The organism is Sabulicella flocculans, assembly GCF_045449635.1.
Classification (GTDB): Bacteria; Pseudomonadota; Alphaproteobacteria; order Acetobacterales; family Acetobacteraceae; genus Roseococcus.
The window spans coordinates 1-56,957 of record NZ_JBJJBR010000016.1; the positions used below are offsets into that span (position 1 = coordinate 1).

46 protein-coding genes (1 of these 46 running past the window's edge) are annotated in these 56,957 nt (G+C 75.3%); 22 read left to right on the forward strand and 24 right to left on the reverse strand.

Going from position 1 to position 56,957, the window contains the following annotated elements; all coding sequences use genetic code 11:
* Positions 1-122: 122 nt before the first annotated feature.
* From ACI6QG_RS14290 to asnB, 3 genes are read right to left on the reverse strand one after another with little or no spacing between them, the layout of a single operon-like run.
* Positions 123-2,363 carry a glycosyltransferase gene (locus tag ACI6QG_RS14290; protein WP_407025251.1) on the reverse strand — a complete coding sequence of 747 codons (2,241 nt, stop codon included), beginning with the start codon at positions 2,361-2,363 and terminating at the stop codon, positions 123-125.
* A gap of 52 nt (positions 2,364-2,415) precedes the next feature.
* On the reverse strand, positions 2,416-3,924 hold the full coding sequence (locus ACI6QG_RS14295) for an oligosaccharide flippase family protein (protein ID WP_407025252.1): 1,509 nt from the start codon (positions 3,922-3,924) through the stop codon (positions 2,416-2,418).
* Positions 3,921-5,852: an asparagine synthase (glutamine-hydrolyzing) gene (gene asnB, locus ACI6QG_RS14300; RefSeq protein WP_407025253.1), complete on the reverse strand. Its 1,932-nt coding sequence runs from the start codon at positions 5,850-5,852 to the stop codon at positions 3,921-3,923. The genes ACI6QG_RS14295 and asnB overlap by 4 nt, the downstream gene beginning before the upstream one ends.
* Positions 5,853-6,080: 228 nt before the next feature.
* Between asnB and ACI6QG_RS14305 the strand changes: the two genes are divergently transcribed.
* Positions 6,081-6,245 (forward strand): hypothetical protein, encoded by a 165-nt coding sequence (locus ACI6QG_RS14305; protein ID WP_407025254.1) that lies wholly within the window; start codon positions 6,081-6,083, stop codon positions 6,243-6,245.
* On the opposite strand, the gene ACI6QG_RS14310 is transcribed toward ACI6QG_RS14305, so the two are convergent.
* The gene (locus ACI6QG_RS14310) at positions 6,235-7,179 is read right to left on the reverse strand and encodes an NAD-dependent epimerase/dehydratase family protein (protein WP_407025255.1); all 945 of its coding nucleotides are present in this window, start codon (positions 7,177-7,179) and stop codon (positions 6,235-6,237) included. The two genes, ACI6QG_RS14305 and ACI6QG_RS14310, sit on opposite strands and share 11 nt — an antisense overlap.
* 65 nt (positions 7,180-7,244) lie before the next feature.
* Positions 7,245-8,093 (reverse strand): glycosyltransferase family protein, encoded by an 849-nt coding sequence (locus tag ACI6QG_RS14315; RefSeq protein WP_407025256.1) that lies wholly within the window; start codon positions 8,091-8,093, stop codon positions 7,245-7,247.
* 184 nt (positions 8,094-8,277) lie between these two features.
* Here ACI6QG_RS14315 and ACI6QG_RS14320 point away from each other — a divergent pair, with 184 nt between their 5' ends.
* Positions 8,278-9,426: a glycosyltransferase gene (locus tag ACI6QG_RS14320; RefSeq protein ID WP_407025257.1), complete on the forward strand. Its 1,149-nt coding sequence runs from the start codon at positions 8,278-8,280 to the stop codon at positions 9,424-9,426.
* Positions 9,427-9,433: 7 nt separating this feature from the next.
* On the opposite strand, the gene ACI6QG_RS14325 is transcribed toward ACI6QG_RS14320, so the two are convergent.
* On the reverse strand, positions 9,434-11,047 hold the full coding sequence (locus ACI6QG_RS14325; protein ID WP_407025258.1) for a hypothetical protein: 1,614 nt from the start codon (positions 11,045-11,047) through the stop codon (positions 9,434-9,436).
* Positions 11,048-11,098: 51 nt separating this feature from the next.
* Here ACI6QG_RS14325 and ACI6QG_RS14330 point away from each other — a divergent pair, with 51 nt between their 5' ends.
* Together ACI6QG_RS14330 and ACI6QG_RS14335 are read left to right on the forward strand one after the other, a co-directional pair.
* Positions 11,099-12,163, forward strand: coding sequence for a GNAT family N-acetyltransferase (locus ACI6QG_RS14330; protein WP_407025259.1), 1,065 nt, complete (start codon positions 11,099-11,101; stop codon positions 12,161-12,163).
* Positions 12,160-13,290, forward strand: coding sequence for a glycosyltransferase family 4 protein (locus ACI6QG_RS14335; RefSeq protein ID WP_407025260.1), 1,131 nt, complete (start codon positions 12,160-12,162; stop codon positions 13,288-13,290). The genes ACI6QG_RS14330 and ACI6QG_RS14335 overlap by 4 nt, the downstream gene beginning before the upstream one ends.
* 8 nt (positions 13,291-13,298) lie before the next feature.
* Here the strand turns inward: ACI6QG_RS14335 and ACI6QG_RS14340 are convergent, their stop codons facing one another.
* On the reverse strand, positions 13,299-14,213 hold the full coding sequence (locus ACI6QG_RS14340) for a right-handed parallel beta-helix repeat-containing protein (protein WP_407025261.1): 915 nt from the start codon (positions 14,211-14,213) through the stop codon (positions 13,299-13,301).
* A gap of 59 nt (positions 14,214-14,272) precedes the next feature.
* Between ACI6QG_RS14340 and ACI6QG_RS14345 the strand changes: the two genes are divergently transcribed.
* Complete coding sequence (locus tag ACI6QG_RS14345; protein ID WP_407025262.1) at positions 14,273-15,406, forward strand: glycosyltransferase; 1,134 nt, start codon at positions 14,273-14,275, stop codon at positions 15,404-15,406.
* 111 nt (positions 15,407-15,517) lie between these two features.
* Positions 15,518-16,138, forward strand: coding sequence for a PEP-CTERM sorting domain-containing protein (locus ACI6QG_RS14350; RefSeq protein ID WP_407025263.1), 621 nt, complete (start codon positions 15,518-15,520; stop codon positions 16,136-16,138).
* A gap of 208 nt (positions 16,139-16,346) precedes the next feature.
* Here ACI6QG_RS14350 and ACI6QG_RS14355 read toward each other — a convergent pair whose 3' ends face one another.
* The 7 genes from ACI6QG_RS14355 to ACI6QG_RS14385 all read right to left on the reverse strand — a co-directional run bounded on the left by ACI6QG_RS14355 (position 16,347) and on the right by ACI6QG_RS14385 (position 22,189).
* Complete coding sequence (locus tag ACI6QG_RS14355; RefSeq protein WP_407025264.1) at positions 16,347-17,033, reverse strand: PEP-CTERM sorting domain-containing protein; 687 nt, start codon at positions 17,031-17,033, stop codon at positions 16,347-16,349.
* Between the two features lie 89 nt (positions 17,034-17,122).
* Positions 17,123-18,001, reverse strand: coding sequence for a GNAT family N-acetyltransferase (locus tag ACI6QG_RS14360; protein WP_407025265.1), 879 nt, complete (start codon positions 17,999-18,001; stop codon positions 17,123-17,125).
* A 183-nt stretch (positions 18,002-18,184) separates the two neighbouring features.
* Entirely contained in the window at positions 18,185-19,180 is a 996-nt protein-coding gene (locus ACI6QG_RS14365) for a replication protein RepA (RefSeq protein ID WP_407025266.1), read from the reverse strand.
* Positions 19,181-19,505: 325 nt separating this feature from the next.
* Positions 19,506-19,832 carry a hypothetical protein gene (locus ACI6QG_RS14370; RefSeq protein WP_407025267.1) on the reverse strand — a complete coding sequence of 109 codons (327 nt, stop codon included), beginning with the start codon at positions 19,830-19,832 and terminating at the stop codon, positions 19,506-19,508.
* Positions 19,833-19,897: 65 nt separating this feature from the next.
* On the reverse strand, positions 19,898-20,560 hold the full coding sequence (locus ACI6QG_RS14375) for a nucleotide-binding protein (protein ID WP_407025268.1): 663 nt from the start codon (positions 20,558-20,560) through the stop codon (positions 19,898-19,900).
* A 218-nt stretch (positions 20,561-20,778) separates the two neighbouring features.
* Complete coding sequence (locus ACI6QG_RS14380) at positions 20,779-21,225, reverse strand: hypothetical protein (RefSeq protein WP_407025269.1); 447 nt, start codon at positions 21,223-21,225, stop codon at positions 20,779-20,781.
* 46 nt (positions 21,226-21,271) lie between these two features.
* Entirely contained in the window at positions 21,272-22,189 is a 918-nt protein-coding gene (locus tag ACI6QG_RS14385) for a recombinase family protein (RefSeq protein ID WP_407025270.1), read from the reverse strand.
* A gap of 113 nt (positions 22,190-22,302) precedes the next feature.
* On the opposite strand from ACI6QG_RS14385, the gene ACI6QG_RS14390 reads away from it, so the two are divergent.
* The 4 genes from ACI6QG_RS14390 to ACI6QG_RS14405 all read left to right on the forward strand — a co-directional run bounded on the left by ACI6QG_RS14390 (position 22,303) and on the right by ACI6QG_RS14405 (position 24,649).
* Positions 22,303-22,713 (forward strand): hypothetical protein, encoded by a 411-nt coding sequence (locus ACI6QG_RS14390; RefSeq protein ID WP_407025271.1) that lies wholly within the window; start codon positions 22,303-22,305, stop codon positions 22,711-22,713.
* A complete protein-coding gene (locus ACI6QG_RS14395; RefSeq protein ID WP_407025272.1) occupies positions 22,710-23,273 on the forward strand; it encodes a hypothetical protein in 564 nt (187 codons plus the stop codon). The genes ACI6QG_RS14390 and ACI6QG_RS14395 overlap by 4 nt, the downstream gene beginning before the upstream one ends.
* Entirely contained in the window at positions 23,260-23,931 is a 672-nt protein-coding gene (locus ACI6QG_RS14400; RefSeq protein WP_407025273.1) for a hypothetical protein, read from the forward strand. The genes ACI6QG_RS14395 and ACI6QG_RS14400 overlap by 14 nt, the downstream gene beginning before the upstream one ends.
* 124 nt (positions 23,932-24,055) lie before the next feature.
* The gene (locus ACI6QG_RS14405) at positions 24,056-24,649 is read left to right on the forward strand and encodes a PEP-CTERM sorting domain-containing protein (protein WP_407025274.1); all 594 of its coding nucleotides are present in this window, start codon (positions 24,056-24,058) and stop codon (positions 24,647-24,649) included.
* Between the two features lie 64 nt (positions 24,650-24,713).
* Here the strand turns inward: ACI6QG_RS14405 and ACI6QG_RS14410 are convergent, their stop codons facing one another.
* Genes ACI6QG_RS14410 through ACI6QG_RS14450 form a run of 9 tightly spaced genes read right to left on the reverse strand, consistent with a single transcriptional unit; the run spans position 24,714 to position 38,277 of the window.
* Complete coding sequence (locus ACI6QG_RS14410) at positions 24,714-26,903, reverse strand: hypothetical protein (protein WP_407025275.1); 2,190 nt, start codon at positions 26,901-26,903, stop codon at positions 24,714-24,716.
* The gene (locus ACI6QG_RS14415) at positions 26,900-28,081 is read right to left on the reverse strand and encodes a glycosyltransferase (protein WP_407025276.1); all 1,182 of its coding nucleotides are present in this window, start codon (positions 28,079-28,081) and stop codon (positions 26,900-26,902) included. Before ACI6QG_RS14415 ends, ACI6QG_RS14410 begins: the two co-directional genes overlap by 4 nt.
* Complete coding sequence (locus ACI6QG_RS14420) at positions 28,078-29,454, reverse strand: putative O-glycosylation ligase, exosortase A system-associated (protein WP_407025277.1); 1,377 nt, start codon at positions 29,452-29,454, stop codon at positions 28,078-28,080. The genes ACI6QG_RS14415 and ACI6QG_RS14420 overlap by 4 nt, the downstream gene beginning before the upstream one ends.
* A 1-nt stretch (position 29,455) precedes the next feature.
* A complete protein-coding gene (locus ACI6QG_RS14425) occupies positions 29,456-29,650 on the reverse strand; it encodes a hypothetical protein (RefSeq protein ID WP_407025278.1) in 195 nt (64 codons plus the stop codon).
* On the reverse strand, positions 29,647-30,771 hold the full coding sequence (locus ACI6QG_RS14430; RefSeq protein ID WP_407025279.1) for an acyltransferase family protein: 1,125 nt from the start codon (positions 30,769-30,771) through the stop codon (positions 29,647-29,649). Before ACI6QG_RS14430 ends, ACI6QG_RS14425 begins: the two co-directional genes overlap by 4 nt.
* Entirely contained in the window at positions 30,764-33,574 is a 2,811-nt protein-coding gene (prsT, locus tag ACI6QG_RS14435; protein WP_407025280.1) for an XrtA/PEP-CTERM system TPR-repeat protein PrsT, read from the reverse strand. Before prsT ends, ACI6QG_RS14430 begins: the two co-directional genes overlap by 8 nt.
* A 14-nt stretch (positions 33,575-33,588) precedes the next feature.
* A complete protein-coding gene (gene prsR / locus ACI6QG_RS14440; RefSeq protein ID WP_407025281.1) occupies positions 33,589-34,968 on the reverse strand; it encodes a PEP-CTERM-box response regulator transcription factor in 1,380 nt (459 codons plus the stop codon).
* On the reverse strand, positions 34,965-36,932 hold the full coding sequence (locus ACI6QG_RS14445; RefSeq protein ID WP_407025282.1) for an ATP-binding protein: 1,968 nt from the start codon (positions 36,930-36,932) through the stop codon (positions 34,965-34,967). The genes prsR and ACI6QG_RS14445 overlap by 4 nt, the downstream gene beginning before the upstream one ends.
* 22 nt (positions 36,933-36,954) lie before the next feature.
* A complete protein-coding gene (locus tag ACI6QG_RS14450) occupies positions 36,955-38,277 on the reverse strand; it encodes an exopolysaccharide biosynthesis polyprenyl glycosylphosphotransferase (protein ID WP_407025283.1) in 1,323 nt (440 codons plus the stop codon).
* Between the two features lie 517 nt (positions 38,278-38,794).
* Between ACI6QG_RS14450 and ACI6QG_RS14455 the strand changes: the two genes are divergently transcribed.
* The 8 genes from ACI6QG_RS14455 to ACI6QG_RS14490 all read left to right on the forward strand — a co-directional run bounded on the left by ACI6QG_RS14455 (position 38,795) and on the right by ACI6QG_RS14490 (position 52,222).
* Entirely contained in the window at positions 38,795-39,400 is a 606-nt protein-coding gene (locus ACI6QG_RS14455; protein WP_407025284.1) for an XrtA/PEP-CTERM system exopolysaccharide export protein, read from the forward strand.
* A 4-nt stretch (positions 39,401-39,404) separates the two neighbouring features.
* A complete protein-coding gene (locus ACI6QG_RS14460) occupies positions 39,405-40,940 on the forward strand; it encodes an XrtA system polysaccharide chain length determinant (protein ID WP_407025285.1) in 1,536 nt (511 codons plus the stop codon).
* Positions 40,937-41,878 carry a P-loop NTPase gene (locus ACI6QG_RS14465; protein WP_407025286.1) on the forward strand — a complete coding sequence of 314 codons (942 nt, stop codon included), beginning with the start codon at positions 40,937-40,939 and terminating at the stop codon, positions 41,876-41,878. Before ACI6QG_RS14460 ends, ACI6QG_RS14465 begins: the two co-directional genes overlap by 4 nt.
* Positions 41,847-43,622 carry a TIGR03016 family PEP-CTERM system-associated outer membrane protein gene (locus ACI6QG_RS14470; RefSeq protein ID WP_407025287.1) on the forward strand — a complete coding sequence of 592 codons (1,776 nt, stop codon included), beginning with the start codon at positions 41,847-41,849 and terminating at the stop codon, positions 43,620-43,622. Before ACI6QG_RS14465 ends, ACI6QG_RS14470 begins: the two co-directional genes overlap by 32 nt.
* A gap of 77 nt (positions 43,623-43,699) precedes the next feature.
* The gene (locus tag ACI6QG_RS14475) at positions 43,700-44,689 is read left to right on the forward strand and encodes an AAA family ATPase (protein WP_407025288.1); all 990 of its coding nucleotides are present in this window, start codon (positions 43,700-43,702) and stop codon (positions 44,687-44,689) included.
* The gene (locus ACI6QG_RS14480; protein WP_407025289.1) at positions 44,686-45,534 is read left to right on the forward strand and encodes an XrtA system polysaccharide deacetylase; all 849 of its coding nucleotides are present in this window, start codon (positions 44,686-44,688) and stop codon (positions 45,532-45,534) included. The genes ACI6QG_RS14475 and ACI6QG_RS14480 overlap by 4 nt, the downstream gene beginning before the upstream one ends.
* A gap of 4 nt (positions 45,535-45,538) precedes the next feature.
* Positions 45,539-46,585, forward strand: coding sequence for a FemAB family XrtA/PEP-CTERM system-associated protein (locus ACI6QG_RS14485; RefSeq protein ID WP_407025290.1), 1,047 nt, complete (start codon positions 45,539-45,541; stop codon positions 46,583-46,585).
* A 366-nt stretch (positions 46,586-46,951) separates the two neighbouring features.
* The gene (locus tag ACI6QG_RS14490; RefSeq protein ID WP_407025291.1) at positions 46,952-52,222 is read left to right on the forward strand and encodes a beta strand repeat-containing protein; all 5,271 of its coding nucleotides are present in this window, start codon (positions 46,952-46,954) and stop codon (positions 52,220-52,222) included.
* Positions 52,223-52,288: 66 nt separating this feature from the next.
* Here ACI6QG_RS14490 and ACI6QG_RS14495 read toward each other — a convergent pair whose 3' ends face one another.
* Positions 52,289-52,873, reverse strand: coding sequence for a hypothetical protein (locus tag ACI6QG_RS14495; protein WP_407025292.1), 585 nt, complete (start codon positions 52,871-52,873; stop codon positions 52,289-52,291).
* Between the two features lie 203 nt (positions 52,874-53,076).
* Here ACI6QG_RS14495 and ACI6QG_RS14500 point away from each other — a divergent pair, with 203 nt between their 5' ends.
* The 4 genes from ACI6QG_RS14500 to ACI6QG_RS14515 form a co-directional block, all read left to right on the forward strand.
* Entirely contained in the window at positions 53,077-54,243 is a 1,167-nt protein-coding gene (locus tag ACI6QG_RS14500) for a glycosyltransferase family 4 protein (protein ID WP_407025293.1), read from the forward strand.
* Positions 54,244-54,286: 43 nt separating this feature from the next.
* A complete protein-coding gene (locus tag ACI6QG_RS14505; RefSeq protein WP_407025294.1) occupies positions 54,287-55,420 on the forward strand; it encodes a glycosyltransferase family 4 protein in 1,134 nt (377 codons plus the stop codon).
* Positions 55,410-56,564 (forward strand): glycosyltransferase family 4 protein, encoded by a 1,155-nt coding sequence (locus ACI6QG_RS14510; RefSeq protein WP_407025295.1) that lies wholly within the window; start codon positions 55,410-55,412, stop codon positions 56,562-56,564. The genes ACI6QG_RS14505 and ACI6QG_RS14510 overlap by 11 nt, the downstream gene beginning before the upstream one ends.
* Before the next feature lie 202 nt (positions 56,565-56,766).
* Positions 56,767-56,957, forward strand: the beginning of a protein-coding gene (locus tag ACI6QG_RS14515; RefSeq protein WP_407025296.1) for a tetratricopeptide repeat protein. 1,054 nt of this gene lie beyond the right edge of the window; 191 of the gene's 1,245 nt are visible here — the first part of the coding sequence; the start codon lies at positions 56,767-56,769; its stop codon lies off the right edge, out of view.

Below are 56,957 nucleotides of genomic sequence, written 5' to 3' on the forward strand. Positions count from 1 at the left end.
GGGCGGCGCGCGGCGCCCGGCGCGCGGCCAGCAGGGCGGCCAGCAGGGCGGCCCAGGCCAGCAGCAGCGGCGGCAGCAGCTGCGCCGTCAGCACCGCCTGCGGCGTCACGCGGCGCGGGCCCTCACGCCGCCGCCTCGGCCACCGGCGCGGCCGGGGCCAGGGCCTCGCCGCCGCGCACCTCGCGCCAGGAGGCGGGGCGGCCGCCGATCTCCTCGCGGAAGAAGGCGTAGTACTCGTCCAGCCAGGCCAGGAAGCGGCGCAGGTCCTCGGCGGTGCGCACGTAGGGGGTGTTGCCCGCCTCCAGCGAGGGCGAGTGGTAGGTCAGCACGAAGACGCGGTGCCCCCCGGCGCGCATCGCCCGCGTCAGGCGCTTGGCTTCGGCCACCGTCATGCCCTCGGGGCTGAGGCGGATGCGCTCCAGCAGCCCGGCCCGCGCGACGGCGCTGGGCAGGGACAGGGCGGTGGGCAGCGGGCGGAACAGCCGCGACGCCAGCTGCGGGCTCACCACGCCGGCCAGCCGCCCCACCAGCGCGGCCGAGACCGGGATCTCCAGCAGGCTGCGCTCGGCGTCCAGCCAGAAGGGGCGGGCGGACAGGCGCCAGAACCCGGCCGGGTCCGGGCAATTGCCCGCGGGCCAGCAGGGCACCACGCTGGTGTCGGCCAGGTAGCCCAGCCGGCGCAGGATGTCGGCCGTGCGGGGGCCGACGCCGAAGCGGCCGGCGCGGAAGATGCGCGGGCGGGTGCCGAAGGCCTCCTCCAGCGTCTCGGTCAGGCGGTGGGCCTTCTCCAGCTCCAGCCGCGGCTCCAGGCTGCCGACGAAGCTGTGCGCCTCGTTCACCTCCTCCTCGTAGGGCGGGGTCACCCAGGGGTGCAGCTGGGCGCCCAGCTCGGCCACCCCCGCCGCGATCAGCTCGCGCAGGGGGGCGCGTCCGGCGTCCTGCGCCGCCACCGGGAAGTCGGCGAGGTAGAGCGGGCGCACGCCGTGGCGCTCGAAGACGCGGTGCGCCAGCACCTGGGCGCGCATGGAGCGCACCTCGGTGTTGGCGCGGTCGAAGGGGCGGCCCCAGTCGAAGGATTCCTCCGCGTCCACCATGGTCAGCAGCAGCGGCTGCTCGCCCGGCGGCGGCGCGGCGGGGGAATGGAAGCGGCGGTCGAGCACGGAGGCGCCGGTGCCCAGCCCGGTGGGCGGCTGCTCCGCCGGCGGCTCGGGCACGTCGAAGCCGTAGACCTGGAGGTAGCCGGCGGCGATGCGCCCCATGCCGAAGCGCGCCCGCGCCAGCGCCTGCCCCGCCGCGCCCAGCCGGGCGCGCAGCGCGCCGTCGCGCGCCAGCCGCACGCAGGCCGCCACCAGCCCGGCCTCGTCGTCAAAGGGGAAGCCGGTCTCGCCCTCCACCACGAAGTCCTCGTTCACCCCGGGCAGGCGGCGCGCCACCACGGGCAGGCCGTGGGCCATCGCCTCGGGCACCACCGTGCCGAAGCCTTCCAGCCGCGAGGCGAAGGCCAGCAGGTCGGCCGCGGCGAAGAAGGGGTGGGGGTCGTCCTGCTTGCCGGCGAAGTGCACCGCGCCTTCCAGCCCCAGCGCCGCCACCCGCGCGCGCAGGGCGGCGACGTAGTCGGGCTCCAGCTCCGGGCCCACCAGCACCAGCCGCGTGCCGGGTGCCGCGGCGCGGATGGCGGGCAGCGCCTCCACCAGCGCCAGCGGGTCCTTGCGGGCGCACAGCCCGCCGACGAACAGCATCACCGCATCGCCGGGCGCGGCGCCGATCTGGGCGCGCACCGCGCCGCGCCGCGCCGCCGCGCCGGGCGGGATGGTGATGCCGCAGGGCAGCAGCCGGCAGCGCGCCGGATCGCCCACCACTCCCAGCGTCTCCTCGTGCAGGCGGGGCGAGATGCCGACGAAGGCGTCGAACAGCGCGCGGAAGCCGCGCAGCGCCAGCGGGCGCAGCCCGGGCCGGTAGCGGCGCACCAGCCCCGGGACGCTGTCGTCCAGCGTGGCCGAGAGCACGAGGCGCCGGCCGGCCAGCCGCACCAGCAGGTAGGACAGGAAGTACCAGTCCGCGTGGGTGCGGACATGCACCACGTCGTAGCGCCAGACATGGCGCAGGAACCAGCCCAGCAGCGCCAGGTGGTGCAGGAAGGCCCCCTGCGGCTGGCGCGACAGGTAGGCGACGCGCCCGAGCGTGGAGCAGGCGTCCTCCGGCGCGCGCGCCGGCGCGGCGGTGCGGGTGACCAGCAGCTCGTGCTCCACCCCCGGCGCCAGCTCCTGCATCACGGCGGAGGAGCGCTCCAGGAACACGCCCTCGCCCGTGAAGTCGGGGCGGTAGAACTTCAGCACGTGCAGGACGCGGCGGGGGCGGCTCATGGGCGCGGGCCGCCCGCCACGGGGCGGGCGCAGGGGTGGGCGGGCCGGTGCGTCATGCCTTCCTCCTGCGGCGCAGCCGCTCCAGCGCGCCCAGCGCCAGGTTCGCCAGGCGCCGCTCCGCCCCCGGCGGGGCGCCGCACAGCCGCCACAGCAGGAACTGCGTCCCCAGGTGCAGCGCGGCGCCCAGCGCGGCGAAGGCCAGCAGGCGCCCCAGCGCCGGCAGCAGCCCCGCCCCTTCCGGCCAGGCGGCGCGCAGCGCCAGCACGCCCGCGGCCATGGCGGCGGCGGCGGCCAGGGTGCGCCAGGTCCGGGCGGGCAGCGCGCCCAGCCCATGGCCCAGCGCGCGCGCCACCAGCCACTGCCAGAACGCCAGCCCCGCCAGGGCCGACAGCGCCAGCGCGCCCAGCAGCCCCTCCATGCCCCACCACCAGGCGCCCCCCAGCAGCAGCGCGGTGCGCAACGCGGCCACCAGGCAGAAGGCCAGCGCGGTGTCGCGGTAGCGCTCGAAGATGGCGAAGATGCTGAACACCGCGTTGGAGAAGTTGTCCGCCAGCGCCACCAGGGCGATGGCCGCGATCATCGGCCAGGTGCCTTCCCAGCGCGGGCCCAGCGCCACGCGCTCCAGCTCCGGCGAGACCAGGGCGATGCCCACCGAGATCGGGCAGATCACCGCGAACAGCAGGGCCTGGCTGTCGAGGTAGGAGCGCGCCAGCGCCGCGCGGTCGCGCGCCAGCTCGGCGTAGCCGGCCAGCAGGGGGGCGCGGGTGGGGGCGGCGATCTCCGAGACCGGCACGGTCGCCACCTGCTGCGCCAGGTTGTACTGGCCCAGCGCCGGCAGCCCCAGCAGGCGCCCGATGATCAGGCTGGCGCCCTGCATCTCCATCACCATGGCCATGTTGAACACGGTGCCCCAGCCGCTGAAGCCCAGGAAGTAGCGCCAGTTCCACAGGCTGGGCCGCGGGCGGTGCGGCGCCAGCGCGTAGCCCAGCGGCAGGGCCAGCAGCTTGGCCGCCAGCGTCCCCAGGATGATGGCCCAGTAGCTCTGCCACAGCACGGCCAGGGCCAGGGTGGCGCCGAAGTTCAGCAGCCGCGTGGCGACCTGGTAGGTGGCGAAGCGGTCGAAGCGGAACTCGCGCTGCAGGCGCACCAGGCCGATGCTCACCAGCCCGTCCAGCGCCACGCCGGCCGCCACCGCCAGCAGCACGGGGCCGATGCGCGCATCCCCCAGCAGCGCGGCCTGCCAGGAGGCGGTGCCCGCCACCGCCAGCGCCAGCAGCAGGCAGCGCAGCAGGTTCAGCGTCCAGGCGGTGTCGTAGTGCCCGCGGGTGATGTCGGGCGTGCGGATCAGCAGGGTGGCGTAGCCGGTGTTGGTGACGGCGTCGGCGATGGCGAAGGCGGCCAGCGCCAGGGCGACCAGGCCGAAATCCTCCGGCATCAGCAGCCGGGCCAGCACCAGGGTGGAAACGATGCTGAGGCAGCGGATGGCCAGCCGCCCCGCCATCATGAAGGCGGCGCCGGCCATCACGCGCCGGCCCAGCGGCGCGGCGGCCACCGCGCTCATGCCATCGCCGCGGCCGGCAGCGTCGGCGCGGCCGGCGCCTGGGCCAGCCAGCCCTCCAGCACCAGCAGCTGCCACAGCGGCTGGGCGTGGTCGAAGCGGCCCGAGGCGTGCTCGTCGGCCAGGCGCAGCAGGGCGGTGCGGTCGAACATCCCCGAATCCAGCATGGCCGGCCCGGCGAGGCGGGCGCGCAGCTCCGGCGCGCGGGCGCGGAACTCGGCCGCGATGTCGTCGGCGAAGCCGCGCTTGGCGCCCCACAGCAGCTCGGCCGGCAGGTCCGCCGCCATGGCGCGGCGCAGCACGTGCTTGCCCACCCCGCGCTGCAGCTTGAGCGAGGCCGGCAGCGCCATGCCCCATTCGACGAGGCCGTGGTCCAGGAAGGGCGCGCGCAGCTCCAGCGAGACGGCCATGGCGGTGCGGTCGGTCTTCACCAGGATGTCGCCGGGCAGGTAGGTGGTCACGTCGGCGTACTGGGCGGCCTGCAGGGGCGCGTCGGGGTCGCAGGCGCCGATGGCGGCCGCGAAGCGCGCCGCGGGGTCGTGCCCGTCCAGCGCGGCGCGGAACCCCGGCGCGTAGAGGGCGTGGCGGCGCGCGCCCTCCAGCTTGCAGGCCATGCTGTAGTAGCCCATGGCGCTGTCCAGGCCGAGCTCGGTCAGGGTGCTCTTGGCGCGCAGCCAGCGCGGGGCGCGGTCCAGGCGCGGGTACAGGGCGGCCAGCCGCGCCACCACGCCGCGCCGCACCGGGGCGGGCAGGAAGGCGCGCGCCGCCTCGGCCAGGGCGTGGAAGCGGTGGCGGCGGTAGCCGGCGAACACCTCGTCCCCGCCATCGCCCGACAGCGCCACGGTGACGTGCCGCCGCGCCAGGCGGCAGACCGCCAGGGTGGGCACGGCGGAATGGTCGCCGAAGGGCTCGCCGAACAGGGCGGCGATGCCGCGGGCGGCGCCCAGGTAGTCGGTGGTGCCGGCCTCCTGGTGATGGGCGGCGCCGACGCGCGCGGCCACGGCGGCGGCCATCGGGCGCTCGTCCCCCGCGCCGGGGAAGCCGATGGTGAAGGCATCCAGCGGCGCGCCGCCCTCCTCCCGCCGCGCCGCGGCGGCGAGGCTGACCACGGAGGCGGAATCCACCCCGCCCGACAGGAAGGCGCCCAGCGGCACGTCGGACATCAGCTGCGCGCGCACCGCCGCGTCCAGCCGCGCGCGCAGCGCGGCGGGGGCCTGCGCGGCGTCCACCCCGCGGGCGGGCGAGGTGGGCGCCGACCAGTAGGCGCGCGGCTCCGGCCGCCCGGCCTCGCCGCGGCGCAGCAGCAGGAAGTGCCCGGCCGGCAGGCGGCGGATGGCGGCATAGGCGGTGGCGGGGTCGGGGATGTAGCCCAGCGCCAGGAAATCCTCGATGGCGGCGGGGTCGGGGCGGCGCGACACCTCGGGCAGGGCGAGCAGGCCGGCGATTTCCGATGCGAAGGCAAGGGAACCATCTGGCAACCAAGCGTAGTGCAGGGGTTTCTCCCCTAGCCTGTCGCGTGCGAGCAGGAGTTCGCCGCGACCGGCGTCCCACAGGGCGAAGGCGAACATCCCTTGCAGCTCATCCAACGCCGCGACGCCGTATTCGCGCCACGCATGGAGAATCGCCTCGGTGTCGGAGCGGGTGCGGAACTGGTGGCCGGCCGCCTCCAGCCGCCTACGCAGTGTTGCGAAATTGTAGATCTCGCCGTTGAACGAAATGGTGAGGCGGCCATCGGTGGTGGACATGGGCTGGGCGCCGCCGGCCAGGTCCACGATGGAAAGGCGGCGATGCCCCAGGCCCAGGTGGGGCTCCACGTGCAGGCCCATCCCGTCGGGGCCCCGGTGGGCCATGGCCTCGGCCATGGCGCGCAGGCGGCCCTCGGCGGGTATTTCGGGAGAGGAGGATTGGAAGATTCCGTTGATGCCACACATCGAAGTCTCTCCCAGCCGGATTCCGGAGCGGGCCACGGCACCAACGCGCCCCGGCAGGTTAGCGGAATTTTTCCTTTTTTGGAGCATTCCTGGGGTGCCTGCATGATCGGGGAAAACCTCCTCCCCCATATGCAACCAAAAATTGCTCAACCCTTGCGCGTGTTGACCATGTCATGCTTAGTTTCAAACGCGTGATTGCGGAGCGGAAAAGGTGCAATCGTGACGTACATGGCAAAGTCCTCAACCCTGGCGGGTGACGCCGCCCTCCAGACCGAAGCCGACTTCGCGCCGCGGCGGCGGCTGGCATGGCCGGCGGCCATCCTCGCCATCCTCGGCTTCAGCCTGGTGCTGTGGGGCATGCTGCTGATGGGCATCGGCGCCCTCATCGGCTGACGCCGGCCGCGGGGCTGCCGGCGCGCAGCCACGCCACCACCTCGCGCAGCCCTTCCGCCAGCGGCTGCGCCGCGCCCAGCCCCAGTTCCCTTTCCGACAGCGCCGGATCACCGAAGGATTCGCGGATCTCCCCCGCGCGGGGCGGGCCGTGCCGGATGTCCGGCGCCACCCCGCAGGCCGCGGCCACCGCCTGCGCCAGGTCCAGCACGCTGGTCGGCCGCCCGGTGCACACGTTGAACACCGGCGCCGCCACCGAGGCCGCGCGCATCCCCCCCAGCAGCGCCGCCACCACCTGCGCCACCGGCACGAAGTCGCGCGTCTGCCGCCCGTCGCCGTGGATGGTCACCGGCTCCCCCGCCGCCATCCGGCCGCAGAAGATGGAGATCACCCCCGAATAGGGCGAGCGCGGGTCCTGCCGGGGCCCGAACACGTTGAAGAAGCGCAGCCCGCAGCTGGGCACCCCGTGCACCGCCCCGGCCACGCGGGCGTGCTGCTCGCTGCCCAGCTTGTCGGCGCCGTAGGAGGAGAGCGGGCGCGGCACCGCGGCCTCGGTGATCGGCATGCGCGCCTGCTCGCCGTACACCGCGGCGGAGGAGGCGTAGGCCACCGGCACCCGCCCGGCCCGCGCGGCGTCCAGCACGGTGATGGTGCCGCCCAGGTTCACCCGGTGGGTGCCCAGCCAGTCGCGCAGGCCGAGTTCCACGGAAGCGATGGCGGCCAGGTGGAAGCAGCCATCCACCCCCTCCATCGCGCGCCGGACCAGCGCCGGGTCGGCCACGTCGCCCTCCAGCAGGTCGCAGCCGGGCAGCAGGTTGTCGCGCAGGCCGGTGGACAGGTCGTCCAGCACCCGCACCCGGTCGCCGCGCGCCAGCAGGGCGGAGGCGAGGTGCGAGCCGATGAAGCCGCAACCGCCGGTGATGAGGTAGAGCGCCAAGTTCGCCGCCTGTCTATCGTTCTGGTTGCAGACTACCGCGTTGATGCACGTGCGGAAAAGGTGGCTCAGCCCAGCCCGGCGCGGTGGCGGTAGTAGGCGGCCAGGCGGTCGTAGAGCCGCCGCGGCTTCAGCGCGACGAAGTGCGGGAAGGTGGGCGAAAGGCGGTCCACCTGCCGCGGCAGGAAGGGCAGGCCCCACAGGTGCCGCGCCCCCTTCCAGATGGTGCAGCGCCCGCGTTCCGGGGCGATGTCGAACCACAGGGCGCGCCAGGTGGACACCATCCAGGAATCCTCGCCCCGGTTGGCCACGTTGGCGCAGTCCATCCCCAGCCGGCCCATGTACAGGCCCAGGTAGAGCTCGAAGGACTGGCTGTTCGGCCCCTTGTAGTTGGTGACCGACAGCTCCTCCATCTTGTCGAGGTAGAAGGCTTCCAGCCCGGCGAAGAAGGCGCGCCCCTCGGGGGTGCGGGTGAAGTGGAACACCCCGGCGTTCATCTGGATCAGGTAGTCCTGCCCCTGCGCGCGCAGCAGCTCCGACACCTCGACGCCCTTCCATTCCCCCGCGCGCTTGGCCCCGCCGGTGACGGAGAAGGGCCGCGTCTCGCAGGCGCGCCACCAGCTGTCCACGTCGTCCTTGGCCAGCAGGCAGTCGGCGTCCACGAACATGGTGCTGTCGTAGGGCGACAGGTCGAAGACGCGGATCTTGTTCATCACGTGCGGGAAGCGCGTGTCCCCGGTGATGCCGACCACGTGCTCGAACAGCGCCGCCTCCGGGCCCCGCGGCTCCTGCCCGCGGTCGCAGACCAGGCACACTCCCCGCCCGGGGTCGGTCACCCGCAGGGAGGCGGCGAGGTTGACCGCCATGGCGGTGTATTTCGCGTCGCCCGTCGCCAGCACGATGTAGCCTTGCCGCACGTCGCATCCTGTCGCCGGAAGGGGGTGGGGCGCGGCTCCGCGCCGGGCGCCGGGCCCGTGGGGGATGCTAGCCCCCGTGCTGCAACTGCGAAAGGCCCCCTTAACGCCCGTTCATGAAAATGCGCGCCTTGCCCGCGGCGTGAGGCCATGCGAGGCGGAACGCGCATTCCCGAAGGGAACGGCCATGGACGAAGCCCCGGCAACCCCCCTGCCCACCACCGCCACCCCTGCCGCCGCGGCCCTGCCGGCGCGGCTGAGCGTGGTCATCCCCTGCTTCAACGAGGCCGCCAACGTCCCCGAGATGGTGCGCCGCCTCGACATCGCCCTGGCCGGCACCGCCTGGGAGGCGGTGTTCGTGGACGATGACAGCCCCGACGGCACCGCCGCCGCCGCCAAGGCGATCGCCGCGCGCGACCCCAGGGTGCGCTGCATCCGCCGCGTCGGCCGGCGCGGCCTCGCCTCGGCCTGCATCGAGGGCATCCTGTCCTCCTCCGCCCCGCACGTCGCGGTGATCGACGGCGACCTGCAGCACGACGAGGCGCTGCTGCCCGCCATGCTGGCCCTGCTGGAGGGCGGGGAGGCGGAGCTGGTCATCGGCTCGCGCCACGTGGAGGGGGGCAGCGCCGCGGCGGGCTTCACCGCCCTGCGCGCCCGGCTGTCGGAGGCCGGCACGGCGCTGGCCGCGCGCATGCTGCCCATGCCGGTGAGCGACCCGATGTCGGGCTTCTTCGCCCTGCGGCGCGAGGTGTTCGAGGCGCTGGTGCCGCGGCTGAACGGCACCGGCTTCAAGATCCTGCTGGACGTCATCCTCTCGGCCGGGCGGCCGCTGCGGGTGCGCGAACTCGCCTACGGCTTCCGCGCCCGCCAGGCGGGCGAGAGCAAGCTGGACGCCACCGTGCTGGTGGAGTTCCTGGGCCTGCTGCTGGACAAGGCGATCGGCGGCGTGCTGCCGCTGCGCTTCCTGGCCTTCGCCGCGGTGGGGCTGGTGGGCGTGCTGGTGCACATGGCCGTGCTCTCGCTCGCCTTCGGGCTGCTGGGCCTGGGCTTCGGCCCGGCCATGGCGCTGGCCACGCTGGTGGCGATGACGGTGAACTTCGTGGTCAACAACCGCCTGACCTACCGCGACCGGCGGCTGCGCGGGGTGGCCATGCTGCGCGGGCTGGCGCTGTTCTACCTGGTCTGCGGCATCGGCGCGCTGGCCAACAACGGCGTCGCCGCCCTGCTGTTGGAGGGCGGCGGGCTGGGCTGGGGCCTGGCCGGCGTGGCGGGGGCGGTGATGACCGTGGTGTGGAACTACGTGATGTCGGCCACGCTGGTGTGGCGGGCGCGCTAGGCGCCCCTCAGCGCCGCACCCGGTACAGCGCCGCGAAGCCGGTGTCGGCCAGCAGCTCCAGCCGGTCGGGCAGGAAGCGCGCGGCGTCGCCGGCGGCGCGGCTGTGCAGCACCAGCACGTGGTCGAACCGCGCCTCCCAGCCGCGCCAGGGCTCCAGCAGGGCGGGCGGCACGCCGGCGGGCGGCGGGGCGGCGGGGTCCAGCACCGTGCGGTCCGGCAGGGCGTGCCAGCGCGAGGGGGTGAAGTCGGCGATGGCCGGCCCGCGGATGATCGGCTGCTGCCCGGCGATGGCGAACAGGCCGGGCCAGGAGGCGCCGCGCTCCAGCGCCACCAGGGCGCCGGTGTGCGCCTCCGTGCGGAACCACAGGAAGCTCAGCAGGCGCCGCCCCTCCTGGTCGAGGAAGTAGCGGGGGTTGGCGGCGCGCTCCACCGTCGCGGTGGCCAGGCGGGCGCCGGGCGGCAGCGTGGCCACCGCCTGGCGCAGCGCCTGCAGGTCGCGCGCCGCGCCCTGCCAGGCCAGCGCCAGCAGCCACACCCGCAGCAGCAGCAGCGCCCCCGCGCCCAGCGCCAGCGCCCCGGAGGCGCGCCGTCCCAGCCGCGGCCGCAGCCCCGCGAACAGCAGCAAGGCGGCGAACAGGGTGAAGCGCGGCTCCAGGAAGGCGCCGCCGCCCACCTCCGTCGGCACGACGGCGTAGAGCAGCAGGCAGGCCAGCGCCGCCAGCGCCGAGCCCGGATGCACCGCCGCGCGGCGCCCCAGCAGCAGCCCCGCCGCCGCCAGCGCCACCAGCCCCGCCGCCAGCAGGTCCCACCGCGCATGGTAGGCGGCGAAGGGCACCGGCAGCCGCTCCAGCCGCTGCCAGGCGGTGCCCCATTCCAGCGCGCCGCCGCCGGGCGCGGCCAGGGCGTGCAGCGCCAGCACCGGCAGCAGCGCCAGCCCCGCCAGCAGCCCGTGCCCGACGAAGCGCCGCAGCGCCGCCCCGCCCTGCGCCCGGTCCTCCCACAGCCGCCCGGCCTCGTGCGTCGCCACCAGCAGGAACAGGAAGCCGGTGGCGACCAGGTGGCAGAGGAAGGCCGCCGCCCCGCCCAGCGCCAGCGCCAGCGCCGCCAGGCCGGGGCGCCGCGGCGCCAGGCGCATCCAGGCCGCGGCCACCCCGAAGGCCAGGCCGGTGCCCAGGATGAAGTTCACGAAGCCCAGCAGCAGCACCCCGTTCCAGGCCAGCAGCGCCGCGGCCCAGGGCCACCAGCCGCGGCCCTCCGCCGACCCGAAGGCGGCGCGGTGATAGGCCACCACCCCCAGCACCGGCAGCGCCGCCGCCAGCGCCAGCGCCAGCCGCCCCGCCGCGTGCAGCGGCAGCACCGCCAGCAGCGGCGGCACCAGCAGGTCCATCGCCAGGTTGGGCAGCACCGCCCAGCGCACCGCGTAGTCCGCCGCCAGCCCCGGCGCCTGCCCGGCCAGCAGCGCCATGCGCGCCAGGTGGTTGGGGTAGTCGGCCAGGGGCGGCACCTGCACCAGCAGCAGGGGCAGCAGCGCCAGCAGCAGCGCCGGCACCCCCCAGGCCCAGCCCTTTGGCCCGCCGCCGGGGTCCGTGGCAGGATGGGCAGGCAGGCGCGGAGGCTTCATGGCGGCATCATCGGGGCGCTGGCCCTCCGAGGCAAAGGCCCGGCCCGCGCCGTGACGCCGTTTCCGCCCCCCGGGGCCGACGCCGCCCTGCCCGCGCCGGCGGAGGAGTTCTTCCTGTCCCGCCCCTGGTTCACGCTGGCCGCCGCCGCCGCCCTGCCCCCCGGCGCCCGGCCCGAGGCGCGGGAGGCGCGGGGGCTGTGGCTGATGCTCCGCCGCCAGGGCCGGCGGCTGGACAGCCTGTGCACCCCCTACAGCCAGGGCTGGGCCCCGCTGGCGGCCCCCGGGGCCGACTGGCACGCCGCCGGGGAGGCGCTGGGTTCCTTGTGGCGCGGCGCGCCGCCCGGCGTGCTGGAGGGGCTGGACCCCGCCCTGCCCGGCCTGCCCGCCTTCGCGGAGGGGCTGCGCGCCGCCGGCCTGCGCACGCGCCGCTTCGCCCAGGCCGGGCAATGGCACGAGGCCTGGCCGGACGGCATCGGCTGGGAGGCCTACCTCGCCGCGCGCCCGCCGGCGCTGCGCAACACCCTGCGCCGCAAGCTGGCCCGCGCCGGGCGGGATTTCCGCTTCGCCCTGCACGACGCCCCCGGCGCCGGGCTGGAGGACGGCATCGCCGCCTTCGAGGCGGTGCGCGCGCGCTCCTGGAAGCCGCACGAGCCCTTTCCGGCCTTCGACGCCGCCGCCATGCGCGCCGCCGCCCCGCTGGGCCTGCTGCGGCTGGGCGTGCTGGAGGACGGCGCCGGCCGCCCGGTGGCGGCGCAGTACTGGCTGCTGGACCGCGGCGGGCGCCGCGCCACCGTTCCCAAGCTGTTCCATGACGAATCGGCCCGCGCCGCCTCGCCGGGCTCCGTGCTCACCGCCCTGGTGCTGCAGGGGCTGCTCGGGCGCGACGGCGTGCGGGAGCTGGATTTCGGCCGCGGCGACGACCCCTACAAGGCGCTGTGGGTGGCGCGGCGCCGGCCGCGCCAGGGGCTGCTGCTGGCCGATCCGCGCCACCCGCTGGGGCTGCTGGCCCTGGCCCGGCACGCGGCCGGGGCGGCGCGGCGGCGCTGGCGCGCGGTTGCCCCGCGGCGCGCGCCGGGCGAAACCGCCGAGGGCATGACGACGGGAAGCGCCGCGTGAAGATCCTGTACTCCCATCGCATCCAGTCGCGCGACGGCCAGGGGGTGCACCTGGACGCGCTGGTGGCCGCCCTGCGCCAGGCGGGGCACGAGGTGCGCCTGGTCGGCCCGCCCTCCTACGAGGCCGCCAGCCTGGGCGGGGAAAGCCGCGGCATCGCCCGGCTGCGCCGGCTGCTGCCCCGCTGGGCGGCCGAGCTGGCCGAGCTGGCCTACTCGGTGCCCGCCTACCTGCGCCTGCGCCGCGCGGCGCGCGAGTTCGGCCCGGACGCCATCTACGAGCGCTACAACCTGTTCTTCCTGAGCGGCGCCGTGCTGGCCCGCCGCCTGGGCCTGCCCTTCCTGGTGGAGGTGAACGCCCCCCTGGCCGAGGAGCGCGGCCGCTTCGGCGGCCTGGCCCTGCCCGGCCTGGCGCGCTGGAGCGAGCGCTTCGTCTGGCGCCGCGCCACCCGGGTGCTGCCGGTGACGGAGGTGCTGGCCGGCCACGTCGCCGCCGCCGGCGTGCCGCGCGCGCGCATCGCGGTGATCCCCAACGGCATCGAGCTGGAGGAATTCCCCGACCCCCTGCCCGCGCCGGGCGGCGACCCGCTGGTGCTGGGCTTCGTGGGCTTCGTGCGCGACTGGCACGGGCTGGACGGCGTGGTGCGCGGCATCGCCGCCTGGCAGGGGCCGCCCGCCCTGTCCCTGCTGGTGGTGGGCGAGGGCCCGGCGCGGCCCGGGCTGGAGGCGCTGGCGCGCGAGCTGGGCGTGGCGGACCGGGTGCGCTTCACCGGCCTGGCCCAGCGCGAGGACGTGCCCGGCCACGTCGCCGGCTTCGACATCGCGTTGCAGCCCGCCGCCGTGCCCTACGCCTCGCCGCTGAAGGTGTTCGAGTACATGGCCGCCGGCCGCGCCATCGTCGCCCCCGACCAGCCCAACCTGCGCGAGGTGCTGGCGGACGGCCGCACCGCCCTGCTGTTCGACCCCGCCGCGCCCGGCGCGCTGTGGGCCGCCATCGGCCGGCTGGCCGCCGATGCCGGGCTGCGCGCGCGCCTGGGCGCGGCGGCGCGCGCCGAGGTGCTGGCGCGCGACCTCACCTGGGCCGGCAACGCGCGCCGCGTGGTGGCCCTGCTGGAAGGGGACGCGCGGTGAGCGCCGCCTCAGCGCGCCTCCGGCCCGCCCAGCGGCACCACCCGGCCCCGCAGCTGGTTGCCTTCCAGCCGCACCGGCGCCGCGGTGCGGTTGAACACGAAGAACACCGGCGCCTCCAGCCGGCTCTCGAAGCGGTTGCCCTCGATGACCAGGGAGCGCGTGGGGTGGCGCACCCCCTCGGCGCCGATCATCACCGCGGTGAGGGGGTTGTCCGTGCGCGGGCCCTTCACCAGCGTGTTGCCGCGCAGCAGCAGGTCGCCGCCATTGGGCGTGTCCACCAGGTAGGAGGTGAGGCTGTCCGGCCCGTCCTCCACCACGCTGTCCGACAGCTCGGTGCGCGCGGCACGGGACTTCAGGTGGTGGCAGACCCGGGTGTCGGCGAAGCGGCTGCGGCGCACCACCACCTCCGCCCACTGCCCGGCGTAGATGCCGTGGGCGCATTCGCGCAGCAGGGCGCCGTTGCGCAGGAAGGCGCTGTCCTCCACCACCAGCCGCCAGCCCGCCCCGGAGGGCGAGGTGAGGATGCCGTTCTCGTTGTCCTCGAAGCGCGAGGCGAGGACGGTGAGGTCGCCGCCCTCGGCGCGGATGCCGGCGCCGTTGCCTTCCGCCGCGCGGGCGCCGCGGAAGGTGAGGCCGCGCACCACCAGGCCGGGCGCGGCGGCGACGAACAGCCCCTTTCCGGCGCAGACCGGGCCGGTGATGACCGGCGCCGCCCCCTCCATGGCCGCCACCGTCACCCCCGGGGCGCGCCAGACCGCGCAATCCGCGTAGGTGCCGGCGGCCAGCAGCACGGTGTCGCCCGGCCCGGCCCGCGCGGCAGCCTCCGAGGGCAGGCGCAGCGCCTCCCCGGGGCCGACGCGCCAGGTTTCCGCCGCCGCGGGCGCGGAGAAGGCGAGCAGGAGCAGCAGGGCGGGGCGCAGCATGGCAGGGAGCCTAGCCCGGCCGCCCCCCGCCCGCGCAACGCGCCCGCCTGGATGCCGCGGTGAGCGCGCCGCGCATCCTGCACGTCTTCCCCTCCTTCGCAGTGGGGGGGGCGCAGGTCCGCGCCGCGGCGCTGATGAACCACTGGGGCGGCGCCTTCCGCCACCTGGTGGTGTCGCTGGACGGGCGCATGGACTGCCGGGAGCGGCTGCGCCCCGGGCTGGCGGTGGAGGCCCTGCCCTTCCCCGCCCTGCCCGGCGAGGCGCTGCCCGCCCGGCTGCGCCGCATCCGCCGCACCCTGGCCGCGGCGCGGCCCGACGCGCTGGTCACCAGCAACTGGGGCAGCATCGAGTGGGCGATGGCCAACCTGTGGCCGCCGCGCCTGCCGCACCTGCACATGGAGGACGGCTTCGGCCCGGACGAGGCCGCGGGCCAGCTGCCCCGCCGGGTCTGGACCCGCCGGCTGGTGCTGCGCCGCTCGCGCGTGCTGCTGCCCTCGCGCACCCTGCTGGGGGCGGCGCGCGGGCTGTGGCGCCTGCCGGAGGCCCGGCTGCTCTACGTGCCCAACGGCATCGACCTGCGGCGCTTCTCGCCCGACGGGCCGCGCGCGGCGCTGGAGGTGCCGGGCGAGGGGCCGCTGGTCGGCACGGTGGCGGCGCTGCGGGCGGAAAAGAACATCGCCCGCCTGCTGCACGCCCTGGCCCTGGCCCGCGCCGGCGGCGCCGCGCTGCGCCTCGCCGTGATCGGCGAGGGACCGGAGCGGCCGATGCTGGAGGCCCTGGCCGGCGAGCTGGGCCTGCGGGGCTGCACGCGCTTCCTGGGCCACGTGCCGGACCCCGCCGCCGCCTACCGCGCGCTCGACCTGTTCGCCCTGTCCTCCGACACCGAGCAGATGCCCTTCTCCGTGCTGGAGGCGATGGGCACCGCCCTGCCGGTGGCGGCGACGGCGGTGGGCGACGTGCCCACCCTGCTGGCCGAGGGCAACCGCCCCTTCGCGGTGGCGCTGGACCCTGCCGCCCTGGGCGGGGCGCTGGCCGGGCTGGCGAGGCTGGAGCCGGCGGCGCGCCACGCCCTGGGCGCCGCCAACCGGGCGCGCGCCGAGGCCGAGTTCGACGAGGAGGTGATGGCAGCCCGCCACGCCGCGCTGTGGCGCGGCGATGACGGAATCCTTTACAATGCCAGAGGGAGCAGCTGATTTTCCCCATTTCTTCAATGGGTTCCATTTTGGCATGGCGCTTGCTATCCGGGTGGGCCGGGCGATGGCGGTCCCGCACCGCCCCCACGGCTTCCTGAGGAGAGAACCAACATGACGACGCTCAAGAGGACGCTGGCCGCCGCCGCCCTCGCCACCGCCTTGGCGGGCACCGCCCAGGCGGCCCTGGTGGAGGTCACTTCCAAGCCCGTGGCCACCGGCGCGATGACGGTGGTCTTCGCCTTCGTCGAGGCGGCCGACCGCAGCACGCTGCAGTGGACGCAGAGCGGCCCGCCGGCGGCGACGCTGATCACCAACAACGGCGCCGGCGCCTCCGCCCTCGGCACCACCGTCGCCGGCTTCGGCGCGGCGGGCGTGGTGGACTTCATCCTGGACAACACCAGCCAGGGCTACAGCTTCACCGCCGGCGTGCGCGACCTGCCGAACCCGCCGGGCGACGGCCTCTACCACGCCAAGACCAGCGCCAACTTCGCCGATTTCGGCGTGGGCGCGCTGAGCGCCGCCGCCAGCACCGCCATCGCCACCGCCCGCACCAACACGGGGCAGCAGGGCATCTTCATCGGCTTCGAGGACCGCCGCGGCGGCGACTACGACTACAACGACCTGATCTACTGGTTCTCCTCCGTGCGCGTCGTGGACGCGCCGGCCCCGGCGGCGCTGGGCCTGTTCGGCCTGGGCCTGCTGGGCCTGGGGCTGATGCGCCGCCGCGCCTGAAGCGCGCCGCAGCGGACAATGGAGGGGGCGCCCGGCAGCACCGGGCGCCCCTTTTTCATGTCCGCCCGGCGAGGTGCCGGCATGCCCCGGGGCCACGGATGGGCGGCATGGCCGGTGCCCAGACGCGCCGGGCGCCGAAGCAACGCAAAAGGCCCCGCCGGAGCATCCTCCGGCGGGGCCCGCCCCATGTGCGGCAGGGGATGCGGCGTCAGCCCGCCTTGCGGCGGCGGGCGGCGGCCAGGCCCAGCAGGCCCAGGCCGAACAGGCCCAGCGCCGCCGGGGCCGGCGCGTCCACCGGCGGGTTGCCGGCGATCACGTAGACCTGGTCGATCACCACGTCCTTGGAGGGGCTGAGGGCGGTGTTGAAGGTGAAGGACACCAGGTAGTTGCCCGCCGCGGCGATGGTGGTGGAGCCGGCATAGGTCTGCCAGGTCTGCGCCGGCAGGGTGGAGGCGGCGAAGTTGGCCAGCGTCACGCCCGCGATGCTGCCGACGAAGGTGGCCTCGCCCGCATTGGCCTGGCCATTGGCAGGCAGGTAGGCGCTGAAGCCGATCTGGTAGGTGCCGGGGCTCAGGAAGACCGTCTGCGACAGGGTCTCGTTCGTGGAGAAGTCATCCACGAAATAGGCCGCGCGCGCGCCGACCGGGTCAGGCGAGTTGGTGAAGTCGTTGTTGGGCGGCACCGCCTCGCCGAAGGCGCCGGTCGGGTAGCCCGAGGCCGAGTTGTAGAAGATGGCCACGGCCGGGAAGCCGCCACCGGCCGAGCCGGACAGCGTCCAGCCCGCCAGCCCGCTTTCGAAGGAGCCGTTGCTGACGATGTTGGCGGCGGAGGCGGAGCCGAGGCCGGCCAGCAGCCCCAGGGCGGAACAGGCGGACAGCAGGGTGGTGCGCAGCATGGGGATCTCCCGGAGATGGACGCGGTCTGCCGGGTGGGCAGCAAGAACCGGGCCATCTCAAAAACCGGCCTTTGTCCTCGCTTTTCCGCTCACCCTCCCCCGGGCTGTAAACTTCCCCGACGCCGCAGCCGCGCCAGCAGGCCGCGCGGCGACCAGGGGCGCACCAGCTCCACCCAGGCGAGGTCGGCGCCGCCACCCGCCAGGCTGGCCTTGTAGCGCTGGCCGCCGGCCAGCAGGTCGTACTGCGCGTCGCCGCGGTCCAGGGCGCGGGCGATGGCCTGGTGGTGGCAGGTCAGCCCCGGCTTCATGCGGGTGTCGGCCTCGGCGGCCCAGCCGGCCTGGTAGGCGAAGACCCGCCCGGCGCGGCGCAGGTTGTGCAGGATGCCCACGGTGGCGCCGCCCGCGCTCACCCGCAGCAGCTCCAGCTCGCCGCGCGCCAGCAGGCGCTGCGCCAGCTCGGCGTGGAAGCGCCGCAGCCAGGGGGTGGCGAAGGCCCCCTGCCCGCCCCAGCGCCGGTCATGCAGCGCCATCATCTCCGTCAGCAGCGCCGCCGCCTCCGCCGGGGTGGTGGCGGCCCGGGCCTCCAGGGCGCCGCGCGCGGCGTAGAGCCGGTCGGAGCGGCGCAGCTGCTGGCGCGTGTTGGCGCTCAGCGTCGCCAGCCAGCCGCCGGCCGCCCGCGCGGCGGCGAGGTCGATGCAGGGCGAGGGGCGGAGCTGCCGGCGCCACGCCACCCCGCCCGCCGCCTCCGCCAGGGCCGGCGGCACCCCGGGCAGCACCAGCCGCCCCGCCTGGCCCCAGGCGGCGCGCAGCAGGGCCGCGGCCGTGCCCGCGGGCGCCCCGGCGGCGACCAGGGGGGCGTTGTGCTCGATGAAGGGGCGGTCCAGCGCGGGGTCGCCGCTGGCGTGCAGGTGCAGCGCCCCGCCGCGGCGGTTGAACAGCGCCAGCCCCACCGTGTGCCCCCCGGCCACCGCGCGCGCCAGGACAGGGCGGTCGTAGCGCTCTCCGGCGAGGCAGCCGACCCAGCCCCAGCCCTGGAAGGGGGTGAAGTCGGCCGCGCGCTCCAGCGCCTCCCACTCGGCCGCCAGGGCGGCGGGGTCGGCCAGGGGCGCGACGGCGATCTGCGGCGCGGGGTGGATGCGGGCGGCCGCCGTCTAGGCGGCGCGCAGCTTCGCCGCGGCGCCCGGCAGGCGCCCGCGCTCGGGCATCGGCGCCGGCGAGGGCATCAGCGTCAGCGCCTCGTCGTCCACCTGCACCCGCGCCTCAGGGTAGCTGGCCAGCGCCAGGGCCAGCGCCTCGCGCGCGTGGGCCTTGAACTGGCGCGCATGGGTGAAGCCCGAGCCGAACTGCCGGTGCAGCGCCGGCCAGGGCACCCGGGTCGGCCGCTCGAGGTGGTGCAGCCGGTAGGCGAGCCAGATGTAGAGGTCGATCGCCATGGAGCGGCCCGACATGGCGCGGATCGCCGCCTCGCGCACCGGCAGCGGGTGGCGGATCAGCGATTCGAAGAACACCTCGTCCAGCAGCACCGTCTCGCGCCACAGCGACATCTGGCTGCCGGTGTCGCGGGCGGGCAGGATGGCCTCGCGCACGAAGGAGCCGTTGAGCACCGCCTCGCCGTTCTCGCTGATGCGGTAGAAGGTCAGCCGGCACATGCTCAGCCGGCGGCTTTGCTCGCGCACCGCCTCGTAGCCCTTGCCGCCGCTGTTCAGCCCCATCGCCTTCAGCCAGGAATGCATGGAGCGGCCGAGCTCGACCTCGCGCGAGCGCGTCTTGATCGCCTCCGTCTGCAGGTAGAGCAGGATCAGCCGGGCGACGTAGCCGTAGGGGATGCCCACCACGCTTCCCGCATGGGTCTTGCCGCTCTCGATGCGCAACCGGACGTCGGCGCCGTCGCGCACCCATTCCGCCTGGTCCACCCGCTTGTGCGGCAACGCCGTCATCGCGAAGCCGGCATGGACGTAGCCGGGCGCGCCCTGCTCGTCGGCCATCACCAGGTGCGCCGCCTCGACGCAGCGCCGGTCCAGGCTGGTCTGCGCCGCCTCCAGCGCCCTTTGCCGCCCCAGGCGCTCGACCTTGCCGAGCAGGCGGCCCTCCAGCGCGTCCTCGGAGCCCACGGAGATCGGCCACCCGGCATCGGCGAGTTCGTTCATCGGCGCGCAATCTGCCCAGCCGCCCGACCCGCTGCAATTCGTACTTTGCCGACGCCCCCCGGCAGGCGGGCGGGGGCGTTCGTACTCTGCCGACGCTCCTAGAGAAACTATTAGATTCTACTATTAGGTGCGTCACCAAAGTACGGGGGACGAATCCGGTTTGCGTCACCAAAGTACGAAGTTCCGTCGGTAAGGTACGAATCCCCTGTGGATAACCCCGGCGTCCCGCCGCCCTCGCGGGCGTCGGCAAAGTACGAATCCCCGGACTTCGTACTCTACCGACGCTGCCGCGCCTCCTGCCCCGGAACCCTGCCGCCCGGGCAGGCTAGCGGCTGCCACGGCGGCGCGGCGCCGGGGCCTCGCGCAGGTCCTCCGGGGCTACGGCGAAGCCCATGGCGGCCAGCGCGCGGCAGACCAGCACCTTCTGCGTCACGCCCTCGGCGCGCGCCCGGTCGGCGAGCTGGTCGCCCAGGGCGCGGCGCACGCGGATGTTGAGCTGCACCAGCGCCGCCTCCGCGGCTGCCGGCGGCGGCGCGGCGCGGGGCAGGGTGGCGGGGGGCAGGCCGGCGGCGTCGGCCACCGCCTGCGTCACGGCCAGCGCGTCGCGCGCCGAAGGCCGGGCGATGGCCGGCTTCAGGCCCTTGTTGGACATCCACCCCTCCATGAAGCTAGCACGTAGCGCATAGCACATAGCGGCTATGGCCTACAGCCTATGATCTATGACCGATGGCCTGCGGGCTGGGAGCGCCGCGCGGCCGGCAGCCAGCCCAGGCCGCGCAGCTCCTTCACCAGGGCGGCCAGTTCTTGCCCGGCCTCGCCGCCTGCCGGCAGCCGGCCGGAGAAGGTCATCTCCGCGAAGGCCACGCGGTCGCCCAGCCCGGCCTCCGTGCGCGGCAGCCCGGCGGCGTCCAGCTCCGCCAGCGCGTGGCGCGACACCGCGGTGAACTGCTTGAGGCGCGAGGGCACCACCCGCGCCGGGATGGCGCGCCGCGCCGCCCGCGCCGCCCCCTCCACCAGCTGCAGGGTGCGCGCCGCCTGCTCCACGTCGGCGCGGCTGGGCGTGCAGGGCACCAGCACGGCATCCGCCGCGGCGATGGCCAGCAGGGCGGCGCGGTTGCCGAAGCCGGCGGTGTCCACCAGCACCAGCTCCACTTCCGGCGCCAGCTCGTCGATCGCCGCGGCCAGGCGCGCCTCGTCGGCCTCGGCGCGCACCATCACCGCCGCCCCCTCATAGGCCTCTTCCGACCAGGAGGCGTAGGCGCGGTTGGGGTCGGCATCCACCACCGCCACCCGCACCCCCTCGGCCGCCAGGCTGCCGGCCAGCGCCATGACCAGGGTGGTCTTGCCCGCGCCCCCCTTGGTGGAGGCCACCGTGAGCACCGTCGCCGCCATTGCCGCAAACCCCCGCGTCCCGTTTCCCGCGGTTAGCAGCCCGCGGCGGCGTGCTGCAAGCTAGCTGGAGGATGATAGCCTAGCTAGCTGCTAGCTCGTAGCGCCAATGGGCGGGAAGCCGTGGGGCGCGAGGGACAGGTCTCCCGGCGCCGCCGGAAGCGACGGCCCGCCGCAAGCCAGCTGGCGGGCGATAGTTCGGCTATCTGCTAGCGACTAGCGTTGCTGGGCGGGAGGTCGTAGGGCCCCAGGAACAGGTCGCCCAGCGCCCAGCGGCGCCGGAAGGTGCGCCAGCGCTGCGCCCGGTGGTGCGCGCGGTCATGCGCCAGGTGGCAGCGCTGGCACAGGGCGCGCAGGTTGCGCAGCCGGTTGTCGCGCGGGTCGTGGTTCAGGTGCGCGGCCGCCAGCACCACGAAGGTGGTGCGGCTGGCCGCTGCCTCCGTCAGGTCGGGCCAGCGCGCCGGGCGGTTGCGGCCGTCCCGCCAGGTGCGGCTCGCCTCGTCCCACCAGCGGCCATCGGGCAGGCAGCGCAGGCGGCAGGCATGCGGGCGCCCGCAGCGCTCGCAACGGCCGCGGGCGCGCACGAAGCGCACCTCGGCGCTTAGGGCTTTCCAATGCGGCGGGTAGAGGGGGCGGAACTCGGCGCGGATCGGCATGGCGGGACGAGTCTAGGGCCTTGATTCGGCGAAGTGAATCGCCCTTTCACGCCAGCCCGGCCGCCCGCGCCCGCGCCACCAGTCGCGCCACGCTGGACGGCGCCCAGCCGGCGCCGCCGCGCCGGGGCCGCAGCCGCAGCCGCTCCAGCGCCGCGCCCAGCGCGCGCAGGGTCATGCCCGGCGTCTGGCCCAGCAGGGCCGCCACCGCGCGCACCGCCTCATCCGGGTCGGGCGGCGCCGGCGGGCGGGGGGCGGGGCGGGGCTCCAGCAGCGCCGCCGGGGCCAGGCCGGCGCGCGCCAGGCTGCGGGCGGCGCGGCGCAGGCGCTCCGGGCTCCAGCTGCCCTGTCCGGACAGGTGGCGGTTCACCCCCGCCGCCGCCTCCTCCCAGCCGCAGCCTTCGGCGCGCAGCCGCACCAGCAGGGGCAGCCAGGCCTCGGCGCCGTCCAGCAGGCGGGCGCGGTGGCGGGCGTCGCGCGCCTGGCGCAGCCGGGCCACCGCCTCCGGGTCGCGCGCGCGCAGCCCGGGGTGGCCGCCGCGCCGCCCCTCGCGCGCCGCCCGGGCCAGGCCGGAGCGCACGCGGTCGCGGATCAGCGCGCGCTCGAACTCCGCCACCGCGCCCAGCATCTGCAGCATGAAGCGTCCCTGCGGCGTCGCGGTGTCGATGGGGTCGCCCAGCACGCGCAGGAAGGCGCCGCGCGCCTCCAGCCCGCGCACCACCTCCAGCAGGTGCTCCAGGGAGCGCGCCAGCCGGTCCAGCTTGGTGACCACCAGCGTGTCGCCGGGGCCCAGGGCGCGCAGCAGCCGCGCCAGCACGGGCCGCGAGCGGTCGGCGCCGCTGGCGCGCTCCTCCACCAACTCGGCGACGCCGGCGGCGCGCAGCTCGTCCACCTGACGGCGGGTGCTCTGCTCCTCGGTGGAGACGCGGGCGTAGCCGATGGGGCGGGGCGGTTTTCCATGGCTCATGACGCTTCCAAACACATCTTTGGAAACGTTTCCAGTCCGTTCCGGGCCTCCCGGCAGCCGCCCTCGCCTTCGCCAGCCTTGCCACAATCACGCTGGCGCAGGAGGATTCCACCATGCTGGGCGAGGAGCAGCGCGGAGAGGACGGGGCAGGGGAAGCGTGGCGCCGCCTCGCCTATGCCTGCCCGGCCGACCTCGCCGGGCTGCGGGACCGCGCCCTGCTGCTGCTCGCCGCCGCCGGGCTGCCCGAGGCCGCCATCCTCCGGCTGGACGCCCAGCACCTGCGCCCGGCGGCGGGCGGCCTGCTGCTGCGCCTGGCGCGCGCCGGCGCCGGCGCCGACGCGGTGGGGGAGGAACGGCGCGCCCCGCCCGAGGCCGCCGCCGCGCTGGAGGCCTGGTGCGCCGCCGCCGCGCTGCGCTTCGGCCCGGTGTTCTGCAAGGTGTCGCATGCCGGCACGCCGCAGCGCGGCCGCCGCCTGGCCGCCGGCGCGCTGCGGCGGGTGCTGCGGCGCCGGGCTGGCCGGTGAGCCGCCACACCGACTGGCTGTACCACCACCTGCGCGCCGAGGGGCCGCCCGCGGCGGTGGCCGCCTTCCGCGCCGCCGCCGCCGGCCCGGGCCTGCTGCCCTGGGAGGACGAGCTGGGGCCGGCGGAGGAGGACTGGTTCCTTCGCGCCATGGTCCAGCCCCCCGGCCGCCGCCGGCTGGGGCTGGAGGACACGCGGCGCCTCGCCGCCCTGCTGCGCGGGGCGCTGGAGGAGCGCCGCGCCCGCCGCCCGGCCCTGCCGGCCCGCGTGGCCTTCGACCTGCACGCCTTGCTGCCGGTGCCGCCCGCCCTGCTGCGCCGCGGCCCCGAGGACCCGGCGGCCCTGGCCTGGCTGCGCGCGCATTGGGGGGTCACGCAAGGGCTGCGCGGCGTGGTGGAGCTGCCGCCCGCCCGGCGGGACCGCCCCCGGCGGCACCTGCCCGGGCTGTTCTGGGTGGGGTTCTTCTCTGCCGACTGGTCGCCCTGGCCGGCCCTGCTGCGGCTGCGCGCCGGCCATCCCGCCCTGCAGCTGACGCTGCGCCCGCTGTATGACGGCGCCTGACCCCGCCTTGCCGGAGGAGGTCCTCGTCCTGCTGCGGCAGGGCCGGGCCGGGGCGGCCGCGGCGGCGCTGGAGGCCGCGCTGCGCGGCGGACGCCTGCCGCTGGCCCGGGGGGCGGCGTGGCTGGTGGCGGCGGCGACGCTGCTCGCCCAGCAATCCCGCCTGCTGTTGCCGGCGGATGCACCCGCCGCCGTGCCGCCCCGGCCGGGATCGTCACTGGCGCGCGCCCAGGCGGCGCGCCTGGCCGATTGGCTGGAGGCCCGCCCCCAGCTGGGCCGGGAGCGCTTCGCCCGCGGCCGCCCGGAGGCCGGCACGCCGCCGGCGGAAGCCGACTTCACCGACCTGCTGGCCGGGCTGCTGTGCGCGATGGAGCCGCGCCCCGCCCCGCCCTGGCGGCCGCGCCCCCCGCCGCTGTGGCAGCCGCGTCAGGCCTTGGCGCACCTGCGCGGCGTGCTGCCCGCCCTGCCAGGGCCCCGCCCGCTGGCGGCGCTGCTGCCCCGCGCCCCCGGCGCCTCCGCCCTCCAGCGCCGGGCCGCGCAGGCCAGCGGCTTCGTCGCGGCGCTGGAGCTGGCGCGGCGGGGGGAAGCCACCCTGCTGCAGGAAAAAACCTTCTCCCTCATGGCCTTGGCACCCACAATGGCAAGGCGTCGGATTTCCTGACAGTCACGAAAGTGCCAGCAAAAATCATCAATCTTTTCAGCAACATGTGACGTGGCATGGGAATTGCCAGGGCAAGGCATGTGGCTCCGCGGGTGCGGGCCTCTCGCTTGAAACGGAGGACATCATGCGTTCCCTGAAAACCACCGTCGCCGCGGCCGTGCTGGCCCTGGGCATCGCCGGCACCGCGCAGGCGGCCCTGACCCCCATCACCACCCCCCCGGTGGCTTCCGGCCCCTTCACGGTGGTCTTCGCCTTCGCCGACGCCGCCGACACCAGCGACCTGTCCTTCTCCCAGGGCGGCAACCCGCCGACGCTGCTGATCACCAACAACGGCCCCACGGCCGACCCGATCGGCTTCACCACCACCGCGGGCGCTGCCGGCACGGTCAACTTCATCCTGACCAACACCACGCAGGGCTATTCCTTCACCGCCGGCATCGTTGACCCGGTGGACGGCGTCCAGCACGCGGTGACCACCACCAACTTCGCCGATTTCGGCGTGGGCGCCCTGCCGGCCGACGCCGCCGCGGCGATCGCCGCCACCGGCCAGACCGGCATCTTCATCGGCTTCGAGGATCGCCGGAACGGCGACTACGACTACAACGACCTGATCTACTGGTTCTCCTCCGTGCGCATCGTGGACGCGCCGGCCCCGGCGGCGCTGGGCCTGTTCGGCCTGGGCCTGCTGGGCCTGGGGCTGATGCGCCGCCGCGCCTGAAGCGCGCCGCAGCGAACAATGGAGGGGGCGCCCGGCAGCACCGGGCGCCCCTTTTTCATGCGGCTCAGGCGCAGCCGGGCTGGCGGGCCGGGATGCGCGGCATCCCCTTGGGCACGATGTTCGCCTGCGCGTTCAGCACGTGGTACTGCGGCGTCACGAAAGGCGCGTCCGAGTTCATCAGCCACAGGTAGGCCTCGCGCGCGCGCTCGTCGCCCAGCGTCTCGGTGATCTGCGCCAGGGATTGCAGCGCCCAGCGCGAGAAGTCGGCCCGGCTGTGCCGCCAGGTGCCCCGCGCGTCGAAGTCGCGCGCGCGCGTCGCCTCGGCGATGTCGGCCCAGCTGCGAAGGGGCGGCGCCCCGCGCGGGATCGGCGGCGGCTGGGTGATGGCCAGCAGCCCGGTCACCCCGTCCTGCCGGCTGAATCCCTTGTCCTCCGCGAAGAAGCGCCCGACCAGGAAGTTGGTCATCCAGCGCAGGCACACCCGGGCGTCGTCGCTGCCGCGCCGCGCCGCCATCGCCACCGTGCAGGCGAAGTAGTCCTGCTGCCAGGGCGGCATGGCGCCCGGGGTGCCGTAGGAGCCGGGCATCCAGCCATGGGATTCGCCCTGCATGCGCGTCCATTCGGGCAGCTTGCCGCGCATCCACAGCCAGTTGGTCGCCGCCACGGCGCGCAGGTAGTCGCCGGTGGGGTCGCCCTGGGGGGTGATCCAGGCGGCGTTGTCCACTTGGCGCATCGCCCAGGCATGGGTGCGGTTCTGGTTCTCGTTGAGGATGATGACGTCGTCCAGCAGGGCGCCGGGCCCGGCGGGGCGGCGCATCGCCGGCCAGTTGTTGAGGATGTTCCACACCCCCTGCGCCAGCACCTCGTCCAGGAAGGCGCGCCGGCCGGACAGCAGGTAGGGCAGGAAGGCGAGGTCGGGCTGGTGCGAGCGCGTCGGGCCCCAGCCGGTGCTCCAGTCCTGCCGTTGCAGCAGGGAGCGCGGCGGGGCGCCGTTGCGCGGGTCGGTCCAGAAGTTCGGCCAGGCGCGGGTGTCCATCCAGGCCGCGGGGCGGCTGCCCGTGCCGGGGTCCCAGAAATGCCACGGCACGGCGCCGGCCGTTTCCGCCTGGCCCAGCGCCACCGCCGCCACCCGGCGGTCGGCCGAGCACAGCCACTGCGCCTGCCAGCCGGTGAGCGGCCCGATGTCCAGCCGCCCGCCCGCCTGGCCCATGGACATGGTGACCAGCCGCCGGTTGAACGGCACCTCCCATTCGGGGTCGGCCAGGGCGCGGCCCATGTTCTCCAGGTGGCGGGCATCCACCCCGGTGGTCTGGTCGTAGCGGGGGATGGCGGCGGTGTCGGCCAGGTGGTTCACGTCCTGCCGCACGAAGGGCGCCACCGGCGGCGGGGCGCCGCCGGGCCGCGCGCCGCGCAGCCGGCCGAAGCCGGTGTACTGCAGGTGCTTGGGCAGCTCGGCCTCCAGCGCCGGGCGGCCGTCCAGCAGCAGGCGCAGGCGGTAGGCGGCGGTGCCGCCATCGGGCTGCATGGCGATGTCGTTGCGCATCCAGGCATCCACCCAGAGCGTGCCGTCCGCGCGCACCGCCATATCGGCCACCAGGCGCATGGAGGCGACGCCGCCCACCGCGGCGGCGGGCACCGGCAGGGTCAGGCGCTCCTGCACCGCCAGCGGGCCGGACTGCCAGGGGCTGGCCTCGCGCCGCGACTGCCAGGCGGCCAGCAGGTCCACCCGCCAGGGCGCCCCCCCCTCCAGCGGCGTCACCTCCAGCACGGCCTGCCGCCCGGCCAGCGCCGGGCCCAGGCCGAGCGGCGCGCCCGGCGCCTCCGGCCCGCGGGCCAGCAGCAGGCCCAGCCGCTCGCCCTGGCGCAGCGCCGGCACGGACAGGCTGACCAGCGCGTGCCGGGCCGAGCGGTCGGGGTGGCGGACCTTGACGTCGAGCTGCGCCGGCAGCGGCCGGCCATCCGCCGTCCGCACCGCCAGGCCGGCGCCGGCCGGCACCTCGCCGGGGGCGAAGGGCTGGCCGAACACCAGCACCCCGGCCTCCGACGGGCCTTCCAGCAGCGCGCCCACGATGTCGCCCGGCGCGCGGGGGCAGGGCAGGGGCAGCGGCAGCACCACCGGGGTGGTCGGCGGCACCTGGGCGCCGTTGAGCATCTGCCCGCTGGCCTGGGCCTGGGCGCGGCCGGGCCCCGCGCAGCCCGCCGCCAGCGCGGCCGAAAGCAGGCCGGCCTGCCGCCGTCCCAACGCCTTGCTCATGCCTGCCCCTCCAGGATCCGCCGGAACAGCGAGAGCTGCCCGCGGGTGGTTTCCTCCCAGCCGAAACGCTCGGCATGGGCGCGCGTCGCCGCGCGCGGCAGGGGCGCCACCTGGCGCACCCCCTCGGCGATGGCGGCGCCGCTCGCCTCCACCACCCGTCCGGCGGCCGGCGAGGACACGGCCTCGCGCGCGCCCCAGGCCTCGGTGGCGACCACGGGGGTGCCGCAGGCCATGCTTTCCAGCAGCACGTTCGCCCAGCCCTCGCGCGCCGAGGCCAGCACCATGGCGTCCGCCGCGCCATACCAGCGCGGCAGCTCGGCATGCGGGCGGGTGCCGGCCAGGGTGACGCGCCCCGCCACCCCCTCGCGCGCCGCCAGCGCCTCCAGCGCCGCGCGCTCCGGCCCCTCGCCCAGGATCACCAAGCGGTGGTCCGGCAGGTGGCGCAGCGCCTCGATGGCCAGGTGGTGGCGCTTGCGCGGGATCAGCAGCCCCACCGAGACCAGCAGCGGCCCGGCCCCCAGCCCCATCTCCGCGCGCAGGGCCTCGCGGTCGGCCGGCGGCTGGAACAGCGCGGTGTCCACGCCGTTGCGCAGCACGGTCACCTTGCCCGCGTCGGCGCCCAGCTCCAGCAGCCCCTGCTTCAGCCCCTCGCTGACGGCGACCAGCGCGTCGGCCTCGCGCAGCGCGGCGCGGATCATCGGGCCGGCGAAGGGCAGGCGGGGCAGGTGGCTGGTGTCGGAGCCCCGGGCGGTGATGACCACCTTCTTGCCCAGCCGGCGCGCCAGGCGCACCGCCGCCACGCCGTCGGGGAACAGGTAGTGGGCGTCCAGCACGTCGAAGCCCGGCGCCAGGCGCTCCAGCGCCGGCAGGGCGGCGCGCGCCAGCAGGGCGGGGTTGGTCAGCAGGCCCAGCTTGGGCAGGGCCAGGAAGCGCGGGTGCAGCACGCGCAGCCCGTGGCGCTGCTCCTCCGCCGGCACCGCGCCGGGTCCGCGGCCGGGGAACCACGGCACGGGGGCGAGGACGGTGGAGCGCGCCTCGCCGCTGGCGACGAGGTGGCGCAGCCGGTTCTCGACGAAGACGCCGTGGTTGGGCTGCGCCGGGTTGGGATACAGGCTGCTGAAGGTGACGAGCCGCACGGGGTCGCCGGCCGGGGTGCCGGCCGGGGCGGCGGCGCTCAAACCACCTCCGGCTGCCGTTGCGGCCGGCGCTCGGCCTCGCGCGGCGGGGCGGCGCGCGCGGCGGGGGCCGGCGTGCCGGGCCGCCGCTTCGCCGGGGCGTCGAGGCGCCGCACGTGCTGGTGCAGGCACATGGTGGTGCCCACCAGGAAGTAGAGCCAGGGCTGGTAGCCGATGCCGATGAAGGCGCCGCAGACCATCAGCACCACCGTCGCCACCTGCAGCGCGTTCGCCAGCCCGTGGATCCACTCGTGCTCGGCCGACTTGCGGAAGCGGCGCGCCAGCCGCCACTGCACCAGCAGCGTCACCGCGCAGATCGCCAGCAGCAGGGCGAGGCCCGGGAAGCCCTGCTCGCCCAGGACCTCGAAGTAGATGCTGTGGAAGGCCTTGCCGGTGACGGTGAGGATCTCGTCCGGCCGCAGCGGGTGCGGCTGCTCGTAGCTGTTGATGCGGTAGGATTCGAAGCCGCCGCCGAGCGGGTTGCGCAGCACGTAGTTCCAGGTCCAGGTCCAGACCCGGATGCGGCCCATCGCCGAGCCCTCGTTCTCGTAGTTGGTGATGGTGGACATGCGCTCCTCCCACCGGTCGGAGGCGGCCCAGCCGGCGATGCCCACGCCGACGGCGATCAGCACCGCGCCGAGGATCTTGCGCTTGGTCTTCCACCAGGCGAAGGCCGCCAGCACCACCAGCCCGACCAGCCCGGTGCGCTGGTAGGTGCCGACGGTGGCCAGCACCGCCATCACCGCGACGCCGAGATAGGCGAGCCGCACGATGGGCCAGCGCGGCTGCAGCTGGCCATGCCGCATCAGCCACAGCGCCAGCGGCACCGACATCACCGTCACGCCCGCCAGCGTCGCGCCCTCGCCCAGGCCGGTGTTGGCGATGAACAGCCCCAGGAACTGCCCGTAGCCGCCGCCCGACAGCGCGACCTTCACGCCCATCGGCAGGAACACCGCCAGCAGGCCGATCACGTAGACCTGCACGAAGGCCTCGATCTGCACGCGGGTGCGGAAGATGAAGGGCATGAACATGGTGAACAGGATGGTCTTGAGCGCCCAGTCCCACTTGGTCACGGCGAATTCGGGCACCACCGCCCACAGGAAGGTGGAGGCGGTGAACCACAGCGCGAACAGGCCCAGCAGCACCATCAGCAGGTCGGGCTTCGGCGGGTCCCGCCGGTCATGCGTGAGGTAGAGCAGCAGGGTGGCGGCGCCGAAGATCATCGCCACCGGCACGCTGGGCAGGATCATGTAGGCCAGCAGCTGCGGCTTGGTGATGCTGACCCAGACGTAGCCCAGCCCCATCACGAAGGGCGCCGCCGCGCCCATGGCGAAGAAGGCCAGCAGGAAGAGGATGAGGAAGGTGCTGCGCAGCATCTCAGCGCCCCGCCCCCTGGACGCGCGCGCGCCAGCCCTGGCCGGGGGCCGCCGCGGGCGCCCCCTCCGCCCGCGCGCCGGCCGCCGGCCGGCGCGGCGGCGGCGCGGCGCCCCAGCCGCGGTCCAGCATCACTGCGCGCGCGACGATCCACAGGATCGCGAGGTGGGTGAGCAGGATGACGAGGTTGTTGATCATCGCGCATCGGCTCCGGGCAGGGGGGTCGGCGGCGCGCGCCGGGAAGCGGCGCGCCGGGCGCGCCAGAGGGACTGGATGCCGCGCCGCGCCGGCAGCTCCACCAGCCGGTGCAGCAGCGCCGCGGCCGCCAGCGTGGCGGCGGCGTAGATGCCGAAGGCCCAGAGCGGGCCGTGCTGCGGGCCGAGGAACAGGAACTTCACCCAGTCGCGCACGAAGTAGTGGATCATGTAGATGGCGAAGGACACCTCGCCCAGCCACAGCGCCCAGGGGTGCGCCAGCAGGCCGCGCCCGTTCGCCGCCGCCGTCAGCCCCAGCCAGATCAGCGCCGCGAACAGCCAGGTGGCCACCAGGTGGTCGGGCGCGCCCAGCGCCAGCGCCACCACCCCCACGGCGACGAGCGCCAGCGCCGCGCCGTCCAGCCGCCGCCGCCACGCCGCCGCCATGCCGTCCCACACCAGGAACAGCAGCGCGCCCATGGCGAACTGGAAGACGCAGCGCGCCAGCCCGTAGCGCGGGATGTCGCCGCCGATGCCCACGCCCAGCCAGTCCCACGTCATCATGAAGGCCAGGTGCGTGCCGGCCAGCAGCGCCGCCACGCCCGGCCGGCCCAGCCGCCGCCACGCCAGCCCGGCCAGCAGCACCAGGGCGGGGAACAGCAGGTAGGCGCCCAGCTCCGCGCTGATGGACCAGGCCGGGATGTTCCAGGACAGCGCCGTCGTGAAGCCCCAGTTCTGCACCAGCGGGATGTTGAGCAGGAACAGCGCCGGGTCGTAGCGCTCGCCCAGCTGCCTGGCCTCGGAGAACAGCAGGATGGCGATGGGGTTCAGCAGCACCAGGAACAGGGTGACGATGTGCAGCGGCCAGATGCGCGCCACCCGCGCGACGATGAAGTCGGCCACGCCCGTGCCGCCGTCGCGCAGCTTCCAGAAGTAGTTGTAGGCGATGATGAAGCCGCTGAGCTGGAAGAAGAAGTCCACCGCCAGGTAGCCCAGCGCCGCCACGTCCATCACCGCCGCCGGCGTGCCCGCGGGCAGCTCCAGCCGGTAGTGGTACACCGCCACCCAGCACGCGGCGAGGCCGCGCACCGAGGTGAGGGCGGGGATGGCGGGCCGGTCAGCCACCGCGCAGGCGCGACATCAGCCGCTCCGCCTCGGCGCGCTCGGGGAAGGCGGCGGCGTTGGCCAGCACGGGCTCCAGCACCCGCGCCGCCTCCTCGCGCTGGCCCAGGCTGTCCAGCGTCCAGGCCAGGCGGTAGGCGATGCCCGGCGCGAACGGCGCGTTGCCCGCCGCCGCCCCCGCCGCGGCCTGGCGCAGCAGCGGCAGGCCGCGCGCCCCCTCGCCCGAGCGCGCCAGGATCCAGCCGAAGGTGTCGGCGATCTCGGCGGTGGGGGCCAGGAAGAAGGCGCGCTCGGCGAAGCGGCGCGCCTCGGCCCGGCCGGCCTCGCCGCCGCGCTCCTGCAGCAGCCAGGCCAGGTTGTTGATCACCACCGGGTCGTTGGGCGCGGCCTCGGCCGCGGCGCGGAAGTGGCGGATGGCCGCCTCGGGCTGGTTGCGCTGCAGCTCCATCTGGCCCAGCTGGGAATGCGCCGGCGCCGCCTCGCCCGGGTGGCGCGCCACCCAGTCGCGCAGCACCGCCATCGCCTCCTCCGGCCGCTGCAGCGCCGCCAGCGTGGTCGCCTGGCGCTGCGCGACCTGCACGGAGGGCGAGTGCTGCGCCGCCGCCGCATAGGCCTGCAGGGCGTCCGGCAGGCGCTGGGCGCCGAACAGCAGGTCGCCCCGCAGGGTGGCGGCGGCGGGCATGGCGCCCGGGCGGGCCGCCACGCGGTCGGCCGCGGCCAGCGCGCCTTCCAGGCCGTTCGCCTGCTGGCCCAGCCCCACCGCGGTGGCCTGCAGCACGGTGTCGCCAGGGGATTGGCGCAGCCCCTCATCCACCAGGATCTCGGCGGCGCGCACGTCGCCGCGGCGGGCCAGCAGCCGCGCCAGCTGGCGCCGGGCCAGCGACAGGCCGGGGTTCTCGGCCAGGGCGCTGCGGGCCGCGGCCTCGGCCTCGCCCCAGCGCTCCTGCGCGGCGCGCACCTCCGACAGGCGCAGCGCGGCCATCCCGCCCTGGCCCGGCGCGGCGCGCAGCCCCTCGGACTGCAGCAGGGCGGCGGCGCGGTCGAACTCGCCCAGGCGGCCCAGCAGCATGGCCACCGCCATGGCCAGGGGCGCCTCGTTGGGATTGGCGGCCTGCGCCGCCTCCAGCGCGGCGCGCGCCCCGGCGGCGCGCGGCCCGCCGGCCATCGCCACGGCGGACAGGCGGTTGACCGCCTCGGCGTTGCGCGGGTCGCGGCGCAGCGCCTCGCCCAGCAGGCGGTCGGCTTCCGCCGCGTCGCCCAGCGTGTTGGCCACCCGCGCCAGCGCGATGCGCGCGGGCACCGAGTTCGGGTCGGCGCGCAGCAGCTCGGCGAAGACCGCGCGCGCGCCGTCGGTGTCGAAGCGCACCAGCTTGATGGTGCCCTCGATCAGCTTCGCCGGCTCCCCCGCCCGCGCCGCCGGGTCCAGGCGGCCCAGCTCCGCCTCGGCCCCGGCGAGGTCGCCGCGGTTCATCGCGCCCATGGCCAGCATCAGCCGCGCCGCCGGCCCGTCGGGGGCGGCGCGCAGCGCGGCGTTCGCGGCCTCGGCCATGCCGCTCACGTCGCCGATCGCCAGCCGCGCCGCCGCGAGGCGCGACAGCAGGGCGGCGTTGCCCGGCGCCATCGCGTCGGCCTGTCGGAAGGCCTCCGCCGCCTCGCGCGGGCGGCCCAGCGCCAGCTGGGCGCGGCCCAGCATGTCGAAGGCCTCGGCGTCGGCCGTGCCGCGCCCGACCAGGGTGTTGAGGGTGGCCGCCGCCGGGGCGAAGCGCCCGGCCTCCATGTCCATGCCGGCCAGCAGCCGGGCGCCGCGCGGGTCCTCCGGCCGGCGCGCCACGTGGCGCTGCGCGGCGTCCAGCGCCTGCGCGCCCTGGTTCAGCGCGCGCTTGACGGTGGCCAGCACCAGCAGCCCGTCGGGCAGGTTGGGGAGGTTGGCGCCCAGGCGCGACAGCGATTCATCCGCCCCGCGCCAGTCCTGCGCGCGCAGCTGCAGCAGGGCGCGCAGGTAGTTGGCGGGCACGCTGCCCGGCGCCGTGCGCAGCGCCGCCTCCACGTCGGCGCGCGCCGGCTCGTCCTGGCCCATGCGCATCAGGATCTCCGCGCGCTGGGCGCGGGCGACCACGTTGCCCGGCGCGGCGGCGATCACCTGGCCCACCAGCTCCGCGGCGGCGGCGTTCTCGCCGCGCTCGAAGGCGAAGGCCGCCTTGCGCAGCAGCGCCGCGGCGTTGGTGGGCACCGCCGCCAGCGCCGCATCCACCTCCGCCTCCGCCCGCGCGCGGTCGCCCGCGGCCAGCAGCGCGCCCGACAGCACCAGCCGCGCCTCCGGCAGGTTGGGCGCGGCGCGCACCGCCGCCTCGGCCGAGCGCCGCGCGGCCGCGCGGTCGTCCAGCATGGCCTGGGCCTGGGCGCGCCCGGCCAGCACCTGCCCGGCCAGCGGCCCGGTGGCGTCCGGCGCGGGCTCGGCGAACTCGCGCAGCACCTCGCGCGCGCGGTTGAGCGTGAGCTGGGCGCGGATCACCAGCGCGGTGGCGGCCGCGGGGTCCGCCCCGCGCTCCAGCGCGGCGCGCGCCTCCTTCTCGGCGGTGTCGCCGTCGCCGAGGTCGAGGCTGGCCTGGGCCAGGGCCAGGCGCAGCGCGCCGTCCGCCGGGGCGGCGCGCACCGCGTTGCGCAGCTCGATCTGCGCGGTGCGCAGGTCGCCGCGCGCCTGGGCGGCGCGGGCGCGCTCCAGCGAGGCGAAGGCCGGGCCGGAGGCCAGCGCCAGGGCGGCCGAGAGCGCCAGGGCGCGGAGCAGGGCAGGGGAGGGCAGGGCCATGGGCTTCGTTCCGCTCACTCGGGTTCCCTGCCGTTGCGCGGCAAGGCCATGCCGTGCGTCTCCAGCAGGTTGTAGAGGGTGGGCCGGCTGACGCCGAGCAGGCGCGCCGCGTTGGCGAGGCTGCCCTGGCTCATCGCCAGGGCGCGCTCCAGCACGCCGCGCTCGGCGCGCTGGCGCGCGGCGCGCAGGTCGAGGTCGGCGTTCTCGGGCTGGCCCTCGGGGGCTTCCAGCTCCAGCTCGGCGGCGGTGATCAGCGCGCCGTCGGCCATCAGCACCGCGCGCTGCACGCGGTTCTGCAACTCGCGCACGTTGCCGGGCCAGCGCGCGGCGGCGATCGCCTCCAGCGCGCCGGCGTCGAAGCCGCGCAGGCGGCGGCCGAACTTCTCGCCCGCCTGCGCGAGGAAGAAGCGCGCCAGCAGCAGCGCGTCGCCGCCGCGCGCGCGCAGCGGCGGGATGCGCACCGTCATGGAGTTGAGGCGGTACAGCAGGTCGCCGCGGAAGCGCCCGGTCTCGGCCTGCTCCTCCAGCGGCTGGTTGGTGGCCGAGACGATGCGCACGTCCACCCGGATCTGCTGGCGCCCGCCGATGCGCTCCACCACCTGGTCCTGCAGGAAGCGCAGCATCTTGGCCTGCAGCTGCATCGGCATCTCGCCGATCTCGTCCAGGAACAGGGTGCCGCCGTCGGCCAGCTCGATCTTGCCGGGGGTCTGCTTCACCGCGCCGGTGAAGGCGCCGCGCTCGTGGCCGAACAGCTCGGATTCCAGCAGGTTCTCGGGGATGGCGGCGCAGTTCAGCGCCACGAAGGGCTTCCTGGCGCGCGGGCCCATGTCGTGCAGGGCGCGCGCCAGCGCCTCCTTGCCCGTGCCGCTCTCGCCCAGCAGCAGCACCGGCACCGAGACGGAGGCCAGGCGCTCCACCGTGCGGCAGATCTTCAGCATGCCCTCGTCGGCGGTGATGATGCCCTGGATCGGCGAGGGGCGCGGCGCGGCGGCGAGGCGGCGGTTCTCCTGCTCTAGCTCGCGCAGGCGCAGCGCGCGGTCCAGCACGGTGCGCAGCAGCTGGGGGTCCACCGGCTTCTCGCAGAAATCATAGGCGCCCAGGCCGATGGCGCGCAGGGCGTTCTCCCGCTGGCCCTGGCCGGAGGCCACGATCACCGGCAGGTCCGGCTGGGCGGCGCGCAGCGTCTCCAGCGTCGCGAAGCCCTCCGCCACGCCCTCGGCATCCGGTGGCAGGCCGAGGTCGAGCAGCACCACGGAGGGCTGCTCGCGCTGGGCGGCCTGCTCGGCCTGGGCGCGGGTGCCCGCGATCACCACCCGCCATTCGGGGAAGGCCCAGCGGTACTGCGCGCACAGCCCGGGGTCGTCCTCGACGATGAGGAGCTTGGGCTTGCTCATGCCGCCGCCACCGGCAGGCGCAGCCGCATGGTGGTGCCCGCGCCCGGGCGGCTGAGCACGGAGACGCTGCCGCCGGCCTGGCGCAGCAGCTCGCGCGCCTGCCAGGCGCCGATGCCGCTGCCGCCCGGCTTGGAGGTGGCCAGCGGGCGGAACAGCTCGTCGCGGATGAAGTCGCTCGTCATGCCCGGGCCGTGATCGATGATGTCCACCTCGAGCGCCCCTTCGGCCGGGCGCACGACGACGCGCACCGGCGCCTCGGGCGGCGAGGCCTCGGCGGCATTGTTGAGCAGGTGGGTTACCGCCGCATCAAAATTCTCCGGCGGGATGATGGCCGGGGGCAGCACGCCGCCCTCCTGCTCCACCTCCACCGGCCGCGCCCGGCCGCGGGCCAGGGCGCGCAGGCGCTCCACCACCGCCAGCGGCGGGGCGGCCACCGCCGCCTCCTCCTGCCGCAGCCGCGCGATCAGCGTGTTGATGCGCGCCGCCGAGGCGCGCATCGTCGTCAGCAGGTCGCGCTGGAACTCCGGGTCGTCCAGGTGGGCCTCGGCGTTGGCCAGCATCAGCGAGAGCTGGTTGGACACGGTCTTCACGTCGTGCGCCACGAAGGCGAAGCGCTTGGCGTAGTCGGCCAGGCGGCGGCTGTCGGCCAGGCGCTCGGCCGCCTGGCGCTCGGCCAGGAACATCGCCACCTCGCGGCCTAGGGCCAGCAGCAGCGCCTCCACCTCCTCATCCAGCGGGAAGGGCGCGCGCGGGCGGGCCAGCAGCACGGCGCCCAGCAGCCCCTCGCGGTGGTGCACCAGCGGCACGGCGAGCCACAGGGCGCCCCAGGGCGCCGGCAGCCCCGCCAGGGGGCGCACCGCCTTGCCGTCCAGCGGCAGCGGCGGCAGCGGCGCGGGCGGCGCCGGCAGGTTCCAGTGGCCGGCCGCCTGCAGGCCGCCCCCCGCCTCGGCGTGCAGCAGCAGCAGCCCGGCCGGCACGTCCACCGCGTCGGCCACGGCGCGGATGGCGCGCCGCGCCGCCGGGACCTCGTCGTCGGCCGCCGACAGGGTGGCGGCGCAGCGCATCCACTCGGCGCGGTAGTCGTAGCGGGCGGCGAAGAAGTGATCCACCACGCCGCGTCGGATGCGCGAGCGGAAGGAGCGCGAGGACAGCGCGACCGCGAGCGCCATCAGCGCCCCGGCGATCAGCCCGGCGCGCGCCGTGCCGCCCCAGTCGGCGTCGAGCCAGCGCAGCGCCTCGCCCGCCACGCCCACGCCCAGCAGGAAGGCGCCGGCGATCACCAGCGTGGCGCCGTGGAACACCGCCTGGCGCGACACCGCGGGGGCGCGCCGCCAGCGCCGGTCGCGCAGCGCCGCCAGCACCAGCAGCGCCGGCGCCAGCCCCCACAGCGCGCCGCGCGCGTTCAGCATCTGCGCCGAGAAGCCGCTGGTGAGCGCGGCCTCCGCATGGAGCACGAGGTCGAAGGCCGCGAGGCCGCCGACGGCGATGCAGGGCAGGTTGGCGTGCCAGCGCGCCGCCTCGTCGGCGTTGCGCGCCACGTTCTCCGCCAGCACCACCAGCAGCAGCGCGAGCGAGACCTGCGCCAGCGTGGCCCAGGGGCCGATGCCGGCCACCCCCGCCACCGCCGCCAGCTGCACCAGCAGGCCGGCGCCCAGCAGGGCGGCGCCCAGCCACGCCAGGCGGCGCGACTGCACCGGCCCGCCGGACAGCCGCCGGTCCAGGCTGGAGAGCAGCGCGAGGGCCAGGGCGTTGCGCAGCAGGTCGGCCAGGGCGGCGAGGCCGGAGATCGGCGCCAGCGGCCCGGCCGCCACCACCGCCGCCCACAGCGCGGCGGCGAGGCAGAGCAGGGCCGGCAGCACCGCCGCCCGCCCGCCGCGGCCGGCGAGCATCACGAGCGCGGCCCAGAGCAGGCACAGCGCCGCGGCCGCCGCGTGCAACGGTGCCGATGCGACCAGCGGCGTCACGCCATGCAGGCGGCGGCGGCGCTCACCGCGATCCCTCCTGGAACAGCACCACGCGCACCGTGGCGATCAGGATCAGCAGGTCGAGGAAGAGGCTGCGCCGGCGGACGTAGTAGAGGTCGTAGGTCAGCTTCATCCGCGAATCCTCGTCGGAGGCGCCGTAGGGGTAGTTCACCTGCGCCCAGCCGGTGATGCCGGGCGGCACCACGGCGCGGGCCGCGTAGTGCGGGATGATGGCGGTCAGCCGCGCCACGAACTCCGGCCGCTCCGGCCGGGGGCCGACGAAGGCCATGTCGCCGCGCAGCACGTTGAACACCTGCGGGATCTCGTCGATGCGGGTGAGGCGGATGAACTTGCCCACCCGGGTGACGCGGGGGTCGTTCTTGGAGGCCCAGACGGCCTGGCCCTTCTCGGCGTCCGCCGTCATGGAGCGGAACTTGAACAGGGTGAAGACGCGCCCGTTCAGCCCGACGCGCTGCTGGCGGTAGAACACCGGCCCCGGGCTGTCGAGCTTCACCGCCAGCGCCGTGACGAGGATGACGGGCAGCGTCACCAGCAGCAGCAGGCAGGACAGCGAGATGTCCACCGCGCGGCGCACCACCGCCTGGAGGATGTCGCGCCGGCCGGCGCGGTCCTGCAGCCAGTCGGCCGGCAGGCGCTCCAGGTCCACCTGGCCCAGGCGGCTCTCGGCGAAGTCGGCGGCGCGCCAGAGGCGCACGCCCGCGCCTTCCAGCACCCGGCGATCCGCCTCGGGCAGCTGGGCCGGGTCGTCGAGCACCACGGCGCCCGGGCGGTGCCCGGCGATCCAGGCGGCCAGGCCGCCGGGCGCGGGATGGGCCGGCAGGTCCACCACGTCGTAGAGGGCGTCGGCCTGCAGGGCCGCGCGCAGGCTCTCCGTGCCCGGGCCCGGGGGCAGGGCGATGCGCCGGCGCAGCGCGCCGGTCTGCACGGCGGTGAGGAAGGCGATCCGGGTGAAGATCACCGCCGCCACGAAGGCGGCCACCAGCTCGAGCCGGCTGAGCCAGGCCCCGCCGAAGCCGGGCAGCACCTGCGGCACCACCAGGTGGGCGGCGACCACCAGCAGCAGCCCGCCCAGCAGGGAGCCTGCGAGGAGCCGGCCGGCGCTGAGCCAGTTCTTCTGCTGGTAGAGGCCCGTGGCCCCCGAGGCGAAGCTGGTGCACAGCGCCAGCAGCCCCGCCACCACGAGGAGCACGCCCTGGCCCTGCGTGGAATCGCCCGGCACCCCGATCTGGAGGATGAGGTAGAAGGCACCGAAGCACGCGAGGGCCTCGGCCAGGGACAAGAGGAGGAACTCCGACCGAACGCTATGCCCGAACAGATTGGTCATCTGATAGCTCCTGGCCGGCTCCCGGCGGGACCTGCGCCACCCCAACGCAAGCCCATCGAATCCGCCGTTCACCCGTGGATCATGAGTCCGGCTGGCCCATGGGGGACCACCCGGCGAAAGCGAACATGCACCACCCATCAACCTGTTGTCAACTTATTTAGATATTCCCAAATTCGTTGGCATGGCTTATCTTTCCCGGAGAAGGTTGGCTCGCGTCATGCGGGATGTGTGGGAGGGATGCACGCGTGGAGGGGAGGCTGTTTCTTAATGCGACGTGAACAGACACCACCTATGAAAGTTTCTCCCAGAGGGAGCCTCGCGGACCAAGACGTGCTGCCCTGACATGCCCTAGAATCTCGCTCAACCAAGCGCTTCCTTCGGGTTCACAATAACCGTAAGTTAAGATTAACCAACTGATTTTTTCATTACGGTCTTGATACAGGTGCGGTATCCGGCCGGTTGTGGTCAAAAATGAGGCATCGAGGCGTCGCCCTCGGAACAACACAGGAATCTGTTCATGATCAGATCGTGCCTGCTGTCCCTCTGCCTCCTGGCGGCGGCCTGCGCCGCCCCGCCACCACCGGTCCTGCCGGCGGCGGACACCGCCCAGGCGGCGGAGGGAAGCTACGTCATCGGCCCGGGCGACATGCTGGGCATCTTCGTCTACCGCGCCCCCGACCTCACGGTGGACCTGCCGGTCCGGCCCGACGGCATGGTCTCCATGCCCCTGGTGTCGGACATCCAGGCCGCCGGGCGCACCCCCACCCAGCTGGCGCGCGACCTGGAGCGCCGCCTGGCGCAGTACGTGCGCGACCCCAACGTCACCATCATGGTCCGCTCCTTCGTCGGCCCCACCAGCCGCCAGGTGCGCGTGATCGGCGAGGCGAGCGAGCCGCAGGCCATCCCCTACCGCGAGGGCATGACCGTGCTCGACGTCATGGTCGCCACCCGCGGCGTGACGCGCTTCGCCGCCGGCAACCGCGCCCAGATCATCCGCCGCGAGGGCGGGGAGGCGCAGGTCATCCCGGTGCGCCTGTTCGACCTGCTGCGCAACGGCGACGTCCGCCAGGACATCCCGGTCCGGCCGGGCGACACCTTCCTCATCCCGCAGAGCTGGTTCTGAGGCCATGAACGTCCCCGCCCCCGTCCTCCGCTCCCTCAAGGCGGCGTGGCGCCGGCGCTGGCCAGGGCTCCTCCTGGCCTGGGCCGCCTGCGTGGCCGGCTGGGTGGCGGTCTACAAGCTGCCCAACCAGTACCAGTCCACCGCGCGCCTCTACGCCGAGGCGGACGCCATCCTCGGCCAGACGCTGCGCGGCATCGCGGTGGACGGCGCGCCCCAGCAGGCGGTGGACCTGCTGGCCCGCACCCTGCTGGCGCGCCCCAACCTGGAGCGCGTGGTGGCGCGCACCGACCTCGACCAGCGGGTGGACACGCCCGCCGCGCGCGAGGAGCTGCTGAACCAGCTGGCGCGCGACGTGCGCATCGCCTCGCAGGGGCGCAGCCTCTACGCCATCAGCTACACCGACAGCGACCCGCGCATCGCCCACGCGGTGGTCCGCACGCTGCTCGACCTGTTCATGGAGCGCGCGGCGAGCAACGACCGCCAGCAGATGCAGAACGCGCGCGCCTTCATCGGCCAGCAGATCGCCGCCTACGAGGCGCAGCTGCGCGAGGCGGAGCGCCGGCGCGCCGAGTTCCGCACCCGCTACCTGGAGCTGCTGCCCAACGACAGCCTGGGCGGGCTGTCGCGCCTGGAAGCCGCGCGCGGCCGCCTGGCCGAGCTGCGCGGCGAGCTGGCCGACGCGGTGCTGCGCCGCGACGTGCTGCGCCGCCAGCTGGAGGCCATGCCCACCACCGCCACGGTGGTCACCGGCGGCGGCGGCGGCGGCAACCCGCGCGTCGCCCAGGCCGAGCGCGAGCTGTCCGAGCTGCGCCTGCGCTTCACCGACCAGCACCCGGCGGTGATCAGCCAGCGCAACCTGATCGCCGAGCTGCGCCGGACCGGCGGCGGCGAGGGGCGCGCCGCCCCCGCCGGCACCCGCCAGGTGCCCGTCGCCGCCACCCCGCAGCGCGAGGCGCTGCAGACCCGGGTGATGGACGGCAACCTCGCCGTGGCCTCCCTGGAGCGCCAGGTGGCCGCCGAGGAGGCGGAGGTGGAGCGCCTGGAGGGGCTGGCGCGCAGCGCGCCGCAGCTGCAGGTGGAGTTCGCCAACCTGGACCGCGACTACGGCGCCCTGCGCCGCCAGTACGAGGAGCTGCTGACCCGCCGCGAATCCCTGCAGCTGGCCGGCGCGGCCCGCACGGGGGCCGACCAGGTCCGCATCGACGTGGTGGAGCCGCCGACCGTCTCCAGCAACCCCACCGGGCCCAACCGCCTGCTGCTGGCCACCGGCGTGCTGCTGGGCGGGCTGGGGGCCGGGGCGGGGCTGGTGATCCTGCTCTGCCTGCTGGACCGCGGCTTCTACTCCCTGCGCGAGCTGCGCGACCTCGGCCTGCCGGTGCTGGGCGGCGTCAACGCGGTGAACCCGCCGCGCGGCCGGGTGGCGGGCTTCGCCTTCGCCGGGGCGGCGCTGATGCTGCTGGGCGCCTACGGCGCGGTGCTGTGGCGCGGGCCGGAGCTGGTTGCGCGCGCAACGGACTTTGTGGCAAGGACCTTCTCATGAGTGGCTCCTCCACGCAGCGCAGCCTGGCCGAGCGCGCCGTCGAGGCGCTGGGCGGCGCCGCCGTGCTGGGCCAGGCGCCCCGGCCGGCCGCGCCCGCCGGTGAGGCGGCCGCCGCCCCGCCACCCCCCGGCGCGCCGCCCGCATCCCCCTCTGCGGCTCCCTCCGCCGCCCCGGCAGCCGCGCGCCCGGCGCGCCCGGCCATCACCCGCCAGGCCATGATCGGCGCCGGCGCCCATTCCCTGGAGGCGCACCGCTCCCGCTGCTCGGAGGAGCTGGCGGTGGTGCAGAACCAGGTGGTCCGCACCCTGCGCTCCGCCCCCCCGGCGGGCGCGGGGCGCCATCCCGGCATCGTGGTGGTCACCAGCGCGCGGCCGGGCGAGGGCAAGAGCTTCATGTCCCTCAACCTGGCGATCGCCATCGCCCGGGCCGGCACCCTGCCGGCCCTGCTGGTGGACGCCGATTCCAAGCCCGGCAACCTGTCGGAACTGCTGGGCGCCTCCACGCTGCCGGGGCTGCGCACCCTGGCCGCGCAGCCTTCCCTCGCGCCGCTCAACTTCGTCGCCCCCACCGAGGTCGAGCGCCTGCACCTGCTTCCCTACGGCGCCGCGCCGACCGACCCGGCCGCCGCCCACCCTTCGGGGAACGCCCTGGCCGGCGCGCTGCTGCGCCTCGCCGAGGCCTTCCCGAAGCATGCGCTGATCGTGGATACCCCCCCGGTGCTGTCCACCAGCGAGGCCAGCGCGCTGGCCTCGGTGGCAGGACAAGTCTTGATCGTGGTCCAAGCGGAGACCACCCAACGTCCCGAGGTCGAAGCCGCCCTGGACATGCTGGATGCCTGCCCCACGCTCCAGCTCGTCCTCAACCAGGCGCGCATCTCGACCCCGGACAGCTTCGGGGCATACGGGTATGAGGCTTACGGCCACGACAAGCGGGACTGAGGCCCGCGGCGCGGCGTTGCTGGCGGCGGGGCTGCTGCTCTCGGCCGGCGGCGCGGCGGCGCAGACGGGCGCGGGCCTGCCCGGCACGCTGGGCACGGGCGGCGCGCCCGGGCTGGCCGCCGGCTCCTCGCCCTTCGCGGTGGACGCCGGCACCGGCCTGCCGGCCGGCATCGGCAGCCCGGTGCCCAGCAGCCCGCTGCGCCCGCCGGTGCGGCTGGGCGGCTTCTTCGAATCGCCCTTCGGCGGCCCGCCGGTGGCGCTGGGCAGCACCGCGCCCAGCCGCCCCTACGAGTTCATCCCCACCCTGACCGCGCGCGTCACCGCCACGGACCGGGCGCGGCTGGGCGGCACCGGCCGCGGCGGGGAGGGGGAGGTCATCACCTCCGTCGTCCCCAGCCTCGCGGTGCGGGCCAACACGGCGCGGGTGCAGGGCACGGTCAGCTACGCGCCCAACTTCAACTTCTACCTCAACGACACCCAGCCCAGCCGGGTGGACCACCGCTTCTTCGGCGCCGGCACCCTGGTCGCCATCCCCGACGCGCTGTTCGTGGACGTGCGGGCGCTGAGCACGCTCAGCCCGATCAACCCGGGGCTGAACCAGACCAACACCCTCACCGACCGGCGCTCGGACCTGGCGCAGAACTACTTCTTCTCCGTCAGCCCCTACTACATCCAGCGCTTCGGCAGCCTCGCCACCGGCATCGTCGGCTACCAGTTCTCCTACAACGACCGCCAGGCGCAGACCCTGCGGGTGAACCCGGCCAACCCGTTCAGCCCCTCCGTGGGCGGCAGCGAGGCGCTGACCACCCACACCGGCTACGCCGCGCTGCGCACGGGGGAGGATTTCGGCCGCCTGGCGATGGAGGCGCGCGTCAGCGGCAGCGCCTTCACCGGCGGCAGCGCGGTGACGGACGGCGCCAGCCGCATGCTGGCCGTGCTGGAAAGCCGCTACGCCATCACGCGCACCGTCTCCGTGCTGGCGGAAGGCGGGTGGGAGAACCTGCGCTTCGGCGGGGTGACGCCCTACCGGGTGAACGGGCCGGTCTGGGGCTTCGGCGTGCGCCTGGATCCCAGCCCGAACAGCACCATCACCGTGCGCTACCGCCGGCGCGACGGCTTCGACAGCCCGCAGGCCGAGGCCCGCGTGCAGCTGGGGCCGCGCACCGTGGCCTTCGGCCGCTACCTGGAGGCGGCGACCACCTCGCTGCGCCAGACCTCCGACCTGCTGAGCGCCATCACGGTGGACGAACTGGGCAACGCGGTGGACAGCCGCACCGGCGCGCCGGCGCCCGAGCTGGGGGGCGTGGGCTTCCTGGGCGCGCAGAACGGGCTGTTCCGCTCGCGCCGCGGCACCCTGTCGGTTTCTCAGTTCCTGCCGCGCGGCACCATCACCCTGCAATACCTGCACGACCAGCGCTCGCCGCTCAGCGTCGCGCCGGGCCAGGCCGCCTTCTCGCAGGAAGGCGACACCGTCTCGCTGATCGGCCAGCGCCCGCTCAGCGAGGTGACGAGCGCCTTCGGCTCCGTGGGGTATTCCTGGAACCGCTCGGGCACCTTCAACTCGCGCAGCGAGACGCTGAACGGGCGGGTGGGCGTGTCGCACCGCTTCAGCGACAGCCTGTTCGGCTCGCTGCAGTACCAGCTGATCCAGCGCACCTCGAGCGTGGCGGGCACGGCCGGCAACCTGGCCCCGCGCGACGCCACGCAGAACTCGCTGATCGGCTCGCTGACGGCGCGGTTCTGACGGCCGGGGGGCGGCAGGGACTTCACAACCGGGGCGTGCTCTAATCCGCCAGAGCCGCCAGCAGGAACCCGCATCGCATGCTCGTCGAACACTACGGCTTCCGCGAACCCCCCTTCCTCATGACGCCGGACGCCCGGCTGTTCTACGCCAGCCACGGCCACGCGCGCGCCTACGCGCACCTGGTCTACGGCATCGCGCAGCGGGAGGGCTTCATCGTCGTCACCGGCGAGGTGGGGGCGGGCAAGACCACCCTGATCGAGCGCCTGTGCTCGGAGCTCGCGCCCGGGGCCTTCGTGGTGGCGCGGGTGGAGACCACCCAGGTGGCCGGCGACGACCTGCTGCGCCTGGTGGCGCGCGGCTTCGGCGCCCCGTCGGACGGCACCAAGGCGGACGTGCTGGCCGCCATCGCCGCGGCGCTGCGCGAGGCGGGCAACGAGCCCGGCGCGCCGCGCCACCTGCTGATCGTGGACGAGGCGCAGGCCCTGGCCCCGGCGGCGCTGGAGGAGCTGCGCATGCTGTCCAACTTCACGGACAACGGGCGCGCCCTGCTGCAGACCCTGCTGATCGGCCAGCCGCAGCTGCGCCGCCTCATCGCCAGCCCCGACCTCGACCAGCTGCGCCAGCGCGTGCTCGCCTCCTACCACCTGTCCGGGCTGACGCAGGAGGAGACGCGCGCCTACATCGAGTTCCGCCTGCGCGCCGTGGGCTGGGAAGGCATCCCGGCCTGGGAGGAGGGGGCGCTGGACCGCGTGCACCAGCTCACCGGCGGCATCCCGCGGCGCATCAACCGCCTGTGCTCGCGCGTGCTGCTGACCGGGGCGATCGAGAACGCCGAGGTGCTGAGCGTGGCCCTGGTGGAATCCACCGCCGCCGAGCTGGAGGAGGACCTGGGCGCCGGGCTGCAGCCGCTGGAGGAGCCGGCCTCCGGCCCCGCCCCGGCCGGGCTGCGCGCCGAGCTGGACGACCTGATCGAGCGCGTCGCCTCGCTGGAGCGCGCCAACCGCCAGCGCGAGCGCGTCTTCGGCGTGCTGAACGAGATGATCGCCGTGGTCGGGCGCCACCGGTGATCGCCCCGCCCCGCAACGCGATGACGGTGGACGTGGAGGACTGGTTCCAGGTCCAGGCCTTCGCCGGCACGCTGCGGCGCGAGGACTGGGAGGGCCTGGAGCGCCGGGTGGAGGCCAACACGGAGCGCGTGCTGGAGGCCTTCGCGCGGCACGGCGTGCGCGGCACCTTCTTCACCCTGGGCTGGGTGGCCGAGCGCCACCCCCTGCTGATCCGCCGCATCGTGGCGGCGGGGCACGAGCTGGCCAGCCACGGCCACGGGCACGAGCAGGTGCACGCCATCGGCGAGGCCGCGTTCCGCGAGGACATCCGCCGCGCCAAGGCGCTGCTGGAGGACGCCGGCGGCGTGGAGGTGCGCGGCTACCGCGCGCCCACCTTCTCCATCGGCCCGCGCACCCCCTGGGCGCATGCCGTGCTGGCCGAGGAGGGGCATGGCTACTCCTCCTCCGTCTTCCCGGTGCGCCACGACCTGTACGGCGCCCCCGACGCGCCGCGCGGCCCCCATCGCCCCCGCCCCGACGGCGTGCCCGAGCTGCCGATGACCACCGTGCGCGCCCTGGGGCGCAACCTGCCCTGCGCCGGCGGCGGCTGGTTCCGCCTGGTGCCCTATCCGCTGTTCCGCACCGGGCTGCGCCGGGTGAACGGCGCGGAGGATGCGCGGGGCATCTTCTACTTCCACCCCTGGGAGGTGGACCCGGCGCAGCCCCGGGTGGCGGCGGCCGGGCGGCTGTCGCGCTTCCGCCACTACACCGGGCTGGGCAGCATGATGGCGCGGCTGGAGATGCTGCTGCGCGACTTCCGCTGGGGGCGGATGGACGAGGTCTTCGCGGCCGAGCTGGGGAACTGAACGCATGGCGGTGACGCTGAGGGAGCTGGACGCGGCGAGCGCGCCGGCCTGGGACGCCTTCGTGCGCGCGCGGCCGGACGGCACCTTCTTCCACCTCTCGCCCTGGGCGGCGGTGATCCGCGGCGCCTTCGGCCACGCCACCCCCTACGTGATGGCCGAGCAGGACGGCGCCGTGGTGGGGGTGCTGCCGCTGGCGCGCATGCGCACGCGCCTGTTCGGCGACGTGCTGTCCTCCACCCCCTTCTGCGTCTACGGCGGCAGCCTGGCGGCGACGCCGGAGGCGGCGGCGGCGCTGGAGGCGCATGCCCTGGCCCTGCGCGACCGGCTGGGCGCGCCCGTGCTGGAGTTCCGCCGCCGCGGCGCGGCGGATGCGGGCTGGACCGGCCGCCCGCCGCTGTACTTCACCTTCCGCAAGCCCATCCAGCTGACCGGCGACGACGCGAAGGACATGGCCGCCAACATCCCGCGCAAGCAGCGCGCGGAGGTGCGCAAGGCGATCGAGAAGTTCGGCCTGCGCTCCCTTTCCAACTCCGACACCCGCACCCTGCACCGCGTCTACGCCGAGAGCGTGCGCAACCTGGGCAGCCCCACCTTCGCCCACCGCTACTTCCGCCTGCTGGCCGAGGCCTTCCCCGGCGAGCACGACGTCACCACCGTGCTGGCCGGCGAGGCGCCGGTGGCCAGCGTGCTGAACTTCCACTTCCGCGAGGAGGTGCTGCCCTACTACGGCGGCGGGCTGGCGGCGGCGCGGGAGAACCGCGCCAACGAGTTCATGTACTGGGAGGTGATGCGCCGCGCGGGGCGCGAGCGCGGCGCCACCCTGTTCGACTTCGGCCGCAGCAAGGCCGGCACCGGCGCCTTCGACTACAAGAAGAACTGGGGCTTCGCGCCGGAGGAGCTGCACTACTGCTACCGGCTGGCCGCGGGGGCCGCCGTACCGGACAACAACCCCAACAACCCGAAGTACCGGCTGTTCATCGCCGCCTGGAAGCGCCTGCCGCTGCCCCTGGCCAAGCTGCTCGGCCCGCCCCTGGTGCGCGGCCTGGGCTGACAGCCGGTTTTCATCCCCCCCGGCTGGGCCCGCGGGCTGGCAGCGATGGGGCACGCCCACCGCACTGCCAAAGAAAATTCAAGCGCCACAACCACTGATAGCAATGAAACGTGGCGTAACTCATTGACCACAGGTGATTCTTCTCAGAACTCTCCCAGGATGGAAGGTCGGAAGATTTAACCCTTAGTTGGTAGGACTCCGGATGCGCCATACAGCCTAGACGTGCATAACGCTCCGATCATCGCACGTCATACGAGTGTTCAACGTTCTTATTTTTTCACTTGGAGAGCAAGAGGTCCTGTTTTCGGCGACGCTCCCATAATTGAGATGGAGCACCAGGACCTGCCTTCCGCCGAGGAGAGATGCATGTCCGGTACGGTTCTGCTGCCCCAGATGACTGCCGTGAACGCCTCCGACATCACGGGCGTGATCCTGGAAAACGCGGGGGCGGGCGTCCTGGCCGCCGGCGTCGCCACCTTCGGCCAGACCTTCGTGGCGGGGGACCTGCCGGCCGGCGCCGCGCTGGTCGCGCGCATCGGCGGCGTGGACGTCCCCGTGCAGGTGGATGCCAAGACCTTCAACGCCGACGGCTCGGTCAAGTTCGCCGTCCTGTCCATCGAGCGCCCCGCCCTGGCCGCGGGCGAGAGCCTGGAGGTCGCGCTGCGCGCCGCGCCCGCCGCCCCGGCCGCGCCCGCCATCGACCTGGCCAGCGCCCTGGCCGGCCGCAGCCTGGTGGTGGAGGTGACGCCCGCGGGCGGCGGCGCCATCACCGTGGACGTCCTCGCCGCGCTCAAGGGCGCGCTGGCGGCGGGCACCGCCAGCTTCTGGCAGCAGGGCGAGCTGGCCAGCGAGGCGCGCGTCACGGTGGACCTGCCGGGCTCGCAGCGCCTCGTCGTGGACGTCACCGTCTTCAAGGACGGCGAGTACAGCGCCACCATCCAGTTCAACAACGACGAGGCGATGACCGCCAGCGGCGGCACCGTCTCCTACCAGGCCGTGGTGCGCATGGACGGGGTGGAGGTGGACCGCGAGTCCGTCACCCAGGCGCAGTACCAGAACTGGCGCGGCACCTACGCCTCCTCCGACGCCAATGGCGGCCAGGGCCTGGGCGAGGAGACGGCGGGCTGGCTGAACATCCAGCACGACGTCGCCTACCTGCAGGCCTCCGGCGCCGTGGCGCGCTTCGACCTCACCCTGGGCCTGAACGAGGGCCTGCTCGACCGCTGGAACGCCGCTACCGACGCCGCCACCTGGGGCGCGCCGCTGTCCAACAACGGCGTCACCATGTCCATGGGCATGACGGGCGGGCGCGAGGACATCGGCATCGTCACCGCCGCCAATGCCGGCTGGCTGATCACCCAGGACGCCCGCGCCGCCGAATACGCCATGGGCCAGGCCGACGCGGCCGCCGCCGTGCCCTGGAACATGTACGACACCGCCAACGGCACCTGGCTGAACACGGACAACTACCCCAAGCTCTGGACGGACGCGCGCGGCGGCACCGGCACGCCGGGCAACGCCAATTCCGGCGGGCTGACGCAGCAGATCTCCTGGAGCACCGGCTGGGGCGCCGACCGCGGCCACCAGCCCGAGCTGTCCTTCGTCCCCTACGTGATGACGGGCGAGCGCCAGTACCTCGACACGCTGATGGCGCAGGCCTCCTACACCATCATGACCACCTGGGGCGTCAACCGCCAGAACGGCGACGCGCTGGTGGCCAAGGACAACCAGGTGCGCACCTCCGCCTGGTCGCTGCGCCAGGTGGAGAACGCCGCCTGGGCCGCGCCCGAGGGCAGCGAGGAGCAGGCCTATTTCCGCTCCGTCTCCGACGGCAACTGGAAGTGGCTGGTCAGCCAGATTCCCGCCTGGACCGCCATGCAGGGCGAGGCCCATGGCTGGGTGCCCGGCGCCTACGGCACCGCGGGCTCCATGGCGCCCTGGCAGCAGGACTACTTCGCCTCCACCACCATCTCCGCCGCCAGCCGCGGCAACGCCGACGCGCTGACCTTCCTCCAGTGGCAGTCGAACTTCCTCGTCGGCCGCTTCATGCAGGAGGCCAAGGGCTTCCCGGCCCATGACGGCGTCGCCTACAACCTCGCCATCAGCCCCACCACCAGCAGCGTGCCCTACACCACCTGGGCGCAGATCGCCGCCGAGACGGCGGCGCGCGGCCAGAGCAACGGCGATGGCTGGAGCATGAGCGTGGGCGACTACGCCCGGCTGGGCGCCGCCTCCCTGGCGGGCATCTACCTGCTGACCGGCAACACGGACGCGCTGGACGCCTACAAGATGCTGGCGCTGGATTCCGCCAACGGCATGGGCAAGGCGATCTACGCCCAGAACCCGCAATTCGCCGTCACGGTGAACGGCATCTACGCCGGGCTGATCGGCGGCACCGCCGGCGACGACACCATCGAGCCGCGCAGCGGCGGCACCACGCTGGAGATCGACCTGGGCGGCGGCTTCGACACCATGCTGCTGGGCGCGGGCAACAACGCCGGCACGGTGGCCAACGTCGAGGTCCTGATCGGCAAGTCCGGCACGGACAACATGACCGTCACCGCCGCCGCCGGCGGCACCCTCGTGGACCTGGGCACCGGCACCGACACCCTGACCCTGAACGGCGGGCGCTTCACCGTGGTGAACGTGGAGCGCATCCTCGGCGGGGCGGCGGGCGACGACGTCACCCTGATGGACCGCCTGACCGGCGGCGCCCAGCTCGACCTCGGCGGCGGCGACGACGTGGCGCGCCTGGCCGATGGCGGCAACGTGGCGCTGCTGCGCAACGTGGAGACGGCCATCGGCGGCACCGGCAACGACGAGATCTCCATGGCGCCCAGCCTGGGCGGCCTGGTCAACGCCTTCGCCGACCTGGGCGCGGGCACCGACGTGCTGCGCTTCGCCTCCTCCTCGGCCAACAGCGTCACCGTGCGCAACACGGAAACCGTGATCGGCAACATGGGCGCCGACGACGTGACGCTGGGCACCGCCATGGCGGGCGGCCTGGTGGACCTGGCGGGCAACACCGACACGCTGCGCCTGGCCGACGCCGCCAACGCCCTCACCATCGCCAACGTGGAGAACCTGATCGGCGGCAGCGCCGCCGACGACGTGACCGTCACCTCCTACGGCGCCAATGCCCGCTTCGACCTGGGCGCGGGCGCCGACGTGCTGCGCCTGGCCATGGCCACCGGCACCGTCCCCGTGCTGGTGGCCAATGCCGAGACCATCCTGGGCGCCGCGGCGAACGAGCAGCTCACCCTGCTGACCCTGGCCGACGGCACGCTGGTGGACCTGGGCTTGGGCGCGGACACCATCCGCCTGGCCGATGGCACCAACCGCGTCACCCTGCGCAACATCGAGACGGTGACCGGCGGCACCGGCGCCGACGAGGTGACGCTGGGCACGGCGATCACCGGCGGCACCACGATGGACCTGGGCGCGGGCGCCGACGTGCTGCGCCTGGCCGCCGGCGGCAACCGCCTGACGGCGCGCAACGTCGAGACGCTGCTCGGCGGCAGCGGCGCCGACGACGTGACGCTGGGCACCGCCGCCGTGGCGGGCGACACGGTGGACCTGGGCGCGGGCACCGACGTGCTGCGCCTGGCCAACACGCCCAACTACCTCACCATCCTGGGCGTCGAGACGCTGACCGGCAGCGGCGGCGTGGACGACATCACCCTGGGCCAGGCCGTCGCGGGCTTCACCGCCGACCTGTCGGGCGGGCTGGACGTGGTGCGGCTGGCGGCGGGGACCAACAGCCTGTCCCTGGCCAACGTGGACACCATCCTCGGCAACACGGGCGACGACGCCGTCACCATCCTGGGCACCACCACCGTCACCGTCCTGGGCGGCGGCGGGACCGACCGGGTGACGCTGTCCGGCGGCACCCGCATCACCCTGTCCGACGTGGAGGTCCTGGCGGGCAGCGGCGGCGCGGACGACGTGACCGTCACCAGCGCCGCCGCCGGCGCCACGCTGGACCTCGGGGCGGGGGCGGACCGGCTGACGCTGGCCACCGCCGCCGCCGTCGCCGTCACGGTGTCCGGCGCCGAGACCATCACCGGCGGCGCCGCGGCCGAGGCGGTGACGCTGCGCACCAGCCTGGCCACCGGCTCCCAGGTGGACCTGGGCGGCGGGACGGACCAGCTGCAGCTGGCCCATGGCGGCAACCTGGCGCTGCTGCGCAACGTCGAGGCCGTGCTGGGCGGCACGGGCAACGACGACGTCACCCTCGCCACCGCCGCGCTGCCCGGCACCACGGTGGACCTGGGCGGCGGCGCCGACACGCTGCGCCTCAACGGGCCCACCGCCAACACCGTGCTGGCCGCCAACGTGGAGGCCATCATCGCCACCGGCCTGTCGGCGGACGCCATCACCCTGGCCACCGCCATCGCCGGCGGCTCGGTGGACCTGGGCGGCGGCAACGACGTGCTGCGGCTGGCGAACGGCGCCAACACCCTGACCGTGCGCAACGTCGAGGCGCTGACCGGCGGCTCGGGCGCCGACGACGTGACGGTGGCCGCCTCCGGCTCCGGCGCGGTGTTCGACCTGGGCGCGGGGGCCGACGTGCTGCGCCTGGCCCATGGCGGCTACCTGTCGGTGCTGGTCGCCAATGCCGAGGCGATCTTCGGCGGCGCCTTCGACGAGATGGTCACCGTCACCACCGCCATGAACGGGGTCGCGGTGGACCTGGGCGGCGGCAACGACCGCCTGGTGATGGCCGACACCGCCAACACCGTGGTGGTGCGCAACGTGGAGACGGTGACCGGCGGCGCCGGGGCGGACGACGTCACCCTGGCCTCGGCGATGGGCGGCGGCACAGTGGACCTGCGCGGCGGCAACGACGTGCTGCGCATGTCCAGCGGCCCCAACACGCTCACGGCGCTGAACGTGGAAACCATCCTGGGCTGGTCGGCGGCCGACACCATCACCCTGGGCACCACCATGGCCGGGGGGCTGGTGGACCTGGGCGGCGGGGCCGACCGCCTGCAGCTCGCCAACGGGACCAACAGCCTGACCGTGCTCAACGTGGAGACGGTCCTGGGCCATGGCGGCGCCGACACCGTCACCCTGGGCACGGCGGCGCTGACCGGCACCACGGTGGACCTGGGCGGCGGGGCGGACGTGCTGCGGCTGGGCAACTTCGCCAACGTGCTGTCCGTCGCCAACACGGAGCTGGTGGTCGGCGGGGCGCTGGACGACCGCATCACCGCCACCGGCAGCATGGGCGCGCGCCTCGAGGGCGGCCTGGGCAACGACGTGCTGGTGGGCGGCACCGGCGGCGACCGCCTGGTGGGCGGCGCCGGGCGCGACACCATGACCGGCGGCACGGGCGGCGACTGGTTCATCTTCCGCGCGGCGGCCGATTCCGCCGCCGGCACGCCCGACGTCATCACCGACTTCAACTCGACGCTGGGCGACCGCATCGCCTTCGAGGGGATGGGGAGCGGGGCGGGCTTCGCCTATCGCGGCGCCGGGTCCTTCGTGAAGGGCACGGCCCCGCAGGCCCGCTTCACCGACAGCACGGACCGGCTGGAGGTGGACTTCAACGGCGACGCGGTGACGGACCTGGCGGTGACGCTGCAGGGCGTCGCGCTGTCCAACCTGTCATCGGCCAGCTTCATCTGGTCCTGAATCGCGGCGCCCCGGGCCGTTGCCGGCCCGGGGCGCCGCCCACCCGGCCAAGGGGGGGTGTGGTGGTCAGGCCGGGATGGTGGCGGAACCCCGGCGGCGCAGCGCGGCGCCCAGCCCCAGCAGCCCCAGGCCCAGCAGGCCCAGGGAGGCCGGCGTCGGCACCGCGACGTAGGAGGCCGAGAAGGTGGTGCTGGCCAGGCCGATCATCTGCGTGGTGAAGGCGAAGTCGGCCAGGGTGTCCTCGTAGCCGGCCATGCGGAAGATGCCGGTGCCCACGATGGTGATGCCGCCGCCGCGCGGGCCGGGCAGCAGGGTCACGGTGGGGTTCGGGTCCACGATGAACTGCAGGGTGTTGCCGCCCTGGGTCAGGCTCCACCACAGGCCGGAAGTCGGCGCGGCCGGGTTGTAGCTGATCGGGGTGGTGTGGACCACGCAGTCGTTGCAGGGGTTGAACAGGGTGTCGATGAACCCGTTCAGCGTGCCCACATCCGCGCGGCCCAGCGGGCTGGCCACGGTGCCCAGCCCGATGGTGATGGTCTGCGCCGCCGTGTTCACCCGCACCGGACCCTCGAGCGAGATGTCGCCCTGGATCATCGCGGCCAGCGCGGCGCCAGGGGCCGCGGCCACGCCCAGCAGAAGCAGCAGGACCAAGGTCCGGAATTTCTTCATCATGATCTCCTGGCGATCACATGCATTCTCTGTCTGAACAGATGCAAGACCCATGCCAGTGACGGAAAACAAGGACTTGCACCGGAAAGCTGCCTTCCCAGGCCCGTCCGGTGTAAAATTTCCCGACTCCCCGCCCGGCCGCCCTTGCCCGCAGCCCGGCGGGTCGGCATCGGGGGGATGAGCCCATGCCGCGCCCCCGCTGCCTCCTCGTCGCCCAGACCTTCCCGCCCCTGCTGGGCGGCTCGGCGGAGGTCCATGCGGCGCTGGCCCGCCACGCCGGCGGGGCGGTCGCCGTGCTCACCGCCCGGCGCGACCACCGCACCGGGCAGGAGCACCCCGGCTGGCAGGCGGAGGACGCGGCGCAGCCCTTCCCGGTGCACCGGCTGGCGATGATCCGCCCGCCGCTGGGCGCCGCCGCCCCGGCAGGAAGGCTGCGGCGCCGCCTGCATCGCCTGGCGCTGGCGCTGCGCCTGGCGGCGGCGCTGGCCTGGCTGGTGCTGCGCCACCAGCCGCGCGCCGTCTGCGTCTGCGACGACGACGCCCTGCCCTGGCTGCCCGGCTTCGCGCGCCGGGTGCTGCGCCGCCGGGTGCTGGTGCTGTGCCACGGCGACGACCTGGCCGGCGCGCCCACGCCGGCGCGACGCCGCGCCCTGGGGGCGGCGCACCGCGTCGTCGCCGCCTCCGCCCATGCGGCGCGGCGGCTGGCCGGGCGCTTCGGGGTGGACCCCGCCCGCGTCGCCACCATCCCCAACGGGGTGGACCTGGCGCGCTTCCGCCCCTTGCCGCCCGACCCCGCCCTGCGCGCCGCGCTGGGGCTGGAAGGGCGGCGCGTGCTGCTGGCCCCGGCGCGGCTGGTGCCGCGCAAGGGGGTGGACCGCCTGCTCGCCGCCCTGCCCGCCGTGCTGGCGCGCCACCCGGACGCCGCCCTGCTGGTGGCGGGCGACGGCCCGCAGCGCCCGGCGCTGGAGGCGATGGCCGCCGGCCTGCCGGTGCGCTTCGCCGGGGCGGTGGCGGCGGCGGGCATGCCGGCGCTCTACGCCCTGGCCGAGGTCGTCGCCCTGCCCAACCGCGCCGACCCCGGCGAGGAGGATGGCCTGCCCCTGGTGATCCTGGAGGCCCAGGCCTGCGGCCGCCCCGTGCTGGGCGGCCGCGCCGGCGGCACGCCGGAGGCCATCGCGGACGGCGCGACCGGGCTGCTGGTGGAGGGCGACGACGCGCCCGCCATCGCCGCCGCGCTGTGCCGCCTGCTGGATGACCCGGCCCTGGCCGCGCGGCTGGGGGCGGCCGGGCTGGAATCCGCCCGCCGCCAGGGCTGGCAGGCGCGCGCCGCCGCCTTCCTGGCGCTGTGCTGAGGGCGGCTGGACGGCCCCCCCGCCGCCCTGCGACAACCGCGGCGTGCGCATCGCCATCGTCGGTCCCTTCTTCTTCCCGCAGCTGGATGGGGTGGAGAAGGTCATGCTCAACCATGCCCGCCACCTCGCCCGCCGGGGGCACGAGGTGCACGTGGTCACCTCCCGCCTCCGCTATCCCTCCGGCGCCTTCGACGTGCCGGCGCGCGAGGAGATGGAGGGCTTCGCCATCCACCGCCTCCCCGTGCGCGTGCCCACGCCGCACTGGCGCTTCGCCTACCTCAACAATGGCGGGCTGTGGCCGGTGGGGCTGGTGCGCGCCCTGGCGCGCATCGGCCCGGAGGTGCTGCACGCCCACCAGGTGGCCGCGCCGGCCTGGGCGATGGGGGCGGCCTGGTACGCCCTGACGCGGCGGCGGCGCTTCTTCTACTCGCCGCACTGGCACCCGGACGTGGTGCCGGGCAAGCCCTGGACCTACTACCGGCTGATCCACGGGCTGAACCGGCTGCCGATGACGGTGGCGCGGCGCATCCTGCACCTCACCGCCGTGGATGCCGCGCCCTTCCTGCAGGAATACCCCTTCGTGCCGCCGGAACGGCTGGGGGTGCTGCCCAACGGCGTGGCGCCCGCCCCGGACATCCCGCGCCCCGCCCGCGCGCCGGGGGAGTTCCGCCTGCTGTTCGTCGGCCGGGTGGACGAGCCGCGCAAGGGCTTCGACCTGCTGCGCGCCGCCTTCGCCCAGGCGCGGCGGCCGGGCTGGCGGCTGGAGGTGGTGGGCCGCGTGTCGGACGCCACCAAGGCCAGCCTGGAGGCCGAGTTCGGCCCCGCCATCGCCGTGCGCGGCCTGGTGCCGGAGGAGGCGCTGGAGCGCGCCTACGCCGAGGCCGACCTCTTCGCCATGCCCTCGCGCTACGAGGGCTTCGGCATCCCCTTCATCGAGGCGATGCGCCACGGCACGCCGGTGGTCGGCGCCGCGGTCGGCGGCGTGCCGGAGGTGGTGCCCGAGGGCACGGGCGTGCTGGTGCCGCCCGACGACGTGCCGGCCCTGGCCGCCGCCCTGGCGCGGCTGGGCGCGGAGCCGGAGGAGCGCCGCCGCCTGGGCGAGGCCGGGCGCGCCTGGGCCCGCCGCTTCCTGTGGGAGGACGTGGTGGCGCGGCTGGAGGCCGAGTATGCCCGCTGAACCCCTGCCTGTGCTGTTCGTCCACTATGGCGAGGAATGGATCCGCGGCTCCGAGCAGGTGCTGCTGGACCTGCTGCGCCACCTGGACCGCGGGCGCATCGCCCCCGTGGTGTGGTGCAACGGCGCCGCCATGGCGGAGGCGGTGGCGGCGATGGGCCTGGCGGTGACGCGCAGCCCGATGCGCTTCTTCCTGGCGGGCTCCGGCGCGGCGCCGCTAGCGCCGGGGCAATGGGCGGCGCAGGCGCGGCAGGGGCTGGAGCTGCTGCGGGCGCACGGCATCCGCGCCGTGCACGCCAACAGCGGCGCCCCGGTGCAATGGATGGCGCCGGCCGCCGCGCGCGCCGGGGTGCCGCTGCTGGCGCACCTGCACATCCGCTACCTCCGGCGCTCGCGCTACGCCCTGCTGCTGCACCAGGCCGACCTGGCGGTGGGGGTGGCGGCGCACGTCACCCAGGCGCTGGCCGCCGACGGCATGCCGGCGGAGCGGCTGCGCACCATCCCCAACGGCATCGACCCGGCCCGGCTGGAAGGCGGCGGCGACCTGCGCGCGCGGCTCGGCATCCCGCCCGGCGCCCCGCTGGTGGGCAGCGTCGGCTCGCTGATCCGCCGCAAGGGCCACGACCTGCTGCTGCGCGCCGTGGCCGGGCTGGAGGGGGTTCACCTGGCCATCGCCGGCTCGGGCGGCGAGGAAGGGGCGCTGCGGGCGCTGGCGGCGGAGCTGGGGCTGGGCGGCCGCGTCCACTTCGCCGGCAACCTGCAGCACCCGGCGGAGCTGTACCGCGCCGCCGACCTGTGCGCCCTGGCCTCGCGCTCCGAATCCTTCGGGCTGGCGCTGGCGGAGGCGGGGTGGTTCGCCCGCCCCTCCGTGGCCGCCGCGGTGGGCGGCGTGCCGGAGGTGTTGCGCGACGGCGAGACCGGGCTGCTGGTGCCCCCCGACGACGCCGACGCCCTGCGCGCGGCGCTGCGGAGCCTGCTGGAGGACCCGGCCCGGCGCGGGCGCCTGGGCGCGGCGGCGCGGCGGGACGTGGAGGCGCGCTTCCTGGCGCCGGCCATGGCGGGCGCCTTCACGGCGGCGTGGGAGGGGCTGGCCGCCGCCGGGCGCGCCCGCGGCGGGCGGCTGCGGCCCTACCTGCCGATCCCCTGATCCGGCAGGGGACGTGATTCCGCATTCCGCCATCACGCTCCGGCCGTCCTGAAGGGGCGGTCCACCGCCCGACCCTTCCCGCCGTGGCGGAGGCGCACCCGGACTTACCCATGCGTTGCTTCCCGCCGCCTCAGTGCGGGATAGTGCCGGTCTGACCGCCTGGGAGGGCACAATGCCGTCATTGACCCGCATGCTCTTCACTGTGCTGCTCGCGATCCTGTCGCCGGGGCCGGTGCCCGCCGCGGAGCTGCTGAGCCCGCAGTTGCGCCCGGAGGTCGAGGAGCGCCTGGACCCGGCCTACCGCGCCGCTGTCGGGGCCCTGCGGATGGGCCGGATGGAGGATGCGGAACGCCTGCTGCGCGAGGTGATCGCCCGCCGCCCCCTGCACGAGCT

Bases quoted from the DNA above. Each gene is read 5' to 3' on its own strand.
- ACI6QG_RS14290 (WP_407025251.1), bottom strand. From the start codon at position 2,363: ATGAGCCGCCCCCGCCGCGTCCTGCACGTGCTGAAGTTCTACCGCCCC.
- ACI6QG_RS14295 (WP_407025252.1), bottom strand. From the start codon at position 3,924: ATGAGCGCGGTGGCCGCCGCGCCGCTGGGCCGGCGCGTGATGGCCGGC.
- asnB (WP_407025253.1), bottom strand. From the start codon at position 5,852: ATGTGTGGCATCAACGGAATCTTCCAATCCTCCTCTCCCGAAATACCC.
- ACI6QG_RS14305 (WP_407025254.1), top strand. From the start codon at position 6,081: ATGGCAAAGTCCTCAACCCTGGCGGGTGACGCCGCCCTCCAGACCGAA.
- ACI6QG_RS14320 (WP_407025257.1), top strand. From the start codon at position 8,278: ATGGACGAAGCCCCGGCAACCCCCCTGCCCACCACCGCCACCCCTGCC.
- ACI6QG_RS14325 (WP_407025258.1), bottom strand. From the start codon at position 11,047: ATGAAGCCTCCGCGCCTGCCTGCCCATCCTGCCACGGACCCCGGCGGC.
- ACI6QG_RS14340 (WP_407025261.1), bottom strand. From the start codon at position 14,213: ATGCTGCGCCCCGCCCTGCTGCTCCTGCTCGCCTTCTCCGCGCCCGCG.
- ACI6QG_RS14350 (WP_407025263.1), top strand. From the start codon at position 15,518: ATGACGACGCTCAAGAGGACGCTGGCCGCCGCCGCCCTCGCCACCGCC.
- ACI6QG_RS14355 (WP_407025264.1), bottom strand. From the start codon at position 17,033: ATGCTGCGCACCACCCTGCTGTCCGCCTGTTCCGCCCTGGGGCTGCTG.
- ACI6QG_RS14365 (WP_407025266.1), bottom strand. From the start codon at position 19,180: ATGAACGAACTCGCCGATGCCGGGTGGCCGATCTCCGTGGGCTCCGAG.
- ACI6QG_RS14370 (WP_407025267.1), bottom strand. From the start codon at position 19,832: ATGTCCAACAAGGGCCTGAAGCCGGCCATCGCCCGGCCTTCGGCGCGC.
- ACI6QG_RS14380 (WP_407025269.1), bottom strand. From the start codon at position 21,225: ATGCCGATCCGCGCCGAGTTCCGCCCCCTCTACCCGCCGCATTGGAAA.
- ACI6QG_RS14385 (WP_407025270.1), bottom strand. From the start codon at position 22,189: ATGAGCCATGGAAAACCGCCCCGCCCCATCGGCTACGCCCGCGTCTCC.
- ACI6QG_RS14390 (WP_407025271.1), top strand. From the start codon at position 22,303: ATGCTGGGCGAGGAGCAGCGCGGAGAGGACGGGGCAGGGGAAGCGTGG.
- ACI6QG_RS14400 (WP_407025273.1), top strand. From the start codon at position 23,260: ATGACGGCGCCTGACCCCGCCTTGCCGGAGGAGGTCCTCGTCCTGCTG.
- ACI6QG_RS14405 (WP_407025274.1), top strand. From the start codon at position 24,056: ATGCGTTCCCTGAAAACCACCGTCGCCGCGGCCGTGCTGGCCCTGGGC.
- ACI6QG_RS14410 (WP_407025275.1), bottom strand. From the start codon at position 26,903: ATGAGCAAGGCGTTGGGACGGCGGCAGGCCGGCCTGCTTTCGGCCGCG.
- ACI6QG_RS14420 (WP_407025277.1), bottom strand. From the start codon at position 29,454: ATGCTGCGCAGCACCTTCCTCATCCTCTTCCTGCTGGCCTTCTTCGCC.
- ACI6QG_RS14425 (WP_407025278.1), bottom strand. From the start codon at position 29,650: ATGATCAACAACCTCGTCATCCTGCTCACCCACCTCGCGATCCTGTGG.
- prsT (WP_407025280.1), bottom strand. From the start codon at position 33,574: ATGGCCCTGCCCTCCCCTGCCCTGCTCCGCGCCCTGGCGCTCTCGGCC.
- prsR (WP_407025281.1), bottom strand. From the start codon at position 34,968: ATGAGCAAGCCCAAGCTCCTCATCGTCGAGGACGACCCCGGGCTGTGC.
- ACI6QG_RS14450 (WP_407025283.1), bottom strand. From the start codon at position 38,277: ATGACCAATCTGTTCGGGCATAGCGTTCGGTCGGAGTTCCTCCTCTTG.
- ACI6QG_RS14455 (WP_407025284.1), top strand. From the start codon at position 38,795: ATGATCAGATCGTGCCTGCTGTCCCTCTGCCTCCTGGCGGCGGCCTGC.
- ACI6QG_RS14460 (WP_407025285.1), top strand. From the start codon at position 39,405: ATGAACGTCCCCGCCCCCGTCCTCCGCTCCCTCAAGGCGGCGTGGCGC.
- ACI6QG_RS14465 (WP_407025286.1), top strand. From the start codon at position 40,937: ATGAGTGGCTCCTCCACGCAGCGCAGCCTGGCCGAGCGCGCCGTCGAG.
- ACI6QG_RS14470 (WP_407025287.1), top strand. From the start codon at position 41,847: ATGAGGCTTACGGCCACGACAAGCGGGACTGAGGCCCGCGGCGCGGCG.
- ACI6QG_RS14475 (WP_407025288.1), top strand. From the start codon at position 43,700: ATGCTCGTCGAACACTACGGCTTCCGCGAACCCCCCTTCCTCATGACG.
- ACI6QG_RS14485 (WP_407025290.1), top strand. From the start codon at position 45,539: ATGGCGGTGACGCTGAGGGAGCTGGACGCGGCGAGCGCGCCGGCCTGG.
- ACI6QG_RS14490 (WP_407025291.1), top strand. From the start codon at position 46,952: ATGTCCGGTACGGTTCTGCTGCCCCAGATGACTGCCGTGAACGCCTCC.
- ACI6QG_RS14500 (WP_407025293.1), top strand. From the start codon at position 53,077: ATGCCGCGCCCCCGCTGCCTCCTCGTCGCCCAGACCTTCCCGCCCCTG.
- ACI6QG_RS14510 (WP_407025295.1), top strand. From the start codon at position 55,410: ATGCCCGCTGAACCCCTGCCTGTGCTGTTCGTCCACTATGGCGAGGAA.